At 71.6% G+C, this 56,476-nt stretch carries 53 protein-coding genes and 1 other RNA gene (2 of these 54 only partly in view); 17 read left to right on the top strand and 37 right to left on the bottom strand.

Annotated elements, in window-relative coordinates; all coding sequences use genetic code 11:
- Positions 1-55 carry the beginning of a gamma-aminobutyraldehyde dehydrogenase gene (locus BLV96_RS37470; RefSeq protein WP_086676561.1) on the bottom strand. 1,367 nt of this gene lie to the left of the window's left edge, so 55 of the gene's 1,422 nt are visible here — the first part of the coding sequence; its start codon is at positions 53-55; its stop codon lies off the left edge, out of view.
- 112 nt (positions 56-167) lie between these two features.
- On the opposite strand from BLV96_RS37470, the gene BLV96_RS37465 reads away from it, so the two are divergent.
- Positions 168-902 carry a FadR/GntR family transcriptional regulator gene (locus tag BLV96_RS37465; protein ID WP_086676551.1) on the top strand — a complete coding sequence of 245 codons (735 nt, stop codon included), beginning with the start codon at positions 168-170 and terminating at the stop codon, positions 900-902.
- A 34-nt stretch (positions 903-936) separates the two neighbouring features.
- Entirely contained in the window at positions 937-1,641 is a 705-nt protein-coding gene (locus tag BLV96_RS37460; RefSeq protein ID WP_086676563.1) for a cache domain-containing protein, read from the top strand.
- Here the strand turns inward: BLV96_RS37460 and BLV96_RS37455 are convergent.
- A complete protein-coding gene (locus tag BLV96_RS37455) occupies positions 1,638-2,015 on the bottom strand; it encodes a hypothetical protein (protein ID WP_086676552.1) in 378 nt (125 codons plus the stop codon). The two genes, BLV96_RS37460 and BLV96_RS37455, sit on opposite strands and share 4 nt — an antisense overlap.
- A 34-nt stretch (positions 2,016-2,049) precedes the next feature.
- The gene (locus BLV96_RS37450; protein ID WP_086676553.1) at positions 2,050-3,489 is read right to left on the bottom strand and encodes a PucR family transcriptional regulator; all 1,440 of its coding nucleotides are present in this window, start codon (positions 3,487-3,489) and stop codon (positions 2,050-2,052) included.
- Positions 3,490-3,593: 104 nt separating this feature from the next.
- On the opposite strand from BLV96_RS37450, the gene gabT reads away from it, so the two are divergent.
- Both gabT and BLV96_RS37440 read left to right on the top strand, forming a co-directional pair.
- On the top strand, positions 3,594-4,949 hold the full coding sequence (gene gabT, locus BLV96_RS37445; protein ID WP_086676554.1) for a 4-aminobutyrate--2-oxoglutarate transaminase: 1,356 nt from the start codon (positions 3,594-3,596) through the stop codon (positions 4,947-4,949).
- Positions 4,946-6,373: an aldehyde dehydrogenase family protein gene (locus BLV96_RS37440; RefSeq protein WP_086676555.1), complete on the top strand. Its 1,428-nt coding sequence runs from the start codon at positions 4,946-4,948 to the stop codon at positions 6,371-6,373. Before gabT ends, BLV96_RS37440 begins: the two co-directional genes overlap by 4 nt.
- Here BLV96_RS37440 and BLV96_RS37435 read toward each other — a convergent pair.
- Positions 6,345-7,118: a helical backbone metal receptor gene (locus tag BLV96_RS37435; protein WP_086676556.1), complete on the bottom strand. Its 774-nt coding sequence runs from the start codon at positions 7,116-7,118 to the stop codon at positions 6,345-6,347. The two genes, BLV96_RS37440 and BLV96_RS37435, sit on opposite strands and share 29 nt — an antisense overlap.
- A complete protein-coding gene (locus BLV96_RS37430; protein WP_086676557.1) occupies positions 7,115-8,515 on the bottom strand; it encodes an RNB domain-containing ribonuclease in 1,401 nt (466 codons plus the stop codon). Before BLV96_RS37430 ends, BLV96_RS37435 begins: the two co-directional genes overlap by 4 nt.
- A 132-nt stretch (positions 8,516-8,647) precedes the next feature.
- On the opposite strand from BLV96_RS37430, the gene BLV96_RS37425 reads away from it, so the two are divergent.
- Complete coding sequence (locus BLV96_RS37425; RefSeq protein WP_091390090.1) at positions 8,648-9,592, top strand: ATP-binding protein; 945 nt, start codon at positions 8,648-8,650, stop codon at positions 9,590-9,592.
- Here BLV96_RS37425 and BLV96_RS37420 read toward each other — a convergent pair.
- The 14 genes from BLV96_RS37420 to BLV96_RS37355 form a co-directional block, all read right to left on the bottom strand.
- Positions 9,589-9,786: a hypothetical protein gene (locus BLV96_RS37420; RefSeq protein WP_091390086.1), complete on the bottom strand. Its 198-nt coding sequence runs from the start codon at positions 9,784-9,786 to the stop codon at positions 9,589-9,591. The two genes, BLV96_RS37425 and BLV96_RS37420, sit on opposite strands and share 4 nt — an antisense overlap.
- Positions 9,787-9,817: 31 nt before the next feature.
- Positions 9,818-13,609, bottom strand: coding sequence for a hypothetical protein (locus BLV96_RS50945; RefSeq protein ID WP_244180758.1), 3,792 nt, complete (start codon positions 13,607-13,609; stop codon positions 9,818-9,820).
- A gap of 101 nt (positions 13,610-13,710) precedes the next feature.
- Positions 13,711-14,712 (bottom strand): C40 family peptidase, encoded by a 1,002-nt coding sequence (locus BLV96_RS37410; RefSeq protein ID WP_086677380.1) that lies wholly within the window; start codon positions 14,710-14,712, stop codon positions 13,711-13,713.
- A 2-nt stretch (positions 14,713-14,714) separates the two neighbouring features.
- On the bottom strand, positions 14,715-15,314 hold the full coding sequence (locus BLV96_RS37405; protein ID WP_086677382.1) for a hypothetical protein: 600 nt from the start codon (positions 15,312-15,314) through the stop codon (positions 14,715-14,717).
- A gap of 3 nt (positions 15,315-15,317) precedes the next feature.
- The gene (locus tag BLV96_RS37400; protein ID WP_091390082.1) at positions 15,318-17,399 is read right to left on the bottom strand and encodes a hypothetical protein; all 2,082 of its coding nucleotides are present in this window, start codon (positions 17,397-17,399) and stop codon (positions 15,318-15,320) included.
- 106 nt (positions 17,400-17,505) lie between these two features.
- Entirely contained in the window at positions 17,506-20,466 is a 2,961-nt protein-coding gene (locus tag BLV96_RS37395; RefSeq protein WP_086677384.1) for an ATP-binding protein, read from the bottom strand.
- 3 nt (positions 20,467-20,469) lie between these two features.
- Positions 20,470-20,952 (bottom strand): hypothetical protein, encoded by a 483-nt coding sequence (locus BLV96_RS37390; RefSeq protein WP_086677386.1) that lies wholly within the window; start codon positions 20,950-20,952, stop codon positions 20,470-20,472.
- A 9-nt stretch (positions 20,953-20,961) separates the two neighbouring features.
- Positions 20,962-21,228, bottom strand: coding sequence for a hypothetical protein (locus tag BLV96_RS37385; protein WP_004562703.1), 267 nt, complete (start codon positions 21,226-21,228; stop codon positions 20,962-20,964).
- Positions 21,229-21,678: 450 nt separating this feature from the next.
- Positions 21,679-22,536 carry an SCO6745 family protein gene (locus BLV96_RS37380; RefSeq protein ID WP_086677388.1) on the bottom strand — a complete coding sequence of 286 codons (858 nt, stop codon included), beginning with the start codon at positions 22,534-22,536 and terminating at the stop codon, positions 21,679-21,681.
- An 85-nt stretch (positions 22,537-22,621) separates the two neighbouring features.
- Positions 22,622-23,015, bottom strand: an RNA gene (gene rnpB, locus BLV96_RS37375) — RNase P RNA component class A.
- Between the two features lie 105 nt (positions 23,016-23,120).
- The gene (locus BLV96_RS37370) at positions 23,121-23,381 is read right to left on the bottom strand and encodes a hypothetical protein (protein ID WP_091390079.1); all 261 of its coding nucleotides are present in this window, start codon (positions 23,379-23,381) and stop codon (positions 23,121-23,123) included.
- A 6-nt stretch (positions 23,382-23,387) separates the two neighbouring features.
- Positions 23,388-24,641, bottom strand: coding sequence for an NAD(P)/FAD-dependent oxidoreductase (locus BLV96_RS37365; RefSeq protein ID WP_091390075.1), 1,254 nt, complete (start codon positions 24,639-24,641; stop codon positions 23,388-23,390).
- Positions 24,638-25,432, bottom strand: coding sequence for a ferredoxin (locus BLV96_RS37360; RefSeq protein ID WP_086683620.1), 795 nt, complete (start codon positions 25,430-25,432; stop codon positions 24,638-24,640). Before BLV96_RS37360 ends, BLV96_RS37365 begins: the two co-directional genes overlap by 4 nt.
- Positions 25,433-25,440: 8 nt before the next feature.
- Positions 25,441-26,109: a DUF4142 domain-containing protein gene (locus BLV96_RS37355; protein WP_086683617.1), complete on the bottom strand. Its 669-nt coding sequence runs from the start codon at positions 26,107-26,109 to the stop codon at positions 25,441-25,443.
- A gap of 233 nt (positions 26,110-26,342) precedes the next feature.
- Here BLV96_RS37355 and BLV96_RS37350 point away from each other — a divergent pair, with 233 nt between their 5' ends.
- From BLV96_RS37350 to BLV96_RS37335, 4 genes are read left to right on the top strand one after another with little or no spacing between them, the layout of a single operon-like run.
- On the top strand, positions 26,343-26,921 hold the full coding sequence (locus BLV96_RS37350) for a sigma-70 family RNA polymerase sigma factor (RefSeq protein ID WP_086683614.1): 579 nt from the start codon (positions 26,343-26,345) through the stop codon (positions 26,919-26,921).
- A complete protein-coding gene (locus BLV96_RS37345) occupies positions 26,918-27,454 on the top strand; it encodes a zf-HC2 domain-containing protein (protein WP_086683611.1) in 537 nt (178 codons plus the stop codon). Before BLV96_RS37350 ends, BLV96_RS37345 begins: the two co-directional genes overlap by 4 nt.
- Before the next feature lie 31 nt (positions 27,455-27,485).
- Complete coding sequence (locus tag BLV96_RS37340; RefSeq protein ID WP_091390072.1) at positions 27,486-30,257, top strand: AAA family ATPase; 2,772 nt, start codon at positions 27,486-27,488, stop codon at positions 30,255-30,257.
- Positions 30,258-30,314: 57 nt separating this feature from the next.
- Positions 30,315-31,337 carry an LLM class flavin-dependent oxidoreductase gene (locus tag BLV96_RS37335; RefSeq protein WP_086671981.1) on the top strand — a complete coding sequence of 341 codons (1,023 nt, stop codon included), beginning with the start codon at positions 30,315-30,317 and terminating at the stop codon, positions 31,335-31,337.
- 61 nt (positions 31,338-31,398) lie between these two features.
- Here BLV96_RS37335 and BLV96_RS37330 read toward each other — a convergent pair whose 3' ends face one another.
- The 5 genes from BLV96_RS37330 to BLV96_RS37310 all read right to left on the bottom strand — a co-directional run bounded on the left by BLV96_RS37330 (position 31,399) and on the right by BLV96_RS37310 (position 37,595).
- Entirely contained in the window at positions 31,399-32,640 is a 1,242-nt protein-coding gene (locus tag BLV96_RS37330) for an SLC13 family permease (protein ID WP_086671978.1), read from the bottom strand.
- Positions 32,641-32,943: 303 nt separating this feature from the next.
- Positions 32,944-34,686 (bottom strand): HAMP domain-containing protein, encoded by a 1,743-nt coding sequence (locus BLV96_RS37325; RefSeq protein WP_086671976.1) that lies wholly within the window; start codon positions 34,684-34,686, stop codon positions 32,944-32,946.
- A gap of 183 nt (positions 34,687-34,869) precedes the next feature.
- Complete coding sequence (locus BLV96_RS37320) at positions 34,870-36,030, bottom strand: bifunctional RNase H/acid phosphatase (protein ID WP_086671974.1); 1,161 nt, start codon at positions 36,028-36,030, stop codon at positions 34,870-34,872.
- Entirely contained in the window at positions 36,027-36,764 is a 738-nt protein-coding gene (locus tag BLV96_RS37315; protein WP_086671972.1) for a zinc ribbon domain-containing protein, read from the bottom strand. Before BLV96_RS37315 ends, BLV96_RS37320 begins: the two co-directional genes overlap by 4 nt.
- 9 nt (positions 36,765-36,773) lie before the next feature.
- Positions 36,774-37,595 carry a Nif3-like dinuclear metal center hexameric protein gene (locus BLV96_RS37310; RefSeq protein ID WP_086671970.1) on the bottom strand — a complete coding sequence of 274 codons (822 nt, stop codon included), beginning with the start codon at positions 37,593-37,595 and terminating at the stop codon, positions 36,774-36,776.
- Positions 37,596-37,626: 31 nt separating this feature from the next.
- Between BLV96_RS37310 and BLV96_RS37305 the strand changes: the two genes are divergently transcribed.
- Entirely contained in the window at positions 37,627-38,184 is a 558-nt protein-coding gene (locus BLV96_RS37305; protein ID WP_086671968.1) for a chorismate mutase, read from the top strand.
- 231 nt (positions 38,185-38,415) lie between these two features.
- Here the strand turns inward: BLV96_RS37305 and BLV96_RS37300 are convergent, their stop codons facing one another.
- Positions 38,416-38,850 (bottom strand): hypothetical protein, encoded by a 435-nt coding sequence (locus BLV96_RS37300; protein WP_086671966.1) that lies wholly within the window; start codon positions 38,848-38,850, stop codon positions 38,416-38,418.
- Positions 38,851-38,958: 108 nt separating this feature from the next.
- Between BLV96_RS37300 and BLV96_RS37295 the strand changes: the two genes are divergently transcribed.
- Genes BLV96_RS37295 through BLV96_RS37285 form a run of 3 tightly spaced genes read left to right on the top strand, consistent with a single transcriptional unit; the run spans position 38,959 to position 40,970 of the window.
- A complete protein-coding gene (locus BLV96_RS37295; protein ID WP_086671964.1) occupies positions 38,959-39,417 on the top strand; it encodes a low molecular weight protein-tyrosine-phosphatase in 459 nt (152 codons plus the stop codon).
- 60 nt (positions 39,418-39,477) lie between these two features.
- On the top strand, positions 39,478-40,305 hold the full coding sequence (locus BLV96_RS37290) for an SURF1 family cytochrome oxidase biogenesis protein (RefSeq protein WP_086671961.1): 828 nt from the start codon (positions 39,478-39,480) through the stop codon (positions 40,303-40,305).
- Between the two features lie 50 nt (positions 40,306-40,355).
- Entirely contained in the window at positions 40,356-40,970 is a 615-nt protein-coding gene (locus BLV96_RS37285; RefSeq protein WP_086671959.1) for an FMN-binding negative transcriptional regulator, read from the top strand.
- A gap of 31 nt (positions 40,971-41,001) precedes the next feature.
- Here BLV96_RS37285 and BLV96_RS37280 read toward each other — a convergent pair whose 3' ends face one another.
- The 3 genes from BLV96_RS37280 to BLV96_RS37270 all read right to left on the bottom strand — a co-directional run bounded on the left by BLV96_RS37280 (position 41,002) and on the right by BLV96_RS37270 (position 43,235).
- Complete coding sequence (locus tag BLV96_RS37280; protein WP_244180755.1) at positions 41,002-41,391, bottom strand: hypothetical protein; 390 nt, start codon at positions 41,389-41,391, stop codon at positions 41,002-41,004.
- 109 nt (positions 41,392-41,500) lie between these two features.
- The gene (locus BLV96_RS37275) at positions 41,501-42,385 is read right to left on the bottom strand and encodes a cobalamin biosynthesis protein CobD/CbiB (protein ID WP_086671955.1); all 885 of its coding nucleotides are present in this window, start codon (positions 42,383-42,385) and stop codon (positions 41,501-41,503) included.
- A 166-nt stretch (positions 42,386-42,551) separates the two neighbouring features.
- Complete coding sequence (locus tag BLV96_RS37270; protein WP_086671953.1) at positions 42,552-43,235, bottom strand: FadR/GntR family transcriptional regulator; 684 nt, start codon at positions 43,233-43,235, stop codon at positions 42,552-42,554.
- Positions 43,236-43,338: 103 nt separating this feature from the next.
- Here BLV96_RS37270 and BLV96_RS37265 point away from each other — a divergent pair, with 103 nt between their 5' ends.
- From BLV96_RS37265 to BLV96_RS37250, 4 genes are all read left to right on the top strand, one after another.
- A complete protein-coding gene (locus BLV96_RS37265) occupies positions 43,339-43,833 on the top strand; it encodes a gluconokinase (protein ID WP_167379862.1) in 495 nt (164 codons plus the stop codon).
- Positions 43,830-45,197 carry a GntT/GntP/DsdX family permease gene (locus BLV96_RS37260; protein ID WP_086671949.1) on the top strand — a complete coding sequence of 456 codons (1,368 nt, stop codon included), beginning with the start codon at positions 43,830-43,832 and terminating at the stop codon, positions 45,195-45,197. The genes BLV96_RS37265 and BLV96_RS37260 overlap by 4 nt, the downstream gene beginning before the upstream one ends.
- Positions 45,198-45,307: 110 nt before the next feature.
- Positions 45,308-45,628, top strand: coding sequence for an ArsR/SmtB family transcription factor (locus BLV96_RS37255; protein ID WP_086671947.1), 321 nt, complete (start codon positions 45,308-45,310; stop codon positions 45,626-45,628).
- Complete coding sequence (locus BLV96_RS37250; protein WP_086671945.1) at positions 45,625-46,137, top strand: SRPBCC domain-containing protein; 513 nt, start codon at positions 45,625-45,627, stop codon at positions 46,135-46,137. The genes BLV96_RS37255 and BLV96_RS37250 overlap by 4 nt, the downstream gene beginning before the upstream one ends.
- A gap of 49 nt (positions 46,138-46,186) precedes the next feature.
- Here the strand turns inward: BLV96_RS37250 and BLV96_RS37245 are convergent, their stop codons facing one another.
- The 9 genes from BLV96_RS37245 to BLV96_RS37205 all read right to left on the bottom strand — a co-directional run.
- Positions 46,187-47,155 (bottom strand): N-acetylglucosamine kinase, encoded by a 969-nt coding sequence (locus BLV96_RS37245; RefSeq protein ID WP_086671943.1) that lies wholly within the window; start codon positions 47,153-47,155, stop codon positions 46,187-46,189.
- A complete protein-coding gene (locus BLV96_RS37240; RefSeq protein WP_086671941.1) occupies positions 47,152-48,417 on the bottom strand; it encodes a 6-phospho-beta-glucosidase in 1,266 nt (421 codons plus the stop codon). The genes BLV96_RS37245 and BLV96_RS37240 overlap by 4 nt, the downstream gene beginning before the upstream one ends.
- Positions 48,414-49,304: a carbohydrate ABC transporter permease gene (locus BLV96_RS37235; protein WP_086671939.1), complete on the bottom strand. Its 891-nt coding sequence runs from the start codon at positions 49,302-49,304 to the stop codon at positions 48,414-48,416. Before BLV96_RS37235 ends, BLV96_RS37240 begins: the two co-directional genes overlap by 4 nt.
- Positions 49,301-50,284, bottom strand: coding sequence for a carbohydrate ABC transporter permease (locus BLV96_RS37230; RefSeq protein WP_167379861.1), 984 nt, complete (start codon positions 50,282-50,284; stop codon positions 49,301-49,303). Before BLV96_RS37230 ends, BLV96_RS37235 begins: the two co-directional genes overlap by 4 nt.
- Complete coding sequence (locus BLV96_RS37225) at positions 50,281-51,639, bottom strand: extracellular solute-binding protein (protein WP_086671937.1); 1,359 nt, start codon at positions 51,637-51,639, stop codon at positions 50,281-50,283. The genes BLV96_RS37230 and BLV96_RS37225 overlap by 4 nt, the downstream gene beginning before the upstream one ends.
- A 23-nt stretch (positions 51,640-51,662) precedes the next feature.
- Positions 51,663-52,859: an ROK family protein gene (locus tag BLV96_RS37220; protein ID WP_086671936.1), complete on the bottom strand. Its 1,197-nt coding sequence runs from the start codon at positions 52,857-52,859 to the stop codon at positions 51,663-51,665.
- 229 nt (positions 52,860-53,088) lie between these two features.
- Complete coding sequence (nudC, locus tag BLV96_RS37215) at positions 53,089-54,108, bottom strand: NAD(+) diphosphatase (protein ID WP_086671934.1); 1,020 nt, start codon at positions 54,106-54,108, stop codon at positions 53,089-53,091.
- Positions 54,108-55,487 carry a M16 family metallopeptidase gene (locus BLV96_RS37210; RefSeq protein ID WP_086671931.1) on the bottom strand — a complete coding sequence of 460 codons (1,380 nt, stop codon included), beginning with the start codon at positions 55,485-55,487 and terminating at the stop codon, positions 54,108-54,110. The genes nudC and BLV96_RS37210 overlap by 1 nt, the downstream gene beginning before the upstream one ends.
- Positions 55,484-56,476 carry the 3' portion of a M16 family metallopeptidase gene (locus BLV96_RS37205; RefSeq protein ID WP_086671929.1) on the bottom strand. It continues 300 nt past the right edge of the window, so the window shows 993 of its 1,293 coding nt (coding positions 301-1,293); its start codon lies beyond the right edge, outside the window — the gene reads right to left on this strand; the stop codon is at positions 55,484-55,486. Before BLV96_RS37205 ends, BLV96_RS37210 begins: the two co-directional genes overlap by 4 nt.

The raw sequence follows: 56,476 nt of genomic DNA, 5'->3' as shown, positions 1-56,476 counted from the left end.
GGCCCGACTTGGACTCGACGTACGCGCCGCCGACGTAGTGCTTCAGCTCCTGCACGATCACTCCTCGGTGCGGTCGGGGAGCTAAAACATATAAGTCCATATGTAATAGGACAAGAGGATCAGGCAAGATTGGTGCGAACGGGTTGCCGGCGAGGCGAAGGGTCACGATGCGCAAGGGCATGTCGCACAGCGCGCGGTCCGCCATGTTCGCGCCGCTCGGCCAGGTCGGCCGGGCGGAGGCGGTGGCGGCACGGCTGGCCGACGCCATCACGCTCGGCCTGCTCGCCGACCAGGAACAGCTGCCGAGCGAAGCCGACTTGAGCGCGCAGTTCGGCGTCTCGACCGTAACCGTCCGGGAAGCGCTGGTGGCCTTGCGGCAGCAGGGGCTGGTCGAGACGCGGCGGGGGCGCAGCGGCGGCAGCTTCGTCCGCGCGCCGGCCAACCCGCCGCCGGACGCGTGGCGCTCGCGGCTGCGCGAGGTGTCGCTGTCCGACCTGCGCGACGTCGGCGACCACTACCTGGCGATCGCCGGGGCCGCCGCCAAGCTCGCGGCCGAACGCAGCTCCCCCGAAGACATCGCGCGGCTCCGGCTGGCGGCCGACGACCTCCGCACGGCACACGGCATCGACTTCACGCGGGCGGAGCGGCAGTTCCACCTGGAGATCGCGGCGGCCGCGCAGTCACCGCGGTTGACGCACGAAGAGCTCCACCTGCAGAGCGAGCGCGGCGGCCTGCTGTGGCTGCCGCTCGACCCGGGGTCCCACGCCCACGAGGAGCACACGGCGATCACCGCGGCGATCGCGGCCGCGGACGGCGAACTGGCCCGCAAGCTGACCGAGGAACACATCCTGGGCGCGCTCGACCGCCTCGCGGACGTGCACCTCGACTTGCTCACCCCCTAAACTCCGCCTTACTCCGCGCATCGAGGTGAGCACCGTGAACGACACCCGCACGCTGGCCGGCGACGAGGTCGTCGAGCAGGTTTCGGCGCTGGTGGAAGGGGTCTTCGAACGGCTGAAGCCGCTGCTGGCGGCGGCCGAGTCGGTGCTGGCCGACGCCCCGTCCGCGGCGGCGCTGCACCGGATCCGCCCGCAGGTCATCGAGGCGCTCGGCGGCCTGGTCGTCGGCGCGGGGTTCGTCAGCGCTCCGCGCGTGCTGACCGATTCCGAGTTCGGCTTCGAGTGGTGGACCGCGGGTTCGCCGCCGTCCCAGCTGTTCATCAGCCTGGACCCGGAGAGCGAGAACTTCCTGGACTACACGCGCCAGTCGTGGTTCACGGTCCCCCGCGACACCGGGCGGCGCCACATCAACGGCCCGTACGTCGATTACCTGTGCACCGACGAGTACACGCTGACGTTCACGATTCCGGTGTCCCGCGCGGGTTCTTTCGCGGGAGTCGTGGGCGCGGACGTCTACGTGCGCGAATTCGAGCGTGCGGTGCGTCCGCGGTTGCGATCGCTGGGTCGCGGGGCTGCGTTGTTGAACGCGCAGGGGCGGGTGATCGTGTCCAACAGCGTGCGCCAGCCGACGGGGTCGCTGGTGCGGGAGGCCGACGTCCCGGCGTGGTGGTCGGCGGGCGCGGAACCGGGCCCGTCCTTGCGGCGCTGCGGGGATTCGCAGATCGTCCTGGTGACCGGCTAGGGACCACCCATCAAGGTGTAGCCGACGAGGCAGCCCGGACCGGCTTCCACGAGCAGGCCCATCGGGGTGCCGTCGGGCCGCTCGGCGGTGTAGACGACGTGCGACGCACCGAACCAGGTGCCGACCTCGTCGACCGGGGTCAGGGAGTCGCCGGCCACGGGCGCGCAGTACGGCTCGTCGTGGCACCAGCCGGCTCCGGCGCAGGTGACGTAGCTGCGGTAGTCGCGACCGGCGTGGTGGATGCGGTAGGGCAGACCGTGCTCGCCGGGCAGGGCGTACCCGAAGTGGTTGGCCGTCCACGGCAGGAAGGCGACCCCGCCGGCGGCGAGGACGAGCCCGCCGGCGGCCGCGGCGGCTGCGAGTCGGTAGGCCACGAGAGGTGGACGCCCGGCGCGGCTCCGGCGTTGCTCAAGCCTGCAGCGCCACCCAAAGTTCCGCGCGCACGCCCGGCGAATCGAGGTCCCGGCCCAGCAGTTCCCCGGCTTTGCGGATCCGGTTCCGCAGCGTGTGCCGGTGGACGCCCAGCCGCGCGGCCGCCACGTCCCAGTGGCCGTGGTGCTCCAGCCAGCAGCGCAACGACGTCTCCAAGTCGCCGCGGCCCGTCTCGTCGTGGTCCCGCAGCGGGGTCAGCAAGCCGCGCGCGAACGCTTGCGCGACCGTCGGCTCGATCAACGACAGCAGGCCGCGGCCCGTGTGCTCCGCGGCCGACACCAGGACCTTGCCGTCGGCCTCCGCGACCCGGCACGCCAGTTCCGCCTGCTCCAGCCCGGCCGCGAAGTCCGTTGTGGACACCGGGCCGGCCACTCCCCCGTGCAGGCCGCCGATCCGCAGCGCCGCGTCCGTCACGGCGTCGGCGGCGCCGAGCGCGACCACCGCCGAGCCGTGCCGCGCGGCGAACACCGGCTCGCTCTCCAGCGCGCCGAGCAGCCTGCGCCGCGCGGCGGGCGCGCCCGCGAAGACCAGCACCGACCACGGCGCGGCCGGTGCCTCGGCGCCGGAAGCCGCGAGCACCCGCAGCGCCAGCTCGGCCTGACCGCCGATGAGCAGTTCCAGCAGCCCGGTCCGCAACGCCTCCCGCGCCGCCGCCTGCGCGCGATCCTGTTCCAGCGCCAGGGAAAGCACCGACACCGCCGTGTTGACGATGTGCCGCCCCGCCGTGTCCAGAGCCGCGCCGACGGCGAGCACCCGGCGCGCGCTCGTGTCGAGGGTCTGCAGCACGACTTCCTGCTCGTCGAGCACGACGACCCGCGTGCCCGTGCGAAGCCGCTCCAGCTCTTCGCGCAGCGAAGCACCGTACGCGCGGGCACTCGCCGGAGCTGCTTCGCTGACGGTGGTCCGGTCGAAGAGGAGCACCCAGCCGTCAACGAGCTTCGCCAGCTTCCGCAGCACCCCCGACGGACCGCTGCGACCCACCGCCGTGCGGGTCAGCTCCTGCTGGGCGCGGCCGATCCGGACCGTCGTCGCGTACTCGTCGGCCGCCACCGCCCGAGAAACCGCGCGGGTGATCGCGATGAACGGCGTCTCGCGCGGCACCTCCAGCACCGGCAGCCCCACGTCAGCCGCCGTCGCCACGAGCGAGCGCGGCACGGACTCGTGGCTCAGCCCGACGCCGAAGCCGAGCCCCGCCACTCCCGCGTCGACCAGCCGGCGCACGTAGGACGGCGACGTCTCCTCGTCCAGCGCCAGGCCGGTCGTGAGCAGCAGCTCGCCGCCTTCGAGGAACGCCTGCGGGTCGGTCAGCTCCGTCGGGTGGACCCACCCGATCGGGCGATCCAGGAGGTCGTCGCCCGTCAGCACCCGCAGCCCGAGCGGGCGGTCGGCGGCCAGTCCGGCCAGGGTGAGTGCCACAACGGCCAATCATACGCCTCGAAATAGCCAGAACGTCCAGCTGACGACCGTCCGGTAACCGCTCATCCTGGGGACGACCCTCCCACCGTCCGCAGGAGCACGCCGTGACCGCAAGCACCACCGCCGAGCAGCAGGCCCCGGCGCCCCGGCAGCGCAGGCTGCGCACCGAGATCCCCGGCCCCGCCTCGCGCGAGCTGCAGGAGCGCCGCGCGAACGCCGTCGCCGCCGGGGTCAGCTCGGTGCTGCCCGTCTACGTCACCTCCGCCAGCGGCGGGCTGCTCACCGACGCCGACGGCAACGTCCTGATCGACTTCGGCTCCGGCATCGCGGTGACCAACGTCGGGCACTCGGCGCCGGCGGTCGTCGACCGCGTCCGCAAGCAGGCGTGCTGGTTCACCCACACCTGTTTCATGGTCACGCCGTACGAGGGGTACGTCGAGGTCTGCGAGGCGCTGGCCGAGCTGACGCCGGGCGACCACGCGAAGAAGTCGGTCCTGTTCAACTCCGGCGCCGAAGCCGTCGAGAACGCCGTGAAGATCGCGCGCACGGCGACCGGACGCCAGGCCGTCGTCGTGTTCGACCACGCCTACCACGGCCGCACCAACCTGACGATGGGCATGACCGCGAAGTCGGTGCCCTACAAGCACGGGTTCGGCCCGTTCGCGCCCGAGGTCTACCGCGTGCCGGGCTCGTACCCGTACCGCGACGGCCTGTCCGGCCCCGAAGCGGCCGCGCTGGCGATCGACCGGATCGAGAAGCAGATCGGCGGCGACCAGGTGGCCGCGGTCGTCCTGGAGCCGATCCAGGGCGAAGGCGGGTTCATCGAGCCCGCGCGCGGCTTCCTGCCCGCGATTTCCGCGTGGTGCCGCGAAAACGGCGTCGTGTTCGTCGCCGACGAGGTCCAGACGGGCTTCTGCCGCACCGGTTCCTGGTTCGCGTCCACCGACGAGGACGTGGTCCCGGACCTGATCGCGACGGCCAAGGGCATCGCGGGCGGCCTCCCGCTGTCGGCGGTCACCGGCCGCGCTGCCCTTCTCGATGCTGTCGGCCCCGGCGGGCTCGGCGGCACGTACGGCGGCAACCCGATCGCGTGCGCCGCCGCTTTGGGGTCGATCGAGACCATGAAGAACGAGGACCTGGCCGCGTCGGCCAAGCGCATCGAAGGCGTTGTGCTGCCGCGGTTGCGTGCGCTGGCCACCGAAACCGGTGTGATCGGTGACGTCCGCGGGCGCGGCGCGATGCTGGCCGCGGAGTTCGTGAAGCCCGGTTCTTCGGAACCGGACGCCGACCTGACCAAACGCGTCGCGGCGGCCTGCCACCGGGCCGGCGTGGTGGTGCTGACCTGCGGCACCTACGGCAACGTCGTCCGGCTGCTGCCGCCGCTGTCCCTGTCCAACGACCTGCTCGACGAGGGCCTCTCGGTCCTCGAGCACGCTGTCCGCACGGAGGCTCGCGCATGACTTTCCCCTTCTGGGTCGCCGGGAAGCCGGTGACCGGCGGTTCTTCGGCCGACGTCCGCCACTCCTTCGACGGCTCGACGGCCGGGTCGCACTTCGTGCCGTCCACTTCGGACGTCGAGGCCGCGGTGCAGGCCGCGCACGACGTCGCCGACGAGTTCGCGACGCTGCCCGCGCACGTCCGTGCCGGCGCGCTGGACCACGTGTCCCGGGCGTTGGGTGAGCGGTCCGAGGAGATCGCCCAGCTGATCACGGCCGAGTCCGGCAAGCCGCTGAAGTGGGCCCGCGGCGAGGTCGGGCGCGCGGTGTCGACGTTCCGCTGGGCCGCCGAGGAGGCCCGCCGGTTCTCGGGCGAGCTGCAGCGCCTCGACACCGACCCGGGCGGCACGGGCCGGCTCGCGTTGGTCCGGCGCGTCCCGCGGGGCCCGGTGCTGGGCATCACGCCGTTCAACTTCCCGCTGAACCTGGTGGCCCACAAGGTGGCGCCGGCGATCGCGGTGGGCGCGCCGATCGTGCTGAAGCCGGCGCCGGCGACGCCGCTGACAGCGTTGCTGCTGGGCGAAATCCTGGCCGAGACGGACCTCCCGGCCGGCTCGTGGTCGATCCTGCCGGTGGACAACGAGACGTCGTCGCGGCTGGTCGAGGACCCGAGGCTGCCGGTGGTGTCGTTCACCGGCTCGGTCCCGGTCGGCTGGGCGATCCGCGACCGCGTGCCGCGCAAGCACGTGGCGCTGGAGCTGGGCGGCAACGGCGCGGTGCTCGTCTGTCCGGATTGGCCAGATCTCGACTTCGCGGCGCAGCGGATCGCGACGTTCGCGATGTACCAGGCGGGGCAGTCGTGCATCTCGGTGCAGCGGGTCTACGTGCACTCGGATGTGTACGACGCTGTGGCTTCGAAGGTCGTCGAGCAGGTCGCGTCCTTACGCACCGGCGACCCGCGGGCCGAGGGTGTGGACGTCGGCCCGCTGATCAATTCGGCGGCCGCCGAGCGCGTGGAATCCTGGGTGTCCGACGCGGTTTCGGCAGGCGCTCGCTTGCTGACCGGCGGCGGGCGCTCGGGAGCCACCGTGGAGCCGACGGTGCTGGCGGACGTCCCGGAGGACGCGTCGGTGATGGCCGAGGAGGTGTTCGGGCCGGTGGTCTCGCTGGTCCGGGTGTCCTCGGTGGCCGACGGGGTGGCGCGGATCAACGCGTCGCGCTTCGGGCTGCAGGCGGGCGTGTTCACCCGCGACCTGCCGACGGCGTTCGAGGTGTCGGCGGCGTTGAAGGTGGGTGGCGTGCTGGTCGGTGACGTCCCGAGCTTCCGAGCCGATCAGATGCCGTACGGCGGGGTGAAGGACTCCGGAGTCGGCCGCGAGGGCCCGGCGTCGGCGATGGCGGACTTCACCGAGGAGCGCGTCACGGTTCTGACGGGATTGACGCTGTAAGAGCCGCGTGGGCCTCGACGAGTGAGGGTCCGTACCACGTGAGGTGGCGGCCCGAGACCAGGACGTACCGCGCGTCCGGGAAGTGGTCCGGGCCGTCCTCCTCCGTGAACAAGTACGGCTCGTCCGGCAGGACCAGCAGATCCGCGTCCGCGGTGAAGTGCGCCCGCAGCTCCTCGATCGCCGGTCGCGGGTACCGCTCGTCCGAACCCGCGTACACGTTCGCCACGCCCACGCGGCGCAGGACGTCGCCGCCGAAGGTGTCGCGGCCCAGGACGATCCACGGCTTGCGCCACACCGGGACCACCGCGTGGAACCGCACCGGCCGGGTCTCGCGCCAGAGCTCCTCCGCCGCCACCAGCCACTCCGGCTCGTCCAGCTCGTACGCCTGCGTCAGGATCCGCCGCAGCGAGCCCAGCGCGGCCGGAACCGACGCCGCCGCGGCCATCACCCACACCGGGATCCCGTTGGCGCGCAACCGTTCCACGTCCTCCGGGCGGCTCTCCTCCGAGTTGGCCAGCACGAGGTCGGGCGCCAGGTCCAGGACCCGGCCGAGCTTCGGGTACTTAGACCCGCCCACCCGCGGAACGTCCAAAGTGGACGGGTGCGTGCAGTAGTCCGTCGCGCCGACCAGGCGGCCGGGCGCGCTCAGCTCGACCGCTTCGGTCAGCGACGGCACGAGCGAGACCACACGAGAAGCCGGGCCACTCAGCGGCACCGGCTCCCCGAGATCGTCGACGAGAGTCATGCGCGTTCGAACGACACCTTCCGCTTCTCGACGTCCACCGCGGTCAGCCGGACGCCGATCCGCTCCCCCGCGGTCAGCTTCTCGCCCGCGCACTTCGCCATCACCGTCGGGTCTTCGACGAGGATCTCCGCCTTGTTCTCGTCCGCGCGCAGCACCACCGCGCTGAACTCGCCGCCGATGCGCTCGGCCAGCACCCACGCCTCGACCTGGTCGATGCACGCGCGCTCGACCTTCGCGGCCAGCGTGTCCGACGCCGTCATGCGGTCCGGGACGTCCGCGAGCGCCGCCCGCACCCACGCCGGCACGTCGCGCCCGGCCGACACGGCCAGGCAGATCTCCGTCGCGAACCGGTCGACCAGCCGCCGGATCGGCGCCGTCACGTGCGCGTACGCGCCGCCGATGCCCGCGTGCGTCGTCAACGCGGGCAGTTCGCCGTCGAACGCCGTGTAGCCCGCGCCGCGCAACAACCGCGTCGTGTCCGCGTAGAGCGCCATCGACGCCGGCTGGCCCGGGTCCAACCGGGACAGGAACTCCGAGACGGTCGCCTCCGGCGCCCACGCGATGCCCAGCGCCTCGGCGGAGCGGCGCAGCCAGTCGACGGCCTCGGGTTCCGGGTCGGGCAGCGTGCGCAGGACGCCGATCCGCGCGTCGATCATGATCTTCGCCGCGGCCATCCCGGTGAGCAGCGAGATTTCGGCGTTCCACGCGTCGACGACGGTGCGCGGCCGGCGCGCGAGGACCCAGCCGCCGTCCGGGTCGCCGCTGATCTCCTGCTCCGGCAGCTGCAGCTCGACGGCGCCGCGCCGGACGGCCAGCTCGCGCCGCCGCCGGCCCAGCTCGGGCAACGCGGCCACCGACGGGTGCGGGTTCCCGGCGTCGAGCGCGGCCTGGACGGTCTCGTAGTCGAACTGCTCGGTGGACCGGACCAGTGCGCGGCGCACCCGGGTGGCCGTCGGCTCGCCGGCTTCGTCGGTCTCGATGGTCCAGAGCACCGCGGGCCGGATCTCGCCGGGCAGCAGGCTCGCGGCGCCTTCGGACAGGACCGGCGGGTGCAGCGGGACGTTCCCGTCGGGCAGGTACAGCGTCTGGCCGCGCAGCCGCGACTCGCGGTCGAGCGCGCCGCCGGGCGGGACGAACGAGGCGAGGTCGGCGATCGCGTAGTGCACGCGAAAGCCGTGCGCGGTCTTCTCGACGACCATCGCCTGGTCGAGGTCCTTGGCGCCGGGCGGGTCGATGGTGACGAACGGCAGGTCGGTCGCGTCTTCGCGGCGCTCGGCCAGCGGATCGAGGACCGCCGCCTCCGCCTCGGCCAGCACGTCGGGCCCGAACGACTCCGGCAGCGAAAACTCGGCGCGCAGCGGACCGAAGTCCCCGCCCGCCGAGTGTGTCCTGATCACCAGGGGAGGCACCCCCCAACCCTAACCCCGGAAGGGGCCGATGATCGCCCGATCGGGCGCGGGCCGGTCGGGTGTACGTTGACTGTCAATAATGAAAACCGTCTTCATTCTCATTTTCGGGAGGGGCTCCTCGTGAAGATCGCGTTCGTCGGCAAGGGCGGCAGCGGCAAGACCACGTTGTCGTCGCTGTTCGTCGCGTACCTCGCCGACGCCGGCCGTCCGGTGCTGGCCATCGACGCCGACATCAACCAGCACCTCGCGGTGGCGCTCGGCGCGACCGAGGAGGAAGCGCTGGCCTGGCCGACGCTCGGCGACAACATGGCGCTGATCAAGGACTACCTGCGCGGCGACAACCCGCGGATCCCGGACGCGGCGTCGATGATCAAGACGACGCCGCCGGGCCGCGGGTCGCGGCTGGTCCGGCCGTTCGAGGACAGCCCCGTGTTCGACGCGTGCTTCCGGCAGCTGGGCGGCGTCCGGCTGGGCGTCACCGGGCAGTTCGACGAGGACGACCTGGGTGTCAAGTGCTACCACTCGAAGGTGGGCGCGGCCGAGCTGCTGCTCAACCACCTGGTGGACGTCGAGGGCGAGTACGTCGTGATGGACATGACCGCGGGGGCGGACGCGTTCGCGTCGGGGCTGTTCACGCGGTTCGACGTGACGTTCCTGGTGTGCGAGCCGACGGTCCGCAGCGTGGGCGTGTACCGCCAGTACGCGGACTACGCGCGCGACTACGGCGTGCGGCTGGTGGTGGTCGGCAACAAGGTGACCGACGCCGACGACATCGAGTTCCTGCAGGACCAGGTGGGATCGGCGCTCCTGGGGTGGCTGTCGGCTTCAGGGCACGTACGCGCGGCGGAGCGCGGCTCGGCCCGGCCGATCACCGAGCTCGAGCCGCGCAACCTTTCGACGCTGCGTTCGATGCACGCGACGGTGGACGCGGAGCAGCGCGACTGGGCGCGCTACCAGCGCCAGGCGGTGGAGTTCCACCTGCGCAACGCGAACGCCTGGGCGGGCGCGGACCTGGCTGCGCAGGTGGACCCGGAGTTCGTGGTGAGCCCGGGGCTGGCGGTCTAGTCGTCGTTCCAGGAAGCGTCCGCGGCATCGGCCTGCCGGGTCCGTTCCTTGGCGATGTCGAGTGCCCGCCGGGCGGTGGCTTCGTCGGGGTAGGGGCCGAGCAGGTCGATGCCGCGGCTGCGTTCGAGGTGCTCGACCTGCTTGGTGCGGGTGTTGTAGTACCACCCCTGGTCCGGGTTCGGGTCTTTGGACATGAACTCAGGTTCGCACCACTGGGCCGGGTTGTCAGCGCTTGTACCGGTAGGGGATCTCGGTCGGCTGCCCGGTGGGGCCGAAGTCCGGGGGTTCTTCGGGTTCTTTCTGCTGGTCGGTGAACTCGTCGAACCACCCGCGGGGGGTGCCTCGGGGCGGGGTTTCCTGCTGGTCTTTGGAGGGTTGCGGGAGAGGGGTGTCGGGGCCGGGGAAGACGGGCCGCGCGGTGGGCGGGGCGGGGGGCATGGTGCCGGGACCGGGGAAGACCGGGCGCGCAGGGGCGGCGTGGCGGGCCGGGAAGGGCTGGGGCGTCGATTCGGGGCCCGGGAAGACGGGTTTGTTGTTCCACGGAGGGGTGGCTGTGGGGGGTTGCTGGGGGTTGGCCGGTTGAAAGCCCGACGGCGGCTGGGGGCTCGGCTGCTGCGGGACTGGCTGCTGCGAGGTGGCAGGCGGCCTGGGGCCTGGCTGTTGGGGGCTTGGCTGCTGCGAGCTGACGGGTTGGCGAGGGCCCGGCTGCTGCGAACCGACAGGCGACTGCGCGCCCGGCTCCTGAAGGCCTGGCTCCTGCGAACTGGCCGGCGGCTGGAGGCCCGGCTGCTGCGGGCTGGCAGGCGGCCTGCGGCCTGGCTGCTGGGGGCTTGACTGCTGGGGGCTTGGCTGCTGCGAGCTGACGGGTTGGCGAGGACCTGGCTGCTGCGAACCGACAGGCGACTGCGCGCCCGGCTCCTGCGAACTGGCCGGCGGCTGGAGGCCTGGCTGCTGCGCGCTTGGCTGCTGCGAGCTGACGGGTTGGCGAGGGCCCGGCTGCTGCGAACCGGCGGGCGACTGCGCGCCCGGCTCCTGAAGGCCTGGCTCCTGCGAACTGGCCGGCGACTGCGCGCCTGGCTGCTGCGGGCCTGGCTGCTGCGAACCGACAGGCGGCTGAGGGTTGGCGGGCTGTTGCTGGTGCGGAGGAAGATGCCGACTTGCGGCAGCCGGCTGCTGTTGAGCCGCAGCGGGAGGCTGCTGCGAAGCAGGCTGCTGATGCGGCGAGCCAACAGGCGGTTGCTGAGCAGCAGCGGCCGGCTGCGATTGCGACCCCGGCACATTGGGCGGCTGCGCCCATACCAACGGCTCAGCGACGGGCCGCGGCTGAACCGGCGCCTGAGACTGCTCGACCGAGCCCGACGGCCCGCCTATTGGCGACTCCACCACGGGCGCTTCCGACTGCGACGCAACCGGCGGCTGCGGCTCCTCCGTAGCCCCGACAGGCAAGTCCGACGAACCAACGGCCGGCGAATGCGGCTCCACCGACTGCCGCTGCTCCACGGGCAATTCCGGCAGCGACTCAACCGGCGCCGACGGTCGCACCTGCGACTCGCCAAGCGACTGCTGCTCGCCCGCAGCCGGCGATTCGGGCTGAGACAGCGCCTCGGCGGGCGATTGTGGCTGGTCTAAAGCTTGCGGCTGATCCGCAGCGGGCGATTGCGGCTCCGATTCAACAGCCGGCTCCGACTGCACCCCCGACTCAGCAAGCGACTGCCTCTGCTCCGCAGCCAGTTCCGGGCGCGAGTCGGCAGGAGGTTGCAGCTGGTCCGCCAACTGCGGCTCCGGCTCGACAACCGATTCCGGCCGCACAACCGGCTCAACAACCGACTGCCGCTGCTCCGCAGCCGGTTCCGACCGCGCCTCGGCCGGCGACTGCACCTCCGAATCGGCAGGCGATTGCAGCTCCGGCTCGACAAGCGGCTCCGACCGGGCCACCGACTCGTCCGGCGATTCCGGCTGCGAGTCAACCGGCGGACGTGGCTGAGCCGGCGACTCGGCGACCGGCCGCGAGTGAGCCGCGGCCGCCGAGGACGGCTCCGGCTCGACAGGCGAGTGCGGCTGATCCACCGCCGCTGTTTGCGGCTCCGGCTCGGCAAGCGATCGCCGCTGGTCGACAGGCTGCGGCTCGGAAGGCGACTGCGACGGAACCGCGGCCTGCGATTCCGCTCGCGACTCGGCAGCCGAATGCGGCTGCGCCGCAGTCTGCGATCCGGGCTGCGACTCAACCGGCGGACGTGGCTGAGCCGGCGACTCGGCGATCGTTTGCCGCTGATCCGCACCGGCCGATTGCGGCTCCGGCTCGACAACCGGCGCCGGCTCGGCAGGCGATTGCCGCACGTCCGCGGCCGACGATTGCGACTCCAACGGCCGTGGCGCCTGCACCTCCGACTCGATAGCCGGCTGCCGCTGGTCAGCGGCCGGGAGCGGCTCCGACTCGGCAGCCGGCTCCGGCTCGATGGCCGATTGCGACTGCGCGGCGGCCGGCGATTCCGGCTCGACAGCCGCTTGCCGCTGGTCAGCGGCCGGGAGCGGCCCCGCCTCGGCAACCGGCTCCGGCTCGGCGAACGATTGCGACTGCGCGGCGGCCGGCGATTCCGGCTCGGCGACCGCTTGCCGCTGGTCAGCGGCCGGGAGCGGCCCCGCCTCGGCAACCGGCTCCGGCTCGGCGAACGATTGCGACTGCGCGGCGGCCGGCGATTCCGGCTCGGCGACCGCTTGCCGCTGGTCAGCGGCCGGGAGCGGCCCCGCCTCGGCAACCGGCTCCGGCTCGGCGAACGATTGCGACTGCGCGGCGGCCGGCGATTCCGGCTCGACAGCCGGTTGCCGCTGGTCAGCAGCCGTTGAGAGCGGCTCCGGCTCGGTAAGCGACTGCGGCCGAGCCGCCGGCTGTGACTCGACCGACCGTTGTGCCTGCATCTCCGGTTCGGTGGCTGCTTGCTGCTGGTCAGCGGCCGCCTTGAGCGGCTCCGGCTCAGCAGGCGACTGCGGCTGACCCATGGCCGCCGACTGCGGCTGCACCTCCGGCCCGATAGGCGATTGCGGCCGCCCAGCCGTCGGCGATTCCGGCTCCACGGCCGCTTGCCGCTGGTCAGCGGCCGCCCAGAGTGGCTCCGGCTCGATGGGCGATGGCGGCCGCCCAGCCGTCGGCGATTCCGGCTCGGCAACCACCTGGTCCGTGGCCGACGAATCCGGCCGCCCCGCGGACTCGGCCGGCGACGGCCCCCCGGCGAAGGCCTGCGCCCCAGCGGATGGCTGCTCACCAGCAACCGGCGCCACGAAAGACTGCGCCACCCCAGAGTGCCCCACCTCGGAAGCCGCCGGTGAAGTGAACGACCCAGCTTCCGGCGCCGCATGGCGAGGTGCCCTCGGCCCCGACTGCGAACCGGACCAGCCGGAACCCGGAGCAGCCGGGAACTGCTCCGGTGTCCCCGGTACCGACTGCGCCGGGGGTGGGTGCGGGACCGTCCGCCACACCGGTGCCGGCCCGATGTTCATCGGGGCTGGTACCTGCCCGGACGGTGCCCCCGTCGGGGGTGCCGGACGCGCCGCCGGGCGCGGGATCGGGTCCAGCGATGACACCAACACCGACGTGTTCTCCGGGTCCTCCACCTTCCGCCCGCTGCGCTCGCGGTAGACCATCTCGCCGTCGGCGTCCATCTCGACCAGGTAGCCCGCCTCGGCCAGCTGCTCCTCGTCCAGGTCCGCCAGCCGCTCGTACCGAGACGGCACCACCCGATAGATCGGCCACGCCAGCGACGCATGCTCCGCGTGGAACTGGGCCAGCAGCGCCGCCATCTGGTGCTGCCACGGCAGCGACATGCCCTCCGCCAACGACCTCGGCAACACCACGTACCCCGGGTCCACGCCCGGGTAGCCCTGGGCCAGCTGGTCGGCCAGCGGCGTGCTCGACACGGGGCGCGCCGACTGCCTCGGCGGCTGGGGTGCGCCGAACAGCGCCGCCGGGTCCTGGGGCGAGCCCGTGCCGGGCTTGCCTCGTTTGCCGAATTTGCGTCCCACGTGCTCATCCTCTGCCAGTACGCGGTCACCTGCTCGTGGAAGCGGCCGCGACGTCGGGTGAATCGGCCGGCCCCGTTCGGGTCAAGGGCTCTCGACCCATGCTAAACGCCGGGCCGGACCGCCTGCGGTACGACTTCGGCCTCGTCGAACGAGAACGCGCGCGTGTGCACCGGCACGCCCGTCTGCTGGGCCTCGACGACCTTGCCGTCGCCCAGGAACATCATCACGTGGTGGATCGTGTCCGGGTTCGACGGGTCGTTGGCCAGGAAGATGAGGTCACCGGGCTGCGCCTCGCGCACCGGCAGCAACGCGCCCGCGTGGTACTGGTCGCGGGACACCCGGGGCAGGATGATCCCGGCCGACTCGTACGCGCGCAGCATCAGGCCCGAGCAGTCGTACGAATTCGGGCCCGTCGCGCCCCACACGTACGGCTTGCCCTGTTCGCCCAGCGCGAAGCTGATCGCCTTGCCGGCGGCCTGGCTCGGCGGCAGCAGCTGGCCGAGGCCGGTGCCGCACGCGACGACGTCGACGACCTGGCCGACGTTCTCCACCAGCGTCGCCGCCATCGGCTCCCACTTGTGGTACCGGTCCGGGAAACCCGAGCGCTCGACGGCCTGCGCGGCGTCGCCCGGGCGCTTGTTCTCCCAGTCCGGCACCCCGAGCAGCACGTCGTAGAACTTGTTGACCTCGTACGTCGGGTCGGTGACCTGCGCCACCGTGCCCCAGCCCATCGTCGGGCGCATCTGGAAGATGCCGAGGGAGTCGCGGTCGCCGTAGGTGAGGTTGTGGAGCCCGGACTCGGTCATCCCGGCCTGGATCGCGACCTGCCACGCGCGCGGCGCCAGTGTCCGCTGCTTGCCGATCGAGACGATCAGCGCGACGATCCCCTTCTGCTCGTCGTCGAGCTTCGACGCGTCGACCGTGCCGCGCTCGCCCTCGCCGGGCTGGGTCGGCCCGACCGAGGCGTCGCAGCTCATCAGCGACACGCCCCGGGCCTGCGCCTGCTGGTTGTCGATGACGACCTTGGCGGCGACGGCTGTGACGATCAGGGCGCCGATCGCGACGAACACGACCAGCCCCAGCCACAACCCCAGCCGCCGCACGCTCAGCTCGCCTGGTCGTAGTCGGCGACGCGCCAGCCCGCGTTGGTGTTCACGACCGTGATGGCGAGCTTCGGCCCGTCCGTCGGGATGGTCAGCTGCACCGAGCTCGTGTACGACGTCCCGACGACCGGCTCACCGGTGACCTTGGTGGCCGGGATGTTCGCCGGGTCGACCGACGCCATCACCGGCAGGTACTCCTCGGTCGTGAACGGCTTCAGCTGCGCGAGCCACTGCTCGGAGGTGATGCCGGCGGGGTGGTTGACCCACGCCGCGGCCCACTCCTTGGCGACGCGGACGGCGTCGCCGTTCGGCGCTGCGGTGGTCGGGGTGGCCAGCGGCGCGGACAGCCGCGTCGGCAGGTTCGACGTCGGGACCGGCGCCGCGACGCCCGGCGGGGTCGCGGTGACGGACGTCGTCGTCCCGGTGGTGGGTGCCGCCTTGGCCTGCGGCTTGCCGACGACCTTCGGCAGCACGATGCCGAGCGCGGTGACCAGGATCGCCAGGATGACCAGCGTCCCCATCAGGTGGCGGGGCGAGCGCAGCGGCCAGCCCCACAGGCGGCGGTAGACCGCGGCGCGGCCGCGGTTGGTGCGGATCGGCATCGGTCACCGCCCCATGACTTGGTCGGTGTCCCGCGGCTCTTCGCGGACCTCGATGCCGCGCGACGGCCGGTACAACACGAAAACCGGCTTGCCGGCGACGACTTCGGGGTCGACGCGCCGGGGTTGCGCCCGCACGCCCGGCGTCCGCGGCACGTCCTGCGGCGTGTAGTCGCTGAAGCCGGATTCGGGCGTGCGCAGGTCGGACGGGACGACGACGGGCTCGGGCTCGTCGTTCCAGCGCCGGTCGGCGACCGGCGAGGTGTCGACGCGCCGGCTTTCCTGCCGCGTGGTCGGCCGCCCGCCGGCGCCGACGACGACGTAGTCGCCGGGGTCGCCGTTGGCGGGGTTGTACTGGCCGAACACCGGGGCACCGGGCCGGCCGCCCGCGGGCAGCGCGCCCGCGGAACCCCCGCCGCCGACGGCTCCCGGCCACGCGCCCGACCAGGCCGCGGCCGGGCGGGCCGCACCGGAAGCGTTGTCGAGGCGCTGGGCGTTGGCGAAGATCGTGGCCTCGGGCCGGAACCGGCCCCCACCCGCGGTGGCGCCGAGCGGACCGCGCTGTTCGCCGTCGACGACGTCGTCGGTGTCGCGCACGTTCTGCCAGAACTCGTCCTGCGGTGTCGGGCCGTTCTTGTGGCGCCGGAACCGCGAGAAGATCCCGCCGCCGGGCGACGGCACGGCGGCGCCGACCATGCTGACCGACATCTCGACCATCTGCCACAAGCGGCGCACGGGGCGCCCGACCATGAACAGCAGCACGGTGATGAGCCCGGCGAGGACCATCTGCGTGAGCATGTTGAGCGAGTTCCCGGCGTCGAAGATGGCTTGCAGGAGCAGGGCGTGCACACCGGCGAGAACGGAGAGCACGACGAGGTTGAAGGCGACCCCGCCGGCGACCTTGAGGACGCGGCGGAGGATTTCCGGGTGCAGCAGGGCGACGAGCCCGATCAGGGGGGCGGTGAGGGCGAAGAGGCGGATGAGGACCTGGGCGAGGAGGACGCTCGCCTTGGCCAGGAGCTGGAAGAGGGAGTAGACGAGGGCTTGGCCGAGGGAGAGGAAGCCCGCGCCCGTGCGGCCGCCCGCTTCGCCGGTGAAGTAGCCGGTGGCGGGGCCGAGTTTGGTGGAGATGTCCTTGTAGGCGTTCTTCTTGCCGTCGATGACCGACTGGTTGGCGTCGTCGCCGTTCACCAGCTGGTTGCGGGTGAACGCTTGCGCGTCGAGCAGCGGTTTGCCGTACTGCTCCGCCTGCGGTGCCGTGGGCGTGCCGAACTCCCCGCGCAGCCAGTTGTTGTAGACGATCTGCGTGTGGAGCTGCGTGGGCAGGATGTCGCGGATGATGCGGTCACCGCTGTCGTCGACGAAGCCCGCCTGGATGTTCGTGGTGGTCTGGACGATCGCTTTGTCGATCGGATCGAAGTAGCGCAGCATCGCCAGTGACGACGCCGCGAGCCACACCCCGGCCAGTGCGTAGAGCGCCCGTTTGCTGACCGCGGCGAGGTCACCGCGCCAGATGTTGCGGAACAGCATGATCGACAGGATCAGCGCAACCAGGCCGAACAACTGGGCGTAGATGTTGTTGTAGACCTTCTCGGCGCCCGACTTGACCGCGGCGTAGATCGGGTTCAGCAAGCCGCCTTCGAGCACCGTGTAGTGCAGCGAGTTGGTGGCGCCGACGATGTTCTTGCCCAGGTTGAACAGCTGGTTGCCACCCCAGGTGTCCAAAGTGGACCCGGCCGGGGTGAGGTTCAGGCCCGAGCAGTTGGTCTCGAAGGTGTTCCAGACCATGCCCGCGTAGCTGTAGTCGATGTAGGCGCTGTTCGGTTCGCCGTGGCCCTCCGGCGGGTCGATCGCGCCGACCATGCCCGCGCCCGGCCGCTCCGGGTTGGGCGCCTCGCCGCACGCCGCCGCGCTGGCCGCCGGGGCCGTGGCGATGGCCTGCAGGCCGAGCACCAGCATGACGGCGAACATCGTCGCCTTGCGGCTCGGGACGCGGCGCGCCTTCGGGCCTTCCTTGATCCGGCGCTTCAGCGCGTGCCATGCGGCGGCCAGCGTCAGCAGCACCGCCAACGTCAGCAAGGTGTTCATGCGGCACCCTCCGCGGTCTCCCGCGTGGGTACGGCCGTCCGGGAGGAACGGCAGGCCCGCCCCTCGCAGCCGGGGGCGGTGCGGCTACTTCGGGTCCGGGCGGCGTTCATGCGGCGTCCCGGCCGGTGCCGCCCTTTCCGCCCGTGCGGGCGTGCTGCTGCCCGCCGTTGCCGTTCGGGGACACTCCGCCTTCCACCTCGCCCGTCTCGGACGCCAACGGGTCCGGCGCGCCCAGGAGGTTCTCGTCGGCCAGGCCGACCTCCAGTTCCGCCGCCAGCTCGAAGTCCTGCTCCAGCTCGATGTCCTCTTCCGGCGGTGAAGCGACGTACGGCTTCTTCTCCTCCGCCGGCAACGCCAGCTCGTTCCCCGGCCGGCGCGAGGGCGCCGCGTCCTTGGAACCCGGTGTCGTGTCCATGACCGCCCGCAGGTGGTCCAGGTGCGGGCCGGAGAAGTCGACGCGGATGCGCTCCACGCCGCCCGCGCCGTCGCCGAAGATGAACTGGCGGGGCTCCACGTCCCGCTCCAACCCGCTTCGCTGCGCGCCCGGACGACGGCCCAGCGCCGCCACGACCTGCTCGTAGCCCACGCCGACCGGGACCTTCAGCAGCCGCAACGCGTCCGCCTGGGCGTCGTCGTCGTCGAGACGGCCCACGAACACCGAGTCCAGCAGGGCCACGAAACCTTGGATCTTCAAGAAGTCCGCCGGGATCTGCGAGGACAGGAGCACCCGGACGTTCCACTTTCGCGAGTCACGCGCGAAGCGGTTCATCAGCACGCGCCCGGTCGGGACCTCGGAGAGGAAGAACGCCTCGTCGATCCAGACGCCCTTGCGCATCTCCTTCGGCTTCTCGTACACCGACCGCTGGGTCAGCCACGCCGCGAGGTTCAGCATCTCGACGCCGAGGGACTCCGCGTCCGTCCAGTACTCGCGGGGGACGCCGTCCTTCGGCAGGGTCAGGCCGGCCATCGTCAGGACCGTCAGCCGGTCGTCGCGGGTCTCCGCGTACGGGTCCGCGTCCGACTCCGGGATCAGCAGCGCCATCCGCTCGCGCATCTCGTCGAGGAAGTCCGCGACGACGCCCGCGTGCTCGTGGTGCTCCGACGAATCCCGCCGGAGTGCGTCGATCACCTGGCCGGGGTCGGCGTCGAACCGGCCGCCGACGGTGCGGACCGCGCGCAGCAGCACGATCCGCGTCTGCGCCATCCGGGACACCTCGTACGGCAGGACACCCTGCAGGACGTCCAGCACCAGACGCCGTCGCGTCGCGCCCGCGAGGGCTTTCTCGCGGCGCCACGAGCGCTCCGGGTCGTCCTCGTCCATGAAGTGCTCGATCAGCGGCTCGGCGACCACCCGGTACGGGTTCAGGATCCCCGGCTGCGCGTTGAGCAGGTTGATCGGCCGCGCGTACGGGCGCAGCTCCGGCAGGTCGCACAGCCGCGACAGCGGGCCGGACGGGTCGAGGATCGTCCAGTTCGCCCCCGCGCGCAGCGTCTTGTAGACGATGCCGCCGCCGAGGAACGACTTACCACCACCCAGGCCCGCCACCATGGCCGTCAGGCCGGAGCCGTCGCGGATCTCCTGGGCCATCCACGGGTCCCAGGCGACCGGGCGCCGCGTGGCCGTGCACGTCTCGCCGAGCAGGATGCCGCGGCGGTCGCCGACCTCAGCCGTCGCCGTCGGGACCGCCGAGGACGCCCACACCACCGACCCGCGGCGCATGTACGCCGCCGAGGCCAGCGGCTCGCCCGGGATGAACTCCCGGGCCATCGCGTACTGGGCTTCGGGGTGCTCGATCGCGATCTTCGGCTTGTAGAGGTCGAGCAGCTGCTGGGCCAGGCGCAGCGCGTCGCGCTCGGTCGGGCCGGACACCGCCAGCCGCCACCACGACCGGACGCGGGTGGCCAGCGCGGTGAAGCCCGACGTCATCTCGTCGTCGATCTCCAGCACCCGCCCGGCCTGCCGCGACAGCGACTGCGGTGGTTCCAGCTCGTGTTCGTCGGTGTAGTGCTTGACCTGCGAGCGCACCTTGTTCATCTGCCGCTGCAGCTCACCGGCCACCTCCTCGGGGCGCCGGACGTAGATGCGCGCGGACACCTCGACCGCGGCGGGCAGCCGGTCGGCGTGCTGGATCCACGGGTCGTCGACCTCGGGGATCTGCAGGCCGTGCATCTGCCCGACGGTGAGGATCGCCAGGTGCCGCGAGACACCCGCGTTGGAGCCGGTGCGGCCGCGGACGGTGACCGTCGGCGCGTACGGGTCGGCGTAGTAGTCGGCGGCGTCGGTGAAGCTGGCCAGGTCCTCCGGCTCCCAGGCCGCGCCGGGCACCGCGGGCATGTTCCGCGGCGCGGGCAGGCCGAGCGAGCACGAGCGGTGCATCAGCCAGGACATCTCCTCGGCGTGCACCGGCCGGCCTTCCAGCCCGGCGCTGCCGATGACCTGGTCGAGGTGCTCGACCTCGGAGTCCAGCGCGGTCAGCTCGGCGTCGACGGCCTCGGGCAGGATCTTGCGCAGCACCGGCGCGGCCCGCTCGACCGCGCGGTCGACCATCCGCCGGGTCTGCACCTGGACGCCCAGGTAGACCTCTTTTTCGGCCATCGAGCGGCCCATCAGCTGCTGCTGCTCGCCGATCAGGTAGTCGTCGAACGACAGCGCGCCCGGGACGTCGCCGGGGCGGCCGTGGGCGTTGTAGACGTGCGCCTCGGCCCACATCCGGATCGGGTACGGCCGGTTCGTCACGCGCAGGTGCAGCCAGCGGCCCTGCAGCTCGGAGTACTGGCCGGCGATGGCCGCGACGAGGTCGCGCCGCTGCGAGTCCGACCGGAACGACCAGCGCTGCGGCGCGAGCCGGTACCAGGCGTAGACCTCGACACCGGTGCGGACCAGGTGCCCGTCGATGCTTCGCACCGCGATCGACGGGGTATACGCGGGGATCGCCTGCTCGCCGGTCAGGCGACGGCCCTTGCCGCCCGAACCGTTGCGCGGCGCGCGGACCTGCTCGGGCGGTTGCCATGCGCCCGAGTGCGTCTCCCGACCCCGTTTTCCTCGGCTACCGCCGCGACCGAACAACGACTACCTCCCGGCCCGAGCCGCGTTGCCGCGGCTCCGGCGCGCTCGTGGTGTTCCCTGGGTGAAGGCAGCACCCGGCGGCCCGCCGTGGTGCTGGTACTGCCGCCTCCGTTTGTGCTTCGGCAGCGGGCGCTCGGCCCGTACCCGGACGCGGCTGGCGCTGACCGCGCCACCGGTGCCCGTGGCCACCTCTCTGGGGGTGTTGAGCTCGCGCCCGGCCATCGTGACCACGGTGCCCAGCGGGCGCTCGTGGCTGATCTTGGCGGTGAGCAGCCGCGTGATCACGATGGTGGCGACGAACGCCCAAGCCGTCGAGAAGAACCCGAAGCTCCACCCCGCCCAGCGTTCGATGCCGAGGACGACGAAGAACGCCGGGATGCCGATGAGCCACGCGACGTAGCGGGCTCTCCAGGGAAAAGTCGCTTTCGGCGGGCCGAGCCACACGGCGTCGACCCGGTAGACCTCGTCATCAGTCCTGATCCGCACGCCGCCGCCTCAGCCGGTGAACAGGCCGGCGATCCACTGGCCCACGTTCACGCCCGCGCCGCTGACCGCGAGACCGATGATGGCGAGCGCGATGACCACGCCGGCGAGCCGCCGCATGACACCGGCGTTGTCGCCCTTGCCGCCACCCAGCCACAGAAGCAGGAGGGCAACGGCCAGCAGCACCAGGGGGATGACGTTGTCGAGCAGCCACTGGCGCACGTTTCCCGTGCCCAGTTCGCCGGCCGCCAGCGTGTCGAGGGTGGTCAAGGTCATCATCGCGTTACTCCCGGTGCGCGGTGGGGGCCGCGCGGTTCTGGCTCAGGCGGTGCTTCGAACATAATGGAGGCTACGAGGGGTAGTGGTCAAAGCGCGCTGCGTAGGTGACGGCTGGGGTGTCAACCGGTGTGGCGCGCACGGCGCACGAAAACTCCACGCCCACCATCATCGCGGCAAGGGCCCTCGGGTTAAAGACCGGGCACCCATCATTCTCAGTGTGCTGACGAACTCACCCCATTGCTCGGGATTTGCTCACTGTGGGTACTGGCACCGTGGCCGTCGTGCGGCCTGGAACAGTGTGACATGACCCGAACGGCCCCGTCGCGCGAGTCCGCTCCGTGACCACACTCCGGCCGGTGGGCGCCCATGTCGATCTTGAGGCCTCGCGTTGTCCGTCACACGGCGCTCAAAACTTCACACGCTTTTCACTACATAGCGTGATCTTCGCACTCAGGAGCGGCGCTGGGCGAAAACGCCCTTCGGGAACGCCCCGGCGGCAACCACCCGGCGCGTGAGCTCCCGGCCGAGCTCCTCCAGGCGGGCCAGCTTCTCCGCCCCGAGGTGGTCCCACGGTCCGCGCGCGGCGGTCTCGGTGGCCGCCTCGACGCGGTCGCGGACAGCGACGCCTTCGCCGGTCAGCGCACCTTCGCCGTCGAGCAGCCCGCGGTCGCGCAGGCGCTGCTGGGCGGCGTCCCACTGCTCGTCGCTCCAGCCGCGCGTCAGCTTGGCGGAGTCGACGGTGAACCCGGCGCCCGTCGCGACGTGCGTGACCAGCGCTTCGACGCCGCTCAGGCCGTTGAGGAGCAGCGCCGCGATGTGGCCGTCGCCGCGGTGCTCGCGCAGCAGCGTGAGGGCGTGCCAGAGCACGAGGTGCGGCGGCTCGGGCCAGTCCAGCCCGGCGTGGGCCGCGTAGAGGGGACGGCCTTCGGCGGCGCACCCGGCGGTCGCCTCGCGGGCGAGCTCGGCGGCCTCGACGACGTGGTCGCTCTTGATCTCGTCTTCGCCGAGGAGCCGGGTCAGGGCCTGGTCGACGCCCTCGAGCCGGGCCGTGAGGACCTGCTCCGGCGTCGCGAGGGTCCAGGCGCGCGGGATCACGCGGGCGACGACCTCGGGGTTGAAGTTGTAGAAGGTGGCGGCGACGACCTCGGGCCCGACGGCGCCCATGGCCGCGGACCGGCTCGCGAAGTACGGCATCCGGCCGGGCCGCAGCCCGATGCCGGTGAGGGCCTGGTCCACCTCGGGCGCGAAGTACGCCAGAGCGTGAAGTGAGTCGAACGCCGACTTGAACCGCTTCTCGTCACCCGCCATGCGCGCACCCTACTACTGGGTAACCGCGCGGGGACAGGCCGAAGGGGACGTTCGTCGCTGCGAACGTCCCCATCGGCGCGTGGGGCGGACGAGCCGGCATGTAAGCCGGATCCTGTTCCCCGGTCGCCTCACGGCTCGCGGGGCGGCGGCCATCCATCTCGGCCTGCCGTCGCCGGCAGGCTCCAGCGGCCTACCCGCAGGCTCGGACGGGCCGTCCTCGAACGCCTGCGCAGGAGCTCGCGCTCCCTCTTGGCCTTGCTCCGGGTGGGGTTTACCCAGCCGTCCCGGTCACCCGGGACGCTGGTGGTCTCTTACACCACCGTTTCACCCTTACCCCGGCCCTCGCGGGCCGTGGCGGTCTGTTTTCTGTGGCACTGTCCCGCGGGTCACCCCGGGTTGCCGTTAGCAACCACCCTGCCCTGCGGAGTCCGGACTTTCCTCGGGCCGGTCACCCGGCCCGCGGCCGCCCTGCCAGCTCGTCCGCGGAGGAGATCGTAGCCCGGGGCCCGCCGGGCGCGGGCCGGGGACGTCTCGAATGACTCATTCGGGTCTTCGGTGGTCCCGAATGAGTCATTCGAGGCCGGCTAGCCCGCGGGCTCGGGCGGCTCGGCGGGGCGGGTGGGCGCGGGATCGGCGGCCACGAGGGCGCCGGCGGGCGCGGATGAGCCCAGCGGACTCGGGTCGGCAAGGGGTGGACGAGGCGGGCCCGGCAGCCGGGAGGGCGCGGGTGAGCCCAGCGACCTCCGGTCGGCGCGGGCGGACCCGAACCAACCCGAGTCCCGCTCGGCCGCGGACGTCATGAACGACTCGTTCATCGCGTCCGGCGCCCTGAACGAGTCGTTCATGTCGGTTCAGTACCCCGCCACCGCCCGGCTGTGGTGCCGAGGCCGCTCCGGCTCCGGGGGCCGCTGCGGTGGAACCACCACCGGCGCCGGGTGTTGCCGCGCCAGCTCCGCCGTCCAATGCAGCACCGCCGCCGGGCTGTCGAGCCCGATCAGCCCGATCAACCGCCCGTCGCGCACGGACCCCGTGATCGGCCGCGTGCCCGGCACCGGGGACTCCAGCAGCACCGTGTCCGTCCCCAGCATCGGCCGGCCCGCCACCTGGATGCGGACGCCGTGCTGCTCGGACCAGTACCTCGGCACCGGTGTGTACGCCGGCGACCCCGCCGGCCCGGCCAGCAGGTTCTCGGCCGCCGCGCGGCTCATCTCCACCGCGTTGAGCCAGTGCTCGTCACGCCGGGGCGTCGCGTCGTAGCGGAGGTTCGGCCAGCGGGCCACGTCGCCCGCCGCGACGATCGTGTCCGAGCCCAGCACGTGGCACGTCGGCCCGCACACGACTCCGTCGTCGAGCGGCAGCTTCGCCCCTCTCAACCACGACACCGCCGGTACGCTGCCGACCGCGACCACCACGCAAGCCACGTCGATCGCGCGCCCGTCGGCGAACTCCAGGCCGACCGACGTCGGTCCCGGGCGCCAGCGGCGGATCGTCGTCCCGAGCTCCAGGCGGACGCCGCGGGCGGCGTGCAGCGCCGTGAGCCAGTCGCCGATGTCGGGGCCGAGGACTTCGGCCATCAGCGCCCGCGCCCGGCCGATCAGCACCACCTCGCGGTTCATCTCGCGCAGGCTCGACGCGACCTCGCAGCCGATGAAGCCGTCGCCGATGACCGCCACCGGACCGGTGGAGTTCGTCGCCAGCGCGCGCTGCAGCGCCGTCGTGTCGGACAGGGTCCGGACGACGACGACCCGCGGGTGGCCGTGCGGCGCCCCGGGCATCCGCCGCGGCTCGACGCCGGTCGCGATGATCAGGCCGTCGTAACGGACCTCTTCGTCGCGCAGGTGCACGACCTGCCGGTTGGGCGACAACGCCGTGACCGGGCTGTCGAAGTACCACTCCGCGTCGACTTCCAGGGGGTCGGCGAGCAGCGTCTGGGCGCGGCTGACCGCGCCGGTCAGCAGGCTCTTGGACAGCGCCGGGCGGTGGTAGGCGATGTCGGGCTCGGCGCCGAGGACGACGACTTCGCCGTCGAACCCGAGTTCGCGCAGCCGTTCGGCGGCGCGCAGGCCGGCGAGACCGGCTCCGGCGATGACGATGCGTTCGCTCATCGGGTCGCTCCCAAAACGTGGATGGCTCTCATCGGACACGCGCGCGCGGCCGCGCGGACGTTGGGTGTTTCCCCGGCACCGGGCCGTTTCTCGTACTCGAGCCGGCCGTCCTGGCCGAGCTGGAAGACCCCGGGGGCCTCGGACTGGCAGACGCCGTAGGAGTGGCAGCGGTGGCCGTCGACGTCGACGCGCAGCGCGGAGACCTCCGGCTCGGGTTCGACGAGCCCGGCGCGGACGAGCGCCGCCGCCGGCAGCACGCGCAGCACCGACAGCAGCACCGGCGGGACGAGCAGCGTGATCCCGGCGAGCCAGACGACCGCCAGGTGCCCGCTCGAGACGGCGCCGAGCCACGCGTGCACCGCGAGCAGCCCGATGGCGAGGTAGCCGGCCTGGTGGAAGCGCAGCCACCGGCCTTCGCGGGCGCGGCGCAGGCCCGCGGTGACCGACACGGCGACGACGAGCTCGAGGCCCACGATGCCGAGCGCGTGCCGCGGGGTGCCGTCGTAGAAGGGCAGCAGCAGGTCGGCGACGCCGAACGGGTCGTCCTCGAGGAAGAGGAACGTCAGCCCGTGCAGGGTGCCGGTGGCCAGGGTGAACGCGGCAAGCACGACGTGGCCGGTGCGCAGCGCGTCCCGGCCGGTGAACCGGCGGACCCAGCCGGCGGCGGCGAGGACGCCCCAGCACAGCGTGAGGCACATGCAGAGGTAGGTGAGGCGGCCGGACAGCGCGGCGGCCTCGGCGATCCCGGTGTCGTGCGGTGACACCGGGAGCAGCGCGGCGGACGGGGACATGGACGGGCTTACCTCCGGGTGCGCGGCGGGGTCCTGCCGGGGGTTCCGAGCAGGCGGAGCAGGCCGAACGTGGCGACGGCGGCGACGGCCACGAAGCCGGCCCCGAGAGCGAGGTCCCCGCCGCCGAGGGTGTCTTCCTCGGTGGCGGAGACGAGCAGGGACGTGGTTTCGGCGAGCCCAGTGCTTTCCAGCAGCGTCAGGTGGCCGAGCGAGGTGTCGACGGCGGTCTGGGCGAACGCGCGGACGTCGTCGTCGCGGGTGCCGGCGCGGACGGCGGAGGCGAGGGAGAAGAGCGAGCCGTACTCGGCGCGGAGGCGGTTGACGTAGTCGTGGTCGAACGCGTCGCCGGAGTCCGCCGCGAGCTCGCCGGCCCAGGCGCGTTCCTGCTCGGTCGGCTCGCCGGGGAGGGTCAACGCGAGCCGGTCGGCGACCGCGCGCAGGGCGACGCCGAGACGTGCCTGGTCGTCGGCGATGCGGACGGCGACCGCGCGCACGCGCCGGTTGGTGGCGCGCTCGGCGGCCTGCCGGCTCGCCGGCGTCGCCCACAGCGTGTGCTGCTTCAGGCGCGTCAGCAGGGTGCGGTCGGTCTGCTGCAGCTCGCCGGCGGAAGCGGGGAGAACGCAGCCGAGCACGAGCGCGGTCGTGGCGGTGAACAAAGCCACGAATCGGAACGGCATCCGTTGTCCCTTCGCGAAGTAGTCCTCACTGGGGGTTACGGAGAAAAGGCGACACCCGGTTCTCGCCGTCACCTTTTAGTGACTGTGACGTGCGTCACAAGACAGAAAATGAACCACCGCAGTTGACACCCGGCTAATGGGCCACGAAAACTAATGCATATGGCCTATTAAGTGTTTGTGCGCTACGCTCCGAAGGCCCCACGGTCCGCCAGTCAGGTGAGGTTGCGAGCTTTATGGAAGCACCGGGCAGAGAAAGTCACGGCCACGTCGGACTCGCCTCGTCCGCGACCGCGGTGCGAGCGCGTCCCGACGAGGGTGACGACCTCGTCCCGTTGCTCTACAAGGACTTCCGCGCGACCCTGTTTGCGCAGGTACTGGCCCTGACGAACCACGACCGGCAGTGGGCCGAGGACGTCGTGCAGGAGACCATGATCCGCGCGTGGCAGCACTCCGGCACGCTCGAACGCGAGCCCGGAATGCTGCGCGGCTGGCTGCTCACGGTGGCGCGCCGGATCGTCATCGACGGCTGGCGAAATCGCCGGGTCCGCCCGCAGGAGGTCGCTCTGGAGATCCCGGAAAACGCCGAGTCCACCGACCGCGCGGACAGTTCGTTAGCCGCACTAACGATTAGTCATGCATTGTCGGAACTGGATGAGAAATATCAGGCCGTCATCGTCGAGACCTACCTCGCCGGAAACACGGTCCGGCAGGCGGCGACAATTCTGGGAATTCCCGAGGGAACCGTCAAATCGCGGTTGTACACGGCGATGCGGCAATTGCGGAAAGCACTCGGGGAAGTGGCGGCCCGATGAAGGGGAAGCACCGGGAGGCGGCGGCCTACGAACTGGGCGTCCTCGACGACGCGGAAGAGTTCGAAACCCACCTGCGCGGGTGTGCCCGCTGCCGCGAGCTCCTCGAGGGGTTCCACCCCGTGTCCGAGGCCCTCGAGGCGGCGGCCCGGCTGGGGTACCTGCCGCGAGGCGGACCTCCGGCCGGCGGTCTCCCGGCCTCCGGCGAGGCTCCGGACTCCGGCGGTTCCGGTTCCCCGGCCTCCGATGGCTCCTTCGCCGGCACCGTCCGGCAGCCCGGCCCCGGCTACCCGGCGCCGAGCGATGGCGCGGCCCGGCGCCGGAAGCCGTGCTCGTCGTCGCACCGGCGGGGGATGGCCACCGGAGCGCTCGTGCTGCTCGCGCTGGGCGTGGCCGTCACGGCCGTCCGCGCTGCCCGGCCGGCCACCGCGAGGACCTGGTTCGCATCCGCTGCGTCCATCGTCTCCCCTGCTCAGGTCGTGGCCGGTACCGGCCATGACCTGCGGGATCTCCCGTGGTCAGCCGGCTTCCAGTAGTCTGCCCCAACCCAACATGAAAGTCCTTACGGTGGATACCGAAGTAAATCCCGAGCACCCCGTCAGCGGGGCTTCGGTACCGAAGCGCCCCGCCCCGCGGCTCCCCGGCCGCGAGCCCGAGATCGGCCGCCTGACCAGCCTGTTCCCCGTCGCGCTCGGCGGGACGGCCGCGAGCGCGGTGCTGGTCGGCGAGTTCGGCATGGGCAAGAGCGCCACGCTGCACACCACCGCCGCGCTGGCCGCGGACGCCGGCTTCACCGTCGCGGTCGCCACCGGGTCGCGGTTGGAGAGCCACCTGCCCGGCGGGGTCGCCCGCCAGCTGGCCGACGCGCTGGACCCCGGCTCGGCGCGGCTCCCCGCCGAGTGCGGCCCGGCCGGCGAGGGCGAAGCACTGGACCGCTTCTTCCGGATCGTCCGCGACGCGACCGAGCGGGGTCCGCTGTTCCTCGGCATCGACAACGTGCACCTCGCCGACGCCTGGTCGATGCGCTGCCTCGCCTACATCCGGCACCGCGTGCTCGACCTGCCGGTGTTGATCATACTCACGTCCTTGATCGGCCACCCGCCGCACCGCGAGGTCGCGCTGCTGGAGATGGCGGGCTGCACGCCCGCGACGATCACCCTCAACGGCCTCGGCGACGCGGGTGCGGCGGAGATCCTCGGCCTCGCCCAGGGCGAGCTCGCGACCGCGTGCCGCGAGGCGACCGGCGGCAACCCGTACCTGCTGCAGGCGCTGCGGCCGCGGCTGCTGCCCGGGGCCGAGCCGCACGAGCTCGGCTCGTCGCTGATCGGCCAGGTGCTGCACACGCGGATGGACGAGTTCCCGCACGCCCCGGCGATCCTGCACGCCGCCGCGATCCTCGGCGAGGACGCCGGGTTCGACCTGCTGGCCCAGCTCGCCGGCGTCGACGAGTTCGACGCGCTGCAGGCGATCGACACCATGGTCCGGCTGCACGTGCTGAACAACAGCAACCGGCCCACGCTGACCTACCCGTTCGTCCGCAACTCCGTCCTCAAGGACATGCCGAAGACGACGCGCGCGGTCAACCACGCGCGGGCGGCGAAGCTGCTGTCGGAGGCCGGCGCGCCCACCGAGCGGGTGGCCGCGCACCTGCTCGACGCGACGTCGATCCGGATCCCGTGGGGCGTGGACGTGCTGCGGCTGAGCGCGCGCAACGCCGTGTTCTCCGGGCGGTCCGAGCTGGGCGCGCGGTACCTGCGGCGGGCGCTGGAGGAGCGGCTGACGTCCGGGCGCCGGGTGGCCGTGCTGCTGCAGCTGGCGCACGCGGAGTTCCAGGTCGACCCGCCCGCCGCGGCGCAGCGGGTGCGGGAGGCCGTCGACACGATCGGCAACCGCGACACGGCCGCGTTCATCGCGTCGGCGATGCTGCTGTCGCTCTGCGGCGGCCAGGACGCGCGGCTGGCGATCAGCGCGGCCGGCCAGATCGCCGCGCGGCTCGACGCCGGTGGCCCGGACGCCGTCTGGCCGCTGCTGTGCATGACCTACCTCGCCGAGGCCGGCAGCCGGCTCGGCCCGCCACCGGAGTTCCGCGACTTCGAGGAGCAGTGGGCGCCGCTGACCGACCCGGCGGCGCAGCGCAGCCGCTCGGCGCTGCTCGCACTCGACGCCGTCCGCAGCGGCGAATCCGCACAGGACGCCGTCGCGCACTTCGCGGACGCGATGACCGGCGACGACGGCGAGCTCTTCGAGCAGCACTACTTCTTCACACTGGCCACGTCGGTGCTCGCCGACGAGCCCGCGCACGTCGACCGGCTGTGCCGGGTCCTCGACGTCGAGCGCGAGCCGTGGGACGTGCACGTGCCGCACGGCGCGCTGCCGACCCTCGCCCGCGGGATCGCGCTGCAGGCCAGCGGCGACCTGCAGCGGGCGAGCGTCCACTTCGAGTCGCTGCTGCGCCGCTTCGACGAGCGCGGCGGGACGACCACGTGCCCGGTCGGCGTGCTGTGCGCGGCCAAGCTCGTCGAGTGCTGGGTGGACCTGGGCCGGTTCGAGGCGGCGACGTCGCTGCTGGACCGGATGGACTTCGTGGCGAGCCAGGGCCTGTTCACCCACACCTACCTGCTGTACGCGCGCGGCCGCCTGCGCGTCGCGACCGGGTACACGCGCTTCGGGTTCGAAGACCTGCTCAGCTGCGGGCGCCGGCTCGCCCACCACGGCATGCGGTTCCCGGGGTTCGTGCCGTGGCGCGCGCACGCGGCGCGGGCGGCGCTGGCGCTGGGCCAGGCCGACGACGCGGCCCGGCTGGCCGAAGAGGACATCAACGCCTCCGCCCGCTGGGGCGCGGCGCGGCCGCTGGGCACGGCGTTGACGACGATGGGTCTCGTCCGCGAGGACGACGAAGCCGAGCGCGCGCTGACGAAGGCGATCACGACGCTGCGCTCGTCGTCGGCCCGGTTGCAGCTGGCGACGGCGCTGACCGAGCTGGGCACGCTGCAGGCGCGGCACGGCCAGTCCGAGAAGGCCATCGAGACGCTGCGGCAGGCCGTCGAGCTGAGCGAGCACTGCGGCGCCCGGCCGCTCGCCCGGCGCGCGGCGGAAGAACTGCGGTCGGCCCGGCGAGCGCTGACCCCGGCGAAGGACAACGAGCACGGCTTGACGCGGCAGGAGAACCGCATCGCCGTGATGGCCGCGCAGGGACTGACGAACCGCGAGATCGCGACAGCGCTGCACCTCACGCGGCGGACGGTCGAGCTGCACCTGTCCGGCGCGTACCGCAAGCTAGGCATCCCCGGGCGCGCGGAACTCGGTGGCGCACTGGCGAAATCGCAGCGCGGCGGGTGAGTTCCCACCGCGTGGACGCGCGTTGACCGTCCCCGGCGGCGTTGCTCTACTCGGGCCATGTCCCTCGAAGAGCCGTTGAAATTCGCCTACTGGGTCCCGAACGTGAGCGGTGGCCTCGTCACGTCCGACATCGAACAGCGGACGGACTGGGGTTACGAGTACAACCGGGATCTCGCTGTCCTGGCCGAGAACAGCGGGTTCGAGTACGCCCTTTCGCAGGTGCGCTACACGGCCAGCTACGGTGCCTCGTACCAGCACGAGTCGACCGGCTTCAGCTTGGCACTGCTGCTGGCGACGCAGCGGCTCAAGGTGATCGCGGCTGTCCACCCTGGACTGTGGCACCCCGGTGTGCTGGCGAAGTTCATCGCCAGCGCCGACGTGATTTCGGGCGGTCGCGCGGCGGTGAACGTGGTGAGCGGCTGGTTCAAGGGTGAGTTCACCGGCCTGGGCGAGCCGTGGCTGGAGCACCGGATTCACGACTTCGACATCAAGCCGAAGCCGGTGGCGGCTCCGCACCCGGAGATCTTCCAGGGCGGCAATTCGACGGCGGCGCGGAAGCTGGCGGGGAGCGTGTCGGACTGGTACTTCAGCAACGGCAAGGACTTCGACGGTTTCTCCGAGCAGGTCGCCGAGGTTCGCGGTTACGCGGCTTCGAATTCGCGTACTGTCCGCTTTGGACTCAACGGCTTCGTGATCGCGCGTTCTTCCGAGGGCGAGGCTCGCGCTGTGCTTCGCGAGATCGTGGCGAAGGCCAACGTCGAGGCGGTCGAAGGGTTCCGTTCGGCGGTGGCGCAGGCCGGGAAGTCCACTTCGGACGCGAAGGGCATGTGGGCGGACTCGGGGTTCGAGGACCTGGTGCAGTACAACGACGGGTTCCGGACGCAACTGATCGGAACGCCGGAGCAGATCGCGGACCGGGCGATCGAGTACAAGAAGCGCGGGGCTTCGCTGTTGTTGCTCGGGTTCCTGCACTACCTGGAGGACGTGGAGCACTTCGGCAAGGAGGTGCTGCCGGTGATCCGGGCGAAGGAGCAGGACCTGGCCCGCGGGGCGGCGACTCCGGAACCGCTGGGCGTCTGAGGCCCGCGGGGGCGCCCCCGTTTTCCACTCTACCGGCGACCACCGACAAAAATGGCGGCCGTCACGTCACCAGGCCCAGGCTGATCCACAACGCACCCGTCGCCGCTGCCAGGCACAGGGGCGTGGTCAGGAAGCCCAGTGCGTGGAACGTGCGGGCCGACGGCGGGGCCGGGAGCGTCCGGCGCCACAGCAGCGTCGCCAGTGAGCCCAGGTAGCTCGCGTTCGGGCCGATGTTCACCCCCAGCAGGACGGCCAGCAGCACGCCCGGCGCCGGGTGCGGGCCGAGGACCGACAGCAGGATCAGCGTCGCCGGGAGGTTGTTGACCAGGTTGGCCAGCAAGGCAGCCACGCCGGCGGCCACGAGGAGGTCGAGCAGGCCCGTCGACGTCGGCAGGACGTCGCGCAGCAGCCCGCCGAGGACGTGCTCCGAAACGGCCTCCACGACGACCGCCAACCCGAGCACGAACAGGCACAGCTGCGGCGACGCCTCGGTGACCAGCTGCCACGGCTTGATCTTGCCCATCGCCAGCGCCCGGACGCCCAGGATCAGCGACGCCAGCGCCGCGATCCACACCGGCTCGACGTGCCCGAGCTGGCCGACCCCGAAGCCGACGAGCGTCAGGGCCAGGACGACGAGCGCGAACGTCGGTGTCTCGAGGTGCTGCCTCGGCTCGGCGGTCTCGCGCGGCCGCAGGTCGGTGGCGAAGAAGCGCAGGAACACCAGCAGTTCGATGGCGATCGTGACCAGCCACGGCAGCGCCATCACCGCCGTGAAGCCGGCGAAGGTCAGTCCGGACGCGGCGAAGGCGAGGAGGTTGGTCAGGTTGGAGACGGGCAGCAGCGTCGACGCCGAGTTGGCCAGGTGCGCACAGGCGTAGACGTGCGGGCGGGGCGGGAGTTTCAGGCTGGTGGCCGTGGCGAGGACGACGGGGGTGAGCAGGACGACGGTGGCGTCCAGGCTGAGGATCGCGGTGACGCCGGCCGCGGCGGCGAAGGTGAGGACGAGCAGGCGGCGGGGCTTGCCGTGGCACGCCTCGGCCAGGCGGTTGCCGAGCCAGGTGAAGACGCCGTCCACACTGGCCAAAAAGGACAAAAGCAGGATGGCGGCCAGGAAGCCGAGGGTGGGGAGGATCTCGACGGCCCGTTGCCCGGCGGCTTCCGGCCGGACCAGTCCGAGCAGGAGGGCGAGGCCCGCGGCGGGCACGGCGGCGACGGCTTCGGGCCACCCGCGCGGGCGGACGATGGCGAAGAGCAGCACGGCGGCCAGGAGCGCCAGGCTTCCCGCCCCGGCCCAGAAGTTCACGCGCTCACGCTAATCGACGCCCGAGGAACGGCCACCGGGGGCGGCCGACCCCGAGGACCGCGGGGTGGTGGTTGTGGCGCGGCCTGGCGCAGCGCGGCCGGCCCGGCTCAGCGCGGCCGGCTCGGTTCAGCGCGGCCGGCTCGGCTCAGCGCGGCCGGCTCGGCCGGGCCAGCTTGGCTCGGCGCAGCCCGGCCCGGCCAGCTTGGCTGGCTCGGCCAGCGCAGCCGGCGCAGCGCGGCCGGGTCGGCGCGAGCAACGAGCGAGTGCGAAACCGACCCCGGCCGGCCCCTCGCCCGAGACCCGTCAGCTGGGCATCGTGATCGTCTGGCCCGGCTTCATCGTCGCGCCGCAGTCGTCCAGCGGGCCGCCGAAACGGTCCGCCGCCACCGCCGGGATCGTCTTCGCCGCGTACTCCTGGGCCGCCTTCAGCTTCGCCGGGTCCGTCACCGCGTCGCGGCGCACCCAGTCGCCGTTCCGCAGGCCCTCGATCGGCGACGAATAGATCAGCACGTAGTCCCGGTCCAGCCGCGGGTCGAGCGCGATGCCGTTGCCCGCCGCCCACGGGCCCCACGAGTGGATGAACGTCGGCTTCACCGTGTCGAACACGTAGTTGCGCAGGCCGGCCAGGTCGTTGTCGTGGACCAGGTCCGCGATCGGCTTGTTGACCAGGCCCGCCATGTCCACCAGCTCGAGCCGGCTCGTCATCGACGACCCGCCCAGGTCCGGCAGCAGCAGCGACGCCTTCTGGATGCCCAGGATGTCCGCGTACGTGTTGAACCCGCGGCCGAACCGGTCGGCCACCAGGCACGCCGTGATGTTCGGGTTCTTCGCGAACTTGTCCGCCGAGGCCGCGAACCCGACCGCCGACGGCACGAACGCCGCCACCAGCACGACCACGATCCCGGCCCGCAGCAACGCCCGCCGGTGCTTGAGCAGCTCGCCCGCCGACAGCGTGCCCGCGATGACGGCCAGCGCCCAGATCGGGCTGGCGAACCGGTGCTGGTACATCCAGTCGGCGACCATCACGCCGTACGCGACGATCCCCAGCCCCAGCGGCACCAGCAGCGCGATCAGCGACCGCCGCCACGGCGCCTTGACCAGCGCGAACACGATCACCAAAGCCAGCAGGACGACGCCGGCCCAGCCCGCGTAGCCCGCCAGCTCGAACGGCCGCTTCAGAGCGTCGATGCCCGGCAGGCCCTGCTGCTTGGCCACCGACGGGTTGGCCAGCAGCCGCCCGAACTCCGCGTGCCGCCAGACGACGTACGCGCCGAACGGCACCGCGAACGCCGCCACCGACAGCAGCGCCAGCCGGAAGCTCTTCCAGAACAGGCCGCCACGCAGCAGGAACAGCGCCGCCAGCGGGTACGCGCCCGCGTAGATCAGGCCCTCCGGGCGGGTCAGCGCCGCGAAGGCGACCATGACACCCGCCCAGATCGCGACCTTCGGCGTCAGCAGGCGATCGTTGCGGACCGCGACGAACAGCGTCACCGCGAGCGTGACGACGGCGAACGCGAACAGCGAGTTCTCCAGGCCGGACACGACCCAGATGACGAACGACGGGATCGTCGCCAGCGTCAGGCCGGCGATCAGCGTCGCCAGCCACGCGAAGCGCGTGAAGATCTGCTTCGCCGCGATGTAGCAGGCGGTCAGGATGCCGCCGGTGAACAGCAGGCCCAGCGCCTTCGGGAACAGCACGTAGTCCGGCAGGCCGAAGAGCGAGCCGTGGTCGAAGAGGCCGACGAGCTTGCCGAGGCCGAGCAGCACCATCCACGTCGGGTCGGAGAATCCTTCGACCGGCGGGGCGCCCGGCTGCAGCACCGGGCCGAGGCCGTCGGCGAAGCTGCGGGCGTAGGAGAAGGTGATGGCGGCGTCGTCGACGATCCAGTGGCCGTAGCGGGTGGCGTGGGCGGCGACCGCCGCGACGCCGGCGAGCACGGCCAGCACCGGCGCCAGGCGCGCGCCCCAGCCGCGGGTGGCCGTGGTGGTGGCCGGGTCCTCGGGGACGTCGCTCGGGGAGGTCTCGGTGAGTGCGCTAGCCGTCATGTCCTCGTCACTGTTCCGCCCGCAGGCTTCTGCCGGTGGGATACGCGCGAGCTGGCGCCCCCTGAAGTGGACCCAGCTGTGGATCCGCCACCGCGGCGACGCGGTCGAGACACTGTAGCCAATACCCCATCCGGGGTCGGCCACGCGTCGGCATTGAGCGTGATCCACCCCACATTTGACCGGTCAGGCCAGGTGCGAGGTGTCGTTGACCAGCCGGACCGACGCGTTCCCGTCCGGGTAGAACTCGACGATCGACAGCGACGCCAGGTCGAGGTGCAGCCGGAACAGCAGCTGGGGGCCCGCGTCGAGGCCCATCCGGAGCAGCGTCTTGATCGGCGTCACGTGGCTGACCAGCAGCAACGTCTTGCCGCCGTGCTCGGCGATGAGCTCGTCGCGGGCCTTGCGGACGCGCCGGTGGACGACGTCGAAGCTCTCCCCGCCGGGCGGCGGCACCGAGCTGTCGCCCAGCCAGGACGCGTGCAGCTCGGGGTCGCGGTCGGCCGCTTCGGCGAAGGTCAGGCCCTCCCAGTCGCCGAAGTCGGTCTCGATGAGGCCGGGGTGGGTCTCGACGCGGCCGCCGAGCGCGTCGGCGACGGCCTGCGCGGTCTGCTTCGTGCGCGTGAGCGGCGAGGAGATGATCGGAACGGACTCGCCGTCGACGACCAGGCCGTCCATCGCGGCCAGCCGCTTCGCCGCCGCGGCGGCCTGGGAGCGGCCCAGCTCGGTCAGCGGGACGTCGCCGCGGCCGGAGTAGCGGCGCAGCGCCGACATCTCCGTCTGGCCGTGGCGCAGCAGGAGCAGCCGGGTCGGGGAGCCCTGCGCACCGGTCCAGGCGACCGTCGCGCGGTCGGGTTTGCGGGTCGGCAGCTTCGGCTTCGGCGTTCCTTCGGGGCTCCGCGACGAAGTCCCGGCTTGTCCCAGCGCCGCGGCCGGCTTGCCGGCAGCCGCGTCCATCGCCTCGTTGGCGAGCCGGTCGGCGTGGGAGTTCTGCGCCCGCGGGATCCACTCGTACTTGACGCGCGAGAAGCCGGCCGCCAGTTCCTTGGCGCGTTCGGCGAGCGGCTGCATGTCCGGGTGCTTGATCTTCCAGCGCCCGGACATCTGCTCGACCACGAGCTTCGAGTCCATCCGGACGTCCACAGTGGACGCTCCGAGCTCGGCCGCGGCGGTCAGCCCGGCGATGAGCCCGTTGTACTCGGCGACGTTGTTCGTGACGACGCCGAGGCTTTCCTTGCGCTCGGCGAGGACCTCGCCGTCGCTGTCCTTGACGACGGCGCCGTAGCCGGCCGGGCCGGGGTTGCCCCGCGAGCCGCCGTCGGCCTCGATGACGACGTGCGAGGTCACAGACCCGACTCCATGGTCCGGACCAGCACCGCACCGCAGTTCTCGCACTGGATGACGTCGTCCTCCGGCGCCGCCTTGATCTCGGCGATCGTGTTGCGGTCCATTTCCAGCTGGCACGCGCCACAGCGGCGGGCCCGCAGCAGCGCGGCGCCGATGCCCTTGTGCTCGCGGACGCGCTCGTACAGCTTGAGCAGCGGCTCCGGGAAGCGCGGCAGCAGCTTCGCGCGGTCTTCGTCGCGGCGCGCGCGGGTGGTGTCGAGGTCCTTGAACGCCTCGTCGCGGCGGGCGACGGCGGCGGCGACCTCGGCCTCGGCCTTGTCGACCTCGGCGCCGGTGCGCTGCGCGTCCAGGCCGAGTGCCTCGCGCTGCTCCATCAGCTCCAGCAGGTCGTCCTCGAGCGCGCTCTGGCGGCGCTGCAGGGTCTGCAGCTCGTGCTCGATGTCGGTCATCTGCTTCGCGTTGACCGAGCCGCCCGCCAGGAGCTTGCGGTCGCGGTCCTCGCGGGCGCGCACCGACTCGATCTCCTTCTCCTGCCGGGCGATCTCGCGGTCGAGGTCGGAGGCGGCGGTCTCCACGGACACGAGCGCGTCGCGGCGCTCGCGGGCGGTCTTCTCCCCCGCGTCGATCTCGGCCAGCTCGGGCAGGGTGCGGCGGCGGTGCGCGGTGCGCGAGAGCTCGGCGTCCACCTTGGCGAGCTCGAGCAACTGGCGCTGCACGGCGGGTTCGGCCTTCACGGTGCTCCTCTAAATCGATGTGCGCTCGGCGCGGACGTTCCACGGGTCGGTGCACCGCGTGGAGACGTGAACGTCGACGTTACCCGCAAAGGCGTCGGCCACGACCGCCGAGGCTTGCCCGCACCACGGCCATTCGCTGGCCCAGTGGGTCAGCCCGACCAGCGCGGGCACGGCGCCCGGGTTCGCCAGGTGCTCGCCGGCGGGGTGATGCCGCAGGTCGGCGGTGACGAAGGCGTCGACGCCGGCCGCGGTGGCCTGCTCGAGGTAGGAGTCCCCGGCGCCGCCGGAGACGGCGACGGTGCGGATCGGGCGGTCGGCGTCCCCGGCACCGAGTACGCCGGGCACGGTCGCGGGCAGCGCGTCGGCGACCCGCTGGACGAACCGCGCGAACGGCTCGGGCTCGGGCAGCTCGCCGAGGCGGCCGATGCCGGTGACGCCGTCCGCGTTGGGTTCGAGGGGGCCGGTCACGCGCAGGCCGATCGCTTCGGCGAGGGCGTCGGACACGCCGGGGTCGGCGGAGTCGGCGTTGGTGTGCGCGCAGAAGAGGGCGATGCCGTCGCGGATCATGCGGTGCACGAGGGAGCCCTTGGCGGTGTCGGCCGGGACGCCGTGCACCCCGCGCAGGAGCAGCGGGTGGTGGGCGACGATCAGCTGCGCGCCGAGCGCGGCGGCTTCGTCGATCGTTTCGGCGACGGGGTCGACGCAGAAGAGCACGCGCGTGACGGGTTCGGCGGGGTCGCCGCAGACGAGGCCGACGGCGTCCCACGACTCGGCGAGCGCGGGCGGATAGGCCTGCTCCAGGACGGTGATGATTTCGGAAAGCGCGGGCACCGGGGGATCTTCGCATGTACGGTCGCGGGCCATGCGAGTACTGGCTGTGCTCATCGCGGTGGTGTCGGGCCTGGTCCTGGCTTCGGTCCCGGCTTCGGCTTCGGCGTCCGGCCTGTGGCGGCTGACCGACCTGGCGGCGCGGAGAGTCGCGATCGCGGACCAGGTGGCGGCGGCGAAGTACGGAACACCGTCCCCGATCGACGACCCGGCGCGCGAGCAGCAGATCTACGACTCGGTGTCGGCGCAGGCGCCGGGGCTGGGCCTGGACCCGGCGGACGCGGTGCGGTTCTTCCGCGCCCAGATCGAGGCGAACAAGCTGGTGCAGCGGGGCTGGTACGCCCGCTGGGACGCGCACCCGTCGGAGGTGCCGACGACCCGGCCGGACCTGTCGCAGATCCGCCCGGTGATCGATCGGGTGAACGCGGGGTTGTTGACGGAGTTGGCGGCGACGCTGCCCGTGCGCGCGTCTGTGTCGTGCCCGGTTCGTCAGCGAGCGGCGACGGTCATGGCGGAGGTGGTCCACCGGTTCGACGCGTTGCACGCGCGGGCATTGGCCGAAGCGACGTCGGCGACCTGCCTGCCGCGTTGAGAGGCGCCCCGGCGGCGGGTCCAAGCCGCCGCCGCGAGCGCCGTGTGCAGCGTCAGTTGCAGTTGCCGCAGCAGCCGCAGCCCTGTCCGGTGCACTTCGAGCAGCACCCGTGCATGTCGCTCTCCTTCCGGTTCGCGTCCTCGCGTGATCGACGCTAAGTGGCCATGCGGGGCGGCGGGTACCGCCGAGTGAGCGGGTGACCGGGTGAACCCGCCGGTTACGCTCCCGGCCTCATCGGGCGCACCTGGTGAGCCGGGCGCTGACCGACAGGTCGTACGGGGTGGGCGCGGCCGGATCCGGACCCGCCGGGTCGTGGAAGGTCTGCAGCCAGACGACGCCGTCCGGGCTGATGCCATAGACGCCGACGACTTCGCCTGGAGTACACCCCTTGTCGCTCGGCACCCGGGAGGAGTCGCTCGAATAACGGACGTCCGCGTACCCGCGAGCCAACATCGTCGCGGCGGCATCGGACGCGGTGTAGCCGGCGAGGTCCTGCCGGTTGTAGACATGCTCGGCGGGAAGAGCCGGATGTGGGAATGGGACGGCGAAGCCGTCGACTTCTTGGTCTTCACCGAGCCACAGAGGCAACAGCACCGCCAGCGACACGCCGACAAGGGCAGCGGCGCGTTTCACCAGGCGTCCTTTGATCTGATCGACCGCGGTCATGACGACCTCCTCGTCTGTCGTGCTCAGTCGTCTGACTCGTCCGGGGCAGATCCGTTGTTACGGGACATCCGGGCCCGTATCGGCGATGCCCACGGTTACGCTCCCGGCGTGACGCACCTCGTCTTCGTCTGCTCCGGCAACATCTGCCGCTCCCCCATGGCCGAGCTCGTCTTCCGCGCGAAGCTCGACGAGTCCGGAATCGGCGATGTCCGCGTGACCAGCGCGGGCATCGGCGGCTGGCACGAAGGGGAGCCCGCCGACAAACGCGCCCGCGCGACGCTCGAAGCCCACGGCTACCCAACCGCGCACGTCGCCTCCGAGGTCTCCGACGAGGACCTCCACGCCGACCTCCTCCTCGCCGCCGACGAGGGGCACGCCGAATTCCTCCGCGCCCGCGTCGACGACCCCGCCAAGGTGCGCTTGCTCCGGTCCTTCGACCCCGCCGCCCCCGATGGCGCCGAGGTCCCCGACCCCTACTACGGCGGGGACGACGGCTTCGAGGACGTCCTCGGCATGATCGAACGCTCGGTGCCCGGTTTGCTGGATTGGGTGCGTTCGCGCGGGTAGAAGTCACACCCGGCGGAGGTCGGCGGGCGGGCGCACCCGGGCACGGCCTACCGTGGTGGGGTGCGGTTGCGGTTCCTGCTCAAGCCCGGGTGGCTGGCTCTGACGGCGGTGGTGTTCGCCTTCGCCATCTGCTGCTTCACGCTGCTCTCGCCGTGGCAGTTCAGCCGCAACGCCGAACGCGAGCAGCAGAACTCCGCGCTCGAGGCGTCGTTCACCGCCGCTCCCCTGCCGCTGGCGCAGCTGCTGCCGCCGGGCAGCGTGCCCGACCAGCGCACCGAATGGCACCTCGTCACGATCAGCGGCCAGTACCTGGCGGACAAGGAAGTCGTCGCGCGGCTGCGGACGGTCCAGGGCGAAGGCGCCTTCGAGGTGCTGACGCCGCTGCGGACCACCGACGGCACGGTCGTCCTGATCGACCGCGGGTACGTCCGGCTCGACAGCAAGTCCGGCGTCCTGCCGTACGCGCCGCCGCCGCCGGGGAACGTGCAGGTCACCGCCCGGGCTCGCGCCGACGAGACCGACCCGAAGAACCGCGACGCCTTCGCCGACGCCTCGACCGGCGGCCAGCTGCAGAGCTACGTCGTCGACTCTCGGGTGGTCGCCCGGGCCGGCAAGCTCGACATCCGGCCGGGGTACTTCCAGCTCGACACCGGCCAGCCCGGCGTGCTGGGCGCGTTGCCGCTGCCGCAGACCGACTCCGGGCCGTTCTTCTCCTACGCGCTGCAGTGGATCGCCTTCGGCGCGATGGCGCTGCTCGGCTGGCTGTACTTCACCGTCCGCGAGCTGAAGCCGGGCGGGGCGCTGGACGCGACCCCCACGTCGCGGCGGAAGTCCGTCGCGGAGATCCTCGCCGAGGACGAGCTCGCCGAAAGTGGCCATCAGAAGTAGCCCGAAACTGGCCCTTCTTCCGGGCCACTGGGCGCGGTGACACTGAGGTCATGCTGATCCACCCCTGGGACGCCGCGTCGAACGAGGAATGGCGCGAGTGGCTGTCCACGCACGACTTCGGCCAGCTGATCGCGGGCGGCGCGGGCCGCGACCTCCCGGTGGTGACCCCGGCGCACTTCGTGTTCGACGGCGACAGCACGATCCTCACGCACCTGGCGCGCCCCAACCCGATCTGGCCGCTGCTGGAGGAGCACCCGCGGGCGCTGCTGACGGTGGTCGACGACTACACCTACATCCGCGCGGACTGGAACACCTCCGGCGATCCGGCGGTCGGCGTGCCGACGTCGTACTACGCGACGGTCCAGCTGGAAGGCGACGTCCGGCTGGTCGACGACCCGGAGGCGAAAGCGGCGTTGCTGGACAAGCAGCTGCGCCACTTCGAGCCGGACGGTGCCCGGGCGCCGGTGAGCGCTTCGGAAGCTCCGGGCCGCCGGTTGCTGCCGGGGATCCGCGGGATCGAGTTCACGATCACGGGCGTGCGGGCGAAGTTCAAGTTCGGCGGCAACAAGACGGCCGAGGACCGGTCGCGGATCGGGGACCGGCTGGCCGAGCGGAACGGACGGCTCGACGAAGAAGCCTTGACGCAGCTGCGCCGCCGCGGCTGAGGGCCCTTCAGCCGCGGCTCGCGAACGGTCGTCAGCCGCCGCAGCCCGGGACCGGGAGCACGTCCAGGAAACCGTGGATGGTCTCGCCGGTGGTGTGGTTGACCGCGTCCGCGGTCATGTGCTGCGTGACGCCCGGCTGGTTGGCGGTCGGGTGCTGCTCGCGGATTCCGGTGGTCGTCGAGACGTCGTCGCCGGTGAAGAAGACCTTGCCGTTGTCGGCGAAGGTGATGCTCCAGGTCTGGCCGGCGACGTTGGTGTGGATCTCGAACTCTTCCCCGACGACGAACGACCCGACGGGGCCGTCGTCGTCGTGCTTGGACTTCAGCGTGAAGGGCGTGCCCAGGCTGCCCGCGGAGTCCTGCTCGTAGGTGGGACCGCAGCGGCGCTTGGCCTCGGCGGTGCCGGTCACGACGAGACTCATCAGGCTCACGGTGATCACACCTGCCGCAATGTGCTTGTACCGCACGAAATCCTCCCGTTTCTCGGCGAAAGCGTTGCTACGCCTGTCGATACGCGGAGGAGTTACAAGATCAGCGGCGGCGGAGTCCCGCGATCAGCGCGAGCACCACCGAAGTCACCCCGGCCAGCCACCCGACGACGCGGGACAGCTCCACCGCCCGCGTCACGTGCCCCGCGTCGGGATTCCGCCCCACCCCCAGCACCGGCAGCTCGGCCACCCCGTGCGGGTAAACCGTCCGCCCGCCGACGCGGACTTCCAACGCCCCGGCGAAAGCCGCCTCGACGCGGCCCGCGTTCGGGCTCGGGTGGGCGATCGTGTCGCGGCGCCACGCCCGCCACGCGCCGCCCGCCGAGCCGCCGACCACCGGGGCCGCCAGCACCGTCAAGCCCGCCGCCACGCGGGTCGGGACCAGGTGGACCAGCTCGTCGAGCCGGTCGATCGCCCAATGCCCCGGCCGGCCCACGCGCGCCCGGCGCAGCAGGCTGACCGTCCGCGCGCCGAGCAGGCCCGGGACCCCCGCCACCGCGCCCCAGACCAGTGGCGCGACCACGGCGTCCGACGTGTTCTCCGCGACCGTTTCCACCGACGCGCGCGAGAGCCCCACCAAGTCGAGGCCGTCGGCCACGCGGGGGTCCAGTTCGGACAGTGTCGCGCGGGCCGGGTCGAAGCGGGACTCCTCGAGGTCGCGGGCCAGTTCCGTGCCCTGCAGGGCCAGGCCGGCCGCGCCGAGGACCGCCCACGTCGTCACGGCCGTCGCCGACGCCTGGACCAGCGGGCGGCCGCGGCCGGCGCGTTCGAGCAGGAGGCCGCCGGCCACCGCGACGCCCGCGACCACCGCGCCCGAGCGCTGCGGGAGGCGGCGGAACGCCGTCACCGGGGGACGCCGACGCGGGTCGCCGAGGGCGCCGTCGGCCGCCACGCCCAACACCAGTCCGATCGCGCGCGCCGCGCTCACCCGTGCCCCCCGGCAGAAGAAAACTCCAGTACCCGAGGAGGCTACTCGACCCCGGAACCCGCCCCGCCGCATCCCCGGACGGCGGGCTGAAGGGCACCTTCCGCGCATCTCGCGCACTGAAGGGCACCTTCAGTGCGTCACATGCACTGAAGGGCACCTTCAGCCGCTACTCGACCAGCGCCGCGATCTCGTCACGTGCCTGGACGACGATGTCCCGCATCGCCCGCTCCGCCCGGTCCGCCTCCCCCGCGGCCACCGCCGCGGCCACCTCCAAGTGCAGCGCGATGGCTTCGGGCTGCGGTTCCGGCGGCATCAGCCCGTGCCCGGTCCGGCCGGTGAGCACCTCCGCGACGACCTCGGACAGCTGGGCGAACATCGGGTTCCCGGACGCGGTGAGCAGCAGGTCGTGGAAGGCGATGTCGAACTCGAGGAACGTCGTGAGGTCGCGCGCGCGGGCCGTGCGCGCCAGCCGCTCCCCCAGCGCGCCGAGCCGGCCGCGCTCCTCCGGGGTCGCGCGCAGGGCCGCGTACCGCGCGGCACACGGCTCGATCGCCGACCGCAGCTCGTTCAGCGTCGCCAGGGCCGCCGGTCGCGCGGGGCCGTCGAGCTGCCAGCGGATCAGCCGCGGGTCGTAGTGGTTCCACTCCACCGGCTCTCGCACGATCACGCCGACCCGGCGCTTGCTGCTGGTCAGCCGCATCGTCTCGAGCACCCGGACGACTTCGCGCGCCACCGTCCGCGAAGCCCCGAAGCGCTCCTGAAGCTCTTCGGAGCGCACCACGGAGCCCGGCGCCAGCTCTCCGTTCGCGATCGCCGCGCCGAGGGCGTCCAATACCTGTTCGTGCCTCACCGGACCCAACCTAGCGATCTGACTCGATTAAGTAGTACTTCATCTTGAATAAGTAGTACTTTTGAGTTTGACTCACCTGAGCACAACGAAGTGGGAGGTGCGGATGACCGTCATCGTGGTGATGGGGGTGTCAGGCTCCGGCAAGACGACGATCGGCACGGCGCTGGCCACCGCGCTGGGCGTCGAATACGCCGAGGCGGACACGTTCCATTCGCAGGCCAACATCGACAAGATGACCGCGGGGCATCCCCTGACCGACGCCGACCGCGCCCCCTGGCTCGAGGCGATCGCCGGCTGGATCCGCGACCACCAGGACGCCGGCGGCGTCGTGACGTCGTCCGCGCTCAAGCGCCGGTACCGCGATGTGCTGCGGACCGGTGGCGACGTCTGGTTCGCCCACCTGCACGGCGACCGCGAGATCCTCGCCGAGCGCATGAAGTCGCGTTCGGGCCACTTCATGCCGGTGTCCCTGCTGGACTCCCAGCTCGCCGACCTGGAACCCCTCGAAGCGGACGAGCCGGGCGCGATCTTCGACATCCGCGAAACGCCGGCCGAGATCACCGAAGCCGCCCTCACCGCTTTCCGGGAGCACGCGTGAACACCCTCCTCGCCGCCGGCTGGACCGGCCACGACACCCGCCTGATCATCGCGACCGTCGTCGCGATCGCCGTCATCGTCGTGCTGATCACCAAGGTGAAGCTGCACCCGTTCCTGTCGCTGGTGCTCGGTTCGCTGGTGCTCGGCCTGACCGCCGGGATGCCGGTCGACAAGCTGCTGAAGAGCTTCACGAACGGCGTCGGCAGCACGGTCGCGTCGGTCGGCATCCTGATCGCCCTCGGCGCGATGCTCGGGAAGCTGCTGGCCGACTCCGGGGGCGCGGACCAGATCGTCGACACCGTCCTCGGCAAGGCGCGCGGCGCCGCGCTGCCGTGGGCGATGGCGCTGGTGGCGGCGTTGATCGGTCTGCCGATGTTCTTCGAGATCGGGCTCGTCATGCTGATCCCGGTCGTGCTGCTCGCGGCCAAGCGCACCGGGAAACCGTTGATGCTGCTCGGGATTCCGGCGGTCGCCGGCCTTTCGGTGCTGCACGGCCTGGTCCCGCCGCACCCGGGCCCGCTCGCCGCGGCGGGCGCGTTGAACGCGAACGTCGGCGTCACGCTGGCGTTCGGTCTGCTCGTCGGCATCCCGACGCTGGTCATCGCGGGCCCGCTGTTCGCCAAGGTCGCCGCCCGGCTCGTCCCGGACGCGCAGCCGCCCGAGCGCCTGATCCCGGAGCGCGCGGACACGGACAAGCCGCGCCCGAGTTTCGCCGCGACGCTCACGACGGTGCTGCTGCCGGTCGTGCTCATGCTGGCGAAAGCGCTCTCGGACATCCTGCTGGCCAAGGACAACGGCGCCCGCAAGATCCTCGACTTCGTCGGCGACCCACTGATCGCGTTGCTCGCGGCGGTCCTGGTGGGCATGGTGCTGCTCGGTCGTCCCGCCGGCCTCGACCGGGGGCGGCTGTCCACTGTGCTCGCCGACTCGCTGGGCCCGATCGCGGGGATCATCCTGATCGTCGGCGCGGGCGGCGGCTTCAAGCAGACGCTGGTCGACGCGGGCGTCGGCGACGTCATCACGGGCTTGGCGAAGGACGCGAACCTGTCCCCGCTGCTGCTCGGCTGGCTGGTCGCGGTGGCGATCCGCCTGGCCACGGGTTCGGCGACGGTGGCCACGGTCTCGGCGGCGGGCATCGTCGCCCCGCTGGCGGCGACGATGGACCCGTCGCACAGCGCGTTGCTGGTGCTCGCGATCGGCGCCGGGTCGCTGTTCTTCTCGCACGTCAACGACGCCGGGTTCTGGCTGGTCAAGGAGTACTTCGGACTGTCGGTCGGGCAGACGTTGAAGAGCTGGTCGGTGATGGAGACGCTGATTTCCGTGGTGGCGATCGCCCTGATCCTCCCCCTCTCCCTACTGGTCTGAACCACGTAGCTTTCACGTGAAAGCGACCCGGAGGTCCTTCCTCCGGGTCGCTTTCACGTGAAAGTGCCGCACGTTGACATGTGACCTTTTGGTCACCTATCCTCGCTCGAGTGCAAGACGACCTGGTGTTCAAGGCGCTGGCGGATCCGACCCGCCGGTTCCTGCTCGACCTGCTCTTCGAGCGTGACGGCCGCACGCTCACCGAGCTGGAGACCCAGGTCGAGATGACCCGCTTCGGCGTCATGAAGCACCTGAAGCTCCTGGAAGAGGCCGGGCTCGTCGTCACGCGGAAGGACGGCCGCGAGAAGCGGCACTTCCTCAACCCCGTGCCCATCCGGCAGATCCACGACCGGTGGATCGACAAGTACACCGAGCGCCACGTCACCGCGCTGCTCGACCTCAAGAACGAACTGGAAGGCGAAGAACCATGACGGACACCGTGCAGGTCTACCGCGTCTACATCAAGGCTTCCCCGGAGCGCATCTGGGACGCCATCACGAAGCCCGAGTGGACGGCGAAGTACGGCTACACCGGCCTGGTCGACTTCGACCTGCGGCCCGGCGGCAAGCACCGCACCCGCCCGACGCAGGCATTCATCGACGCCGGGATGACCGGCGACCTCGTCGACGGCGAGGTCCTCGAGGTGGACCCGCCGCGGAAGCTGGTCCTCACCTGGAAGCTGCTGATGGCGCCCGGGGACGTGAGCGAGGAGCCCTACACGACGCTCACCTACGAGATCGAGGAGTCCAAGACCGCCGGCACCCGGCTGACCGTGACCCACGACGTCACCGGCGCGCCCACGATCGCCGGGATGGTCAGCGGCGCCTTCGAGCGGCTCGACGCGCCGCCGAACGAGAACGCGGGCGGCGGCTGGGCCTGGATCCTCTCCGACCTCAAGTCCCTGCTCGAGACCGGCGACACCATCGTCCCCGCGCCGTGAAGTGGGTCTGGTGGCCTGCCTCGCGCCGCTTCGAGGCAGGCCACCAGGTCTAGGTGCGCTGGGTCGCCGCCTTGAGCGCCGCTTTCGCGGCCTCCGACGCACCCAGCGTGTCGAGTCCGAACAACGCCGCTCCCACCACGGGGTTCACGTCCACGACGCGGACCACCGCGCGCGGCGCCACTTTCAGGCACCGCTTTTCGATCTCCGCGATCACCGCCGCGCCGATGCCGGTCAGGACCCCGCCGCCGAGGACGATCTCCGGCGCGTCCTCGGTCAGGTCCAGCTCGCGCAGGATCACCGCCGCGAAGACGCTGACCTCCTCGACGAACCGCGTGACGATCTCCTGCGCGACCTCGTCACCGGCCGCCGCGACTTCGAACAGCAGCGGGCACAAGCCGTGGATCGACGCCGTGTCGATCTCCTCGAAGTGCAGGCCCTGCACGACGTCCAGCAGCGTCGGCTTGCCGAAGTACGCCGCCACCGCCGGCATCAACGCGGTCCGCGGGCCGCGGCCGTCCTCGGCACGCACGGCCCACCACAGGGCTTCCTCGCCGAGCCGGTAGCCGCCACCCCAGTCGCCGGAAATCTTGCCCAGCGCGGGAAAGCGGTGGACGCGGCCGTCCGGGCCGACGCCGGCGCCGTTGATCCCGGCACCGCACACGACCGCGACACCCACCCCCGCGCTGCCCGCCCGGAGCAGCGCGAGGGTGTCGTTGCCGACCGTCAGGGTGTCGCTCCACCCGCGCGCGGACAGCGCCGCGTGCAGCGCCTCCTCCTCGCGCGGGAAGTCCAGCCCGGCCAGGTACGCCGAGGTGTGCACGGCGAACGGCTTCTCCCCGAGGCCCGGGTAGGCCTCCAGGACCAGGCCTTCCAGCGCCGTGACGCAGGCCGCGACGCCGATGTTCTGCGGCGACGCGCCGGGACCGCGGGACTTGCCCAGCACCACGCCGTCGTCCGAGATCACCAGGACCTCGGTCTTGCTGTTGCCGCCGTCGATCGCGATAATCGCAGGCCTCATCCGCGCGCCCAGGGCAGGTACTCGCGGTTGATCTGCACCAGCGAGTCGGCGAGCGTGTCGGCCTTGCTGTACTGACCGACCAGCGGGTGCGCCAGCAGCGCGTCCGCCACGCGGTCGCGGCCGCCCTTCAGCGCCGCTTCCAAAGCCAGGAACTCGTACGCCGTCGTCGCCGAGATCAGGCCCGAGTACTGAGGCTCCACCGCCGGCTGCGGAATCGGCGTCGCACCCTTGGAGTCCACAGTGGACCTGGTTTCGATGACGGCGTCGTCCGGCAGGAACGGGAAAGTCCCGTCGTTGCGGACGTTCACCACGTGCTCCTCGGCCGGCCCGCCCGCGGTCAGCGCGTGCACGAGCTGCACAGCGGCCTCCGAGTAGTACGCGCCGCCGCGCTTTTCGAGGGACTCCGGCTTGGTGTTCTGGTCCGGGTCGAGGTAGATCTTCAGCAGTTCTTCCTCGACGTCGGACACGACGTCCGCGCGCGGCCGCTCGGTGCGCTGCTTGGTGACCTGCTCGTCGTGCGCGTAGAAGTACTTGAGGTAGTACGACGGCACGACGTTCATGCGCCGCAACCACTTCTCCGGCACGCTGACCTCATTGGACAGGTAGTCCAAGTGCTGGTCCAGCAGCTCCGGGAGCCGGTCGACGCCGTCGACGAGCGCGCCGCGTTCCCAGCTCAGGTGGTTCAGTCCGGTGTGGACGAGCTTGACGTCGTCCGCGCCGACACCGAGCAGCTTGCCGAACTGGCGCTGCAGGTTGATCGCGACGTTGCACAGCCCGACCGCGCGGTGGCCCTCGTTGAGCAGGGCGCGCGTGACGATGCCGACCGGGTTGGTGAAGTTGACGATCCACGTGTCGTCACCGGCGATCTTGCGGACGCGGTCGGCGATGTCGAGGACCACCGGCACCGTGCGCAGCGCCTTCGCCAGGCCGCCCGCGCCGGTCGTCTCCTGCCCGACGCAGCCGCAGGCGTGCGGGAACGTCTCATCGGAGCGCCGGGCCCGCTGCCCGCCGACGCGCAGCTGGATCAGCACGGCGGAAGCACCGTCGACGCCCTCTTCGAGCGACTGCGTCGTCCTGACCCGCGCGGGGTGACCGGCGTGGTCGAGCAGGCGCTGGCTGAACCCGCCGACGGCCTCGACGCGGTAGGCGTCCGGGTCGACCAGCACGATCTCGTCGACGTCCAAAGTGGACCGGCGCCCGGCGATCCCGTCGATCAGCTCCGGCGTGTAGGTGGACCCGCCACCGACGACTGCCAGCTTCATCCCTTGACTCCCGTGAATGTGATGCCCTTGACGAACGACTTCTGGGCGAAGATGAACAGCACGATCACCGGCGCCATGATCAGCGCGGTCGCCGCCATCGTCATGTTCCACTCGACGTGGTGCATGCCGCGGAAGGACGCGATCGCGAGCGAAAGCGGCCAGTGGTCCTGGTTCTCGCCGGTGTAGAGCAGCGGCCCGAAGTAGTCGTTCCAGGTGAACAGGAAGCAGAACATCGCGGTGGCCGCGATCCCCGGCTTGGCCATCGGGATCAGCACCCGGACCATCGCCTGGAACTCGTTGCAGCCGTCGATCTTCGCCGCTTCGATGTAGTCCTTCGGAATGGTGAGGAAGAACTGGCGGAGCAGGAAGATCGAGAACGCGTCGAAGAAGAAGTACGGCACGATCAGCGGGACCAGCGTGCCGGTGAGGCCCATCCGGACCCACAGGTCGTACAGCGGCACGACGGTGACCTGCGGTGGCAGCAGCATCGCCGCCACGGTCAGCATGAAGAACAGGTTCTGCCCGCGCCACCGCAGTTTCGCCAGCCCGTACGCGGCCGGGATCGCCGAAAGCAGCGCTCCCGCCGTCGCCAGCGCCGAATACAGCAGGCTGTTGCCGAAGTATTCGAGCAGCGGCGCCTTCTTGAACACCTCCACGAAGTTCTCGAAGTGCCATTCGCTCGGCCACAGGCTCGCCGTCATCGCCTGGTCGCTCTTCATCACCGCGGTGAGGAACACGAACAGCAGCGGCAGCGTGAAGATCACGCCCATCGCGATGCCGACCGAATGCAGCGCGATGAACGACAGCCGCTTGTCCCAGTTCCGCTTGAACCGCACCTTCGGCGGTACGCCCGCGTCGCGCTGCGGCGCTTCGGCCACGGCGGTCATGCGCCCTCCTCCTGGTGCTGGGACTTCCGGAGCTGCCGCACCAGGATCCACGTGAAGCCCGCGGAAACGATGAACAGCAGCACCGCCATCGCGGCCGCGTAACCCATGTTGAAGTAGCGGAACCCCTGGACGTACAGCCAGATCGGGTACGTCAGCGTCGAGTTCTGCGGTGCCCCGATGAGCTTCGAGTTGCCGGCGACGTCGGCGGTACCCGCGGACGCGGAAGCCGCCACGATCGCCTGGGTGAAGAACTGCAGCGCGTAGATGATCGAGTTGACCACGCCGAACAGCAGCACCGGCGAGATCGACGGCAGCGTGACGTGCCAGAACCGGCGGATCGGGCCGGCGCCGTCGAGCTCGGCGGCCTCGTACTGCTCGGTCGGGACGTCGAGCAGCGCGGCCAGGATGATGATCATCAGCTCGCCGGAGCCCCACAGCGCCAGCAGCGTCAGCGCGGGCTTCGACATCTCGGGGCTGTTGAACCAGAGCCCGCCGTCGATGCCGACGAGCCGCAGGAACCGGTTGACCGGGCCGAACTCCGGGTTGAACACGAAGACGAAGGCCAGCGTCGCCGCCGCCGGCGGGGCGAGCGTCGGCAGGTAGCAGAGCGTGCGGACCAGGCCGACACCCGACTTGAGCCGGGAGATCACCGACGCGACGCCGAGGGAGAACACCACCCGGCACACCGTCAGGACGACGACCAGCCACAGCGTGTTGTACGCGGCCGTGCCGACCAGCGGCTCGCTGGTGAACATCCGGACGTAGTTGTCGAAGCCGATGAACACCGGCGGGTTGATCAGGTCGTACCGGGTGAAGGAGTAGTAGACCGTCGCGATCAGCGGGTAGCCGAAGAAGATCAGGAACCCGACGAACGCGGGCGCCATGAAGAGGAAGACGGTCCGGCGGCGCTTGGCCCGGCGGGCCCCCGCCCGCACCTTCGCAGGTGCGGACGGGGAAGCCTTTTCGGCGAGCGTCGTCATCCGCCCGCGCCCTTCTGCTTCAGCTCGTCGTTGATCTGCGCGTCGACCTTCTGCAGGCCCGCGGTCAGATCGGGGATCGAGCCGGCCTGCCACTTCTCGGCGAAGTCGTTGACCGCCTTGAGGTGCGCGTCACCGATCGGCGTGGTCTGGTTCGAGACGAGCTTGCCGCTGTCGTACATGTCGAGGAACGTCTTGAACTGCGGCTGCAGGTCGAGGCGCGGCGACGTCAGCGAGGCCTTGGTGCTGGGCACGTTCTTCAGGCCGTTGGCCATGTCCACCAGGGTGTCGGTGTCCAGGGTGACCTGCTTGATCAGCTCCCACGCGGCGCCGGGGTTCTTGGCGCCCTTGGGGATCGCGATGATCGTGCCGGTGGTGAAGGCACTGCCGTACTTGTCCGCCATGGTGGTGAGCACCGGGGCGGGCGCGGTGGCGTAGTTCAGGGTCGGCGCCTGGTCCTTGATGAACGCGGTGCGGAACTCACCGTCGTAGATCATCGCCAGCTTGCCCTTCTGGAAGCCGTTGTCGGCGGAGTACTCGTCCCCGAGACCGGCCTTGAACTTCTCGACCTTGTCGTGGCCACCGAGCGCGTCGATCAGCTTCTGCTGGAACTCGAACATCGCCTTCCAGCCGGGGTTGGTGGCGAGGTCCGACTTGCCGTCCGGGCCGAGGAACGGCGCGCCGAAGTTCGGCGCCCAGTACTGGGCCTGGTTGGCGTAGAACGGCATCGACGGCAGGAAGCCGGCGACCTTGATCGAGCCGTCCGCGTTGTACTCGGTCAGCTTCTTGGCGTCCTCGAGCAGCTCGTCCGTGGTCTTCGGCGGCGAGGTGACGCCCTTCGCCGCGAACATGTCCTTGTTGTAGTAGAAGCCGTAGACGTCGGCGAGCATCGGCATCGCGCACCGCTTGCCCTGGTACTCGGTGTAGTTGCGGACGGCCTCGGGGATTTGGTTCAGGTCGATCTTGTCGCGCTCGATGTAGGGCTTCAGGTCCTGGAAGCTGCCGGTGGAGCACCAGGCACCGAGGTTGTCGGTGTAGAACGAGATCGCGACGTCGGGTGGGTTGCCGCCGCGGATCGACTGGGTGAGCTTGTCGTCGTCCTGGTTGCCCTCGTGCTTGATCTCGATGTTCGGGAACTTCGCCTTGAGCTTGTTGAGCCCCGCCGTCACGACGCCGTACTCGCGGTCGGTGAACTTCGAGTACACGGTGATCGTGAGCTTGTCGTCCTTGCCGGGCGCGGCCGCGGCGTCACCCCCGCTCGGGGCGGCGGCGCCGGAACAGGCGCTGGTCAGCAGGACGGACGCCGCGGCGGCGGCCACCAGCAGGGCGCCTCGGCGGGTCCGGGTGGTAGGGGGCATGGCCCTCCTCCTCATCGGTCGGTCTACTCGGTCGGGGACGGGTGCTTTCGTCCTCGGGCCTGCGACCCGAGGAGCGTGGGGGTGACGACGCCGAAGACGTCCTCACGGGCGGTGGCCAGCGCGGACTGCAGCGCACCGGCGCGGACGGCGTTGCCCTGCACGGAAGCGCAGCCGACGGGCGTGCGCGGCAGGACCAGTTCGTGGAGCTTTTCCTGCACCAGCGCGGCGAACACCTCACCACCGGCGCGGCTGGTGTCGCCGCAGAGGAGCACGAGCTGCGGGTCGGCGACGGCGACGAGGTTGGCGACGCCGCCGGCGACCCGCCTCGCCAGATCGTGTCGGAAAGGATGGTCCGGTCCGGTTTTCGCCACGGCATCCCAGGCGGTCGCGGCTTCGATGCCGTGCGCGGCGGCGAGCCGGCAGATGGCGGGCGAGTCGACGAGGTTGCCGAACCGCGCGCCGGCCTCGGGCCAGACGTCACCGGTGTCCACTGTGGCCGGATCGGGTACGCGCATCCAGTCGATCTCACCGCCGCCACCGGTGGCCCCGCGCAGCAACCGCCGCCCGATCACGACGGCGCCACCGACGCCTTCGGACAGCCAGACCATGACGAAGTCGTCGACGTCCTGCGCCTGTCCGACGCTCATCTCCTCGACGGCGACGAGGTTGACGTCGTTCTCGATGAGGACGTCGACGCCGAGCTCGTCGGAGAGCTTCTGCGGGACGTCGAAGCCGAGCCAGCCGGGGATGTGCGGAGCGGAGGACAGCAGGCCGGTCCGCGGATCGAACGCCCCCTGCGCGCCGATCACGACGTGGGCCAGGTCTTCCCGGTTGATCCCGGCGTCGCCGGCGACCTTCTGGAGTGCTTCGCCGAAGGTCCCGACGACGTCGGCCCCGGCGTGCACGGGCAGCGGCGTGCGGTGTTCGGCGAGCACGACCCCGGCGACATCGGCGACGACGAAGTCGGCGACGTGCGGGGTCAGATCGACGGCGGCGACGAAGGCGAGACCGCCGTTGGCCGCCCAGAGCTGGGCGCGCGGGCCCCGGCCACCACCCCGGACACCGGCTTTCACGACGAGGTTGTCGAGTTCGAGCCGGGTGATGAGCTGCGCGGTGGCGGGTTTGGACAGCCCGATGGCGAGCTCGAGTTCGGCACGCGTCAGCGGCCCCTCCCGAAGGAGGACCTCGATGGCGGCGCGATCGTTGATCTCGCGCAGCATCCGCGGGCTACCGGCTCGCACTGACTTGCTCCCGACTTAATTAGGATACTTTACAGACGGTTTCGCAGGACTGTAGTGAGCCGGAGCACAGCCGTCAACGGTCTCTTGAAACGGCGAGGTAACGCTTGCCACCGGACTGGGCTACTTGGCGGAAACGTGCACAGGGCGCAACGAAAACGGCCCCGGCGGGTAGCCGGGGCCGTTCGTGGTCGCGCTCTGTGGCGGGCGGTTACTCCTCCGCGTCCGCCCAGGCCTTGAGCATCACGCGGGCGATGGACGAATTCCCCGGCAGGATGATCTCCGCCGCCCCGTCGGCGATCGGCGTCGGCTTGGAACCCTCGCCCCGGACCGCGCTGTTCGCGAACGCCTCACGCACCTCCGCCCGCGAAACCCACAGCGCCTCTTCGATCTCCCCATCCGCCGGCACCAGCGGCAACGACCGGTCCGCCCGCGCCGTGAAGCCCAGCATGATGGACCGCGGGAACGGCCACGGCTGGCTGCCGAGGTACCGGACGTCCGAGACGGCCGCCCCCACCTCTTCGCGGATCTCCCGGACCACGCAAGCCTCGAGCGACTCGCCCGCCTCGACGAACCCCGCCAGCACCGAATACCGCCCCGCCGGCCAGATCGGCTGGCGGGCCAGCAGCACGTGCGAGCCGTTCGTGCCCTCCAGTGAATGGACCAGGCAGATCACCGCCGGGTCCGTGCGGGGGTACTCCTCGCGGCCGTCGTTCGTGCACTTGCTCGCCCAGCCGAACTGGATCAGCTCCGTCGGATGGCCGCAGCGCGTGCAGAACTTGGCCTGGCGACGCCAAAAGCGCAACGCCTGCGCCGTCGTGAACAGGCCCGCCGACGTGTCGTCCAGCAGGTCTCCGTAGCCGCGCAGGTCGACCCAGACCTCGCCGTCTGCGCGCGGGACCTCCTCCACGAAACCCCAGCTGCCCGCCATTTTCACGGTGTCAGCCGAACCCGACGGGCCGCCCGGCAGCGACCAGTAGTCCGTGTCCTGCCACTCGCCCAGGAACACCGCGTCCGCCGGGGGCGCCGCGCCGAAGTCGATCGCCTTCCGGAACGCCAGGACCGCGGTGCCTTCGACGACCGGGGTGCGCCCGGTGTCGTCCAGCAGGACGACCCGGGCGTCGGCCCAGCGCGACAACAGCCGCGACGGGTTGGTGCGCAGGCCTTCCTGCCGGTCCACAGTGGAACGCGACAGGGTCGGCAGCGAACCGAGCGAGAACGGGACGGACATCAGGCGGGCTCGCCCACGACGACGTCGCCCAGGGACAGCAGCTTGCGCTCCAGCACACCCGCGTCGCCGACCACCACGCCCGTGAACCGCTTGGGGGCGAAGAACTTCAGCGCCGCTTCGGCCACCTCGTCGGCCGTCACCGCCGCCACCCGCGCCGGGTGCTCGTTCAGCCACTCCAGGCCCAGCCCGGTCGACGCCAGCGCCAGCACCTGCCCGGCCAGCCCGGACTGCGACGACGTCGACGTCAGCAGCGACCCGATCGCGTACTGCCGCACCGACTCCAGCTCGTCGCCGGTCGGCGGGACCTGGCCGAGGCGGCCCAGCTCGTAGCGGGTCTCCAGCAGCGCCGGCGCGGTCGCTTCGGTGGCCGTGTCCGCGTCGACGTTGACCACCGCGGTGCCGTTGGTGAACTCGAACCCGGAGTGCGCGGAGTACGTGTACCCCTTGTTCTCGCGGATGTTCTCCACCAGCCGCGACGAGAAGTACCCGCCGTAGGCCAGGTTCGCCAGCTGCAGCGCCGCGTAACCCGGGTCGGTGCGCGGCACGGTCTGCGCCGACAGCCGGATCTGCGACTGCACGGCCCCGGCGCGCGGCACCAGCAGCACGTTCGGCCCGGTCAGGTCCGGCAGCGGCGGCAGCCGGACGGCGGAGCGGTCGGACGCCCAGCCGCCGAGCACCTTCTCCAGGTCACCGAGCACCGACGAGGGGTCGAGGTCGCCGACCAGCACCAGCACCGCGCCGCGCGGCAGCACCGACGCTTGGTGCAGCGCCCGGACCTGCTCCGGCGTCACGACCGCGACGTCTTCGGCGCGCGGGACCTCGCGCGTGGCCGGGTGGTCACCGTAGCGGTGCTTCTGCAGCGCCTCCCGCGCGATCGTGCGCGGCTGCGTGCGCGAGACGGCGATCCGCTCGACGAGCCGTTCCTTCTCGCGCGCGATCTCGTCGTCGGCGTACGTCGCTCCGGTGAGGACGTCGCCGAGGACGTCGAGGAACGTCGGGAGCTTGTCGGCGAGCGCGGATCCGGTCAGCACCAGGCGTTCCGGGTCGACGCCGGCGCCGATGTCGCCGCCGATCAGCGCCAGTTCGGCGTCGATTTCGATGCGGTTGCGCCGCGCCGTGCCGGTCAGGATCGTCTCGGCGAGCACCTCGGCCGTGGCCGGGTGCAGCGCGTCGTCGCCCGCGAACGGGATCCACAGCCGGGCCTCGACCAGCGGCACGGTCGCCTTGCGCACGGCCAGCACGCGCAGGCCGTTGGACAACGAAGTGTCCACATGGGACAGGTCCGCGGCGGCGCGCTGCTCGCCCAGCGGCGGCAGCGGGCGCGGCCCCCGCGTGGTGCGGCCGATCTCGTCCGCACTGCGGTGCGTTGCAGAAGTCACTGCTCGTTGTTCCCTTCCGAAGCGGGCTTGACCACCAGCACGGCGCGCGCGTCGGGGCGCAGCGCCTTCGCCGCCGCCGAAACGGCTTCCGAGGTGACGGCGGACATCCGGTCCGCGAGCTTGTACACCAGCGACGCGTCGCCGTAGAGCAGCTCGAACGAACCGAGGGCCAGCGTCCGGGACACCAGCCGGTCGTGCTCGGAGTGCAGGCTCGCCGTCCAGCGGGCGGTGACCTTGCGCAGCTCCTCCTCGCTCGGCGGGGTCTCGGCGAGCTTCTCCAGCTCGTCGTCCAGCGCGGCGAGCACGCGCTCGCGCGGCACCTCGTGCGGGTGGATCAGGGTGACGGTGAACGTGTCGGGGTCGCGTGCCTCGAACGGGCCGAAGAGCCCGGCGCCGGCGCCGATGTCGACCACCAGGGGCTCCTTGTGCACCAGCCGCTGCTGCAGCCGGGAGCCGTCGCCGTCGGTGAGGACGCCGGCGAGCACGAGGTAGGCCAGGTAGCCGTCGACGTCGTTGACCGGGTCGGGCATCCGGTAGCCGATGCCGAGGGCGGGCAGCGGGGCGTGCGGGTCTTCGACCTCGCCGTGCAGCTCGGTGGTCGGCAGCGGCTCGGCGAACGACGGCCGCTGCGGCGCGGGCCGGTGCGGGACGTCGCCGAAGTGCGTCTCGATCAGCTTCTTGGCGTTGTCGACCTCGAAGTCGCCGGCCACGGTGAGCACGGCGTTCGCCGGCGCGTAGTAGGTGTCGAAGAACGCGGCGCAGTCTTCGACCGTCGCGCTCTCGAGGTCCTCGAAACCGCCGTAACCGTTGTGCGCGTTGGGGAACGTCGAGTACAGCACCGGCGGCAGGGTGATCCACGGGAACCCGCCGTAGGGCCGGTTCAGCACGTTGAGCCGGATCTCCTCCTTGACGACGTCGATCTGGTTCGCCAGGTTCTCGGCGGTCAGCTTCGGCGCGCGCATCCGGTCGGCCTCGAGGAACAGCGCGCG

The organism is Amycolatopsis pretoriensis, from assembly GCF_900107925.1.
GTDB classification, from domain to species: domain Bacteria; phylum Actinomycetota; class Actinomycetes; order Mycobacteriales; family Pseudonocardiaceae; genus Amycolatopsis; species Amycolatopsis pretoriensis.
Note: the sequence above shows the minus strand (reverse complement) of the source record. Positions and strands in the feature narration are given on the sequence as shown.

What these genes read in the sequence shown, in the direction of transcription:
- BLV96_RS37465 (WP_086676551.1), top strand. Translation starts at nt 168, where the DNA reads ATGCGCAAGGGCATGTCGCACAGCGCGCGGTCCGCCATGTTCGCGCCG.
- BLV96_RS37440 (WP_086676555.1), top strand. Translation starts at nt 4,946, where the DNA reads ATGACTTTCCCCTTCTGGGTCGCCGGGAAGCCGGTGACCGGCGGTTCT.
- BLV96_RS37435 (WP_086676556.1), bottom strand. Translation starts at nt 7,118, where the DNA reads ATGACTCTCGTCGACGATCTCGGGGAGCCGGTGCCGCTGAGTGGCCCG.
- BLV96_RS37420 (WP_091390086.1), bottom strand. Translation starts at nt 9,786, where the DNA reads ATGTCCAAAGACCCGAACCCGGACCAGGGGTGGTACTACAACACCCGC.
- BLV96_RS37405 (WP_086677382.1), bottom strand. Translation starts at nt 15,314, where the DNA reads ATGCCGATCCGCACCAACCGCGGCCGCGCCGCGGTCTACCGCCGCCTG.
- BLV96_RS37400 (WP_091390082.1), bottom strand. Translation starts at nt 17,399, where the DNA reads ATGAACACCTTGCTGACGTTGGCGGTGCTGCTGACGCTGGCCGCCGCA.
- BLV96_RS37385 (WP_004562703.1), bottom strand. Translation starts at nt 21,228, where the DNA reads ATGATGACCTTGACCACCCTCGACACGCTGGCGGCCGGCGAACTGGGC.
- BLV96_RS37380 (WP_086677388.1), bottom strand. Translation starts at nt 22,536, where the DNA reads ATGGCGGGTGACGAGAAGCGGTTCAAGTCGGCGTTCGACTCACTTCAC.
- BLV96_RS37370 (WP_091390079.1), bottom strand. Translation starts at nt 23,381, where the DNA reads ATGAACGACTCGTTCAGGGCGCCGGACGCGATGAACGAGTCGTTCATG.
- BLV96_RS37365 (WP_091390075.1), bottom strand. Translation starts at nt 24,641, where the DNA reads ATGAGCGAACGCATCGTCATCGCCGGAGCCGGTCTCGCCGGCCTGCGC.
- BLV96_RS37360 (WP_086683620.1), bottom strand. Translation starts at nt 25,432, where the DNA reads ATGTCCCCGTCCGCCGCGCTGCTCCCGGTGTCACCGCACGACACCGGG.
- BLV96_RS37355 (WP_086683617.1), bottom strand. Translation starts at nt 26,109, where the DNA reads ATGCCGTTCCGATTCGTGGCTTTGTTCACCGCCACGACCGCGCTCGTG.
- BLV96_RS37350 (WP_086683614.1), top strand. Translation starts at nt 26,343, where the DNA reads ATGGAAGCACCGGGCAGAGAAAGTCACGGCCACGTCGGACTCGCCTCG.
- BLV96_RS37345 (WP_086683611.1), top strand. Translation starts at nt 26,918, where the DNA reads ATGAAGGGGAAGCACCGGGAGGCGGCGGCCTACGAACTGGGCGTCCTC.
- BLV96_RS37335 (WP_086671981.1), top strand. Translation starts at nt 30,315, where the DNA reads ATGTCCCTCGAAGAGCCGTTGAAATTCGCCTACTGGGTCCCGAACGTG.
- BLV96_RS37325 (WP_086671976.1), bottom strand. Translation starts at nt 34,686, where the DNA reads ATGACGGCTAGCGCACTCACCGAGACCTCCCCGAGCGACGTCCCCGAG.
- BLV96_RS37305 (WP_086671968.1), top strand. Translation starts at nt 37,627, where the DNA reads ATGCGAGTACTGGCTGTGCTCATCGCGGTGGTGTCGGGCCTGGTCCTG.
- BLV96_RS37300 (WP_086671966.1), bottom strand. Translation starts at nt 38,850, where the DNA reads ATGACCGCGGTCGATCAGATCAAAGGACGCCTGGTGAAACGCGCCGCT.
- BLV96_RS37285 (WP_086671959.1), top strand. Translation starts at nt 40,356, where the DNA reads ATGCTGATCCACCCCTGGGACGCCGCGTCGAACGAGGAATGGCGCGAG.
- BLV96_RS37280 (WP_244180755.1), bottom strand. Translation starts at nt 41,391, where the DNA reads ATGAGTCTCGTCGTGACCGGCACCGCCGAGGCCAAGCGCCGCTGCGGT.
- BLV96_RS37265 (WP_167379862.1), top strand. Translation starts at nt 43,339, where the DNA reads ATGACCGTCATCGTGGTGATGGGGGTGTCAGGCTCCGGCAAGACGACG.
- BLV96_RS37250 (WP_086671945.1), top strand. Translation starts at nt 45,625, where the DNA reads ATGACGGACACCGTGCAGGTCTACCGCGTCTACATCAAGGCTTCCCCG.
- BLV96_RS37245 (WP_086671943.1), bottom strand. Translation starts at nt 47,155, where the DNA reads ATGAGGCCTGCGATTATCGCGATCGACGGCGGCAACAGCAAGACCGAG.
- BLV96_RS37240 (WP_086671941.1), bottom strand. Translation starts at nt 48,417, where the DNA reads ATGAAGCTGGCAGTCGTCGGTGGCGGGTCCACCTACACGCCGGAGCTG.
- BLV96_RS37235 (WP_086671939.1), bottom strand. Translation starts at nt 49,304, where the DNA reads ATGACCGCCGTGGCCGAAGCGCCGCAGCGCGACGCGGGCGTACCGCCG.
- BLV96_RS37230 (WP_167379861.1), bottom strand. Translation starts at nt 50,284, where the DNA reads ATGACGACGCTCGCCGAAAAGGCTTCCCCGTCCGCACCTGCGAAGGTG.
- BLV96_RS37225 (WP_086671937.1), bottom strand. Translation starts at nt 51,639, where the DNA reads ATGCCCCCTACCACCCGGACCCGCCGAGGCGCCCTGCTGGTGGCCGCC.
- BLV96_RS37220 (WP_086671936.1), bottom strand. Translation starts at nt 52,859, where the DNA reads ATGCTGCGCGAGATCAACGATCGCGCCGCCATCGAGGTCCTCCTTCGG.
- nudC (WP_086671934.1), bottom strand. Translation starts at nt 54,108, where the DNA reads ATGTCCGTCCCGTTCTCGCTCGGTTCGCTGCCGACCCTGTCGCGTTCC.